We start from the raw sequence: 55,027 nt of genomic DNA on the forward strand, positions 1-55,027 counted from the left end.
ATGCGCGGTGCGCTTTTGGTCCAGGAACCCGGCGGCAACAGGGCCGGTACCGTGCCGACCGAGGTGTCCACCGAAGTCCAGCGCTTGCGCGCCTGCAGTTGCGGGTGTGCCCAGACCTCGGCCATGGAGTTGACCTGGGCGTTGGCAATCTGCGCCGCCTCCAGGCGTTGCACCACCTGGGCTGCCGTGATTGTGGAAAACCCCTGCACGATCAGTGCATACAACGCGGTACGCTGCGCCACCCGTTTGGGGTTGCTGGCAAAACGCTCATCCGTGACCAATTCCGGCTGCTGCAACACCTGCTCACAAAAGGCTTTCCACTCGCGTTCGTTTTGCAGACCCAGCATCACCGTTTTGCCGTCACCGGCGGGAAACGGGCCATAGGGGTAAATGGTGGCGTGGCTGGCGCCGGTGCGCTGCGGCGGTGCGGCACCGTCCAGGCTGTAATACAGGGGGTAACCCATCCACTCGCTAAGGGCTTCGAGCATCGAGATATCGATGTGCTGACCCTCGCCGGTTTGCTGGCGATGCATCAGCGCAGCCAGGATATTGGTGTAGGCGTACATGCCCGCTGCGATGTCGGCAATCGACGGCCCGGCCTTGGACGGTGTGTCTTCGGTGCCGGTCACCGACACAAAACCGGCCTCGCTCTGGATCAGCAGGTCGTAGGCTTTTTTATCGCGGTAAGGGCCGTTGTCGCCATAACCCGAAATGTCACAAACGATGATGCCGGGCATGGCGGCGCTCAATGCCGCATACGAGAGCCCTAAGCGGGCGGCGGCACCGGGCGCCAGGTTTTGCACCACCACGTCGGCGTCTTCCTCGATCAGACGTTTAAGGATTTTTTGCGCCTCAGGGTGTTTCACATCGAGTGTCAGGCTTTCCTTGCTGCGGTTGGTCCAGACAAAGTGCGAGGCCAGGCCACGCACGCGCTTGTCGTAACCCCGGGCAAAGTCGCCCACGCCTGGGCGCTCGATCTTGATGACGCGCGCGCCCAGGTCAGCCAGCTGGCGGGTGGCAAACGGCGCGGCAATGGCGTGTTCCAGCGTGACGACGGTGATGCCTTTGAGGGGTTGCATGGTGAGTCCTCAGGCGATGACCGCGGTGGCATCCATCGTTAGCCAACCTTCATGGTCTTTGGCCCACAGATGGATGGTCTTGCCGTCAGCGCATGGCTCGCCACAGACAAAGAACGGGTGGATGTCAAATACCGGGCGCACGGCACGGAATTCATAACGCAGCACCTGGGCCTCGGGCATCTGGTGGCGCAGCAGGTCGAGCAGCAGCGTGGCCACCATCGGACCGTGCACGATCAGACCGGGGTAGCCCTCGACCTCGGTGACGTATTTCCGGTCGTAGTGGATGCGGTGGCCGTTAAAGGTCAGTGCCGAATAACGAAACAGCAGCACGTCATCGGGCACCCATTTCTTTTCCCAGGTTGACGCTGCTGGCGCCGCCTTGGGTGCGGGTGCCACGTCGTCAGATCGGGCAGCCTCGCGGTAAACGATGTCGTGGAACTCGGTCAGCGCAGTCTCGGCCTCGCCTTCGCGGCGAATCTCGTGGCGCACCTTGACAAACACCAGTTTGCCGGTGCGACCCGACTTCTCCGTCACATCCGCGATGATCGAGGTGCGCTCCAGCACGTCGCCAATGCGCACGGGTTGGTGAAAAGTGAACTGACTGCCGGCCCACATGCGCCGCGGCAGCGGCACCGGCGGCAGAAAACCACCACGTTTGGCATGACCATCGGCGCCGATCTCCGATTGACGGTAGAGCGGCAAGAAGTACAGCCAGTGCCACAGCGGTGGCAGCGGCGTGCCGGGCACCGGGCGATCGGCCTCGCGGTCAAAGGTGGCAGATAACGCAGCGTAGGGCGTGGGGGTGGCCGTATCGCACACCCGCTCGCTGCGACCAATCCAGTCAGTCAGGTTCATGTTTCTGTTTCCAATATAAGCAGAGAAGCCATCAGCACTTGTTCCATAAGGGCTGGAGCACGATTTTTTACATCATTCCCAGCGTTTTTGGCAGCCACAGGGTTAGTGGCGACCAGTAGGTGACCAGTACCAGAAAAGCCAGCATGGTCAGCAGCCAGGGCCAGACGGCCACGGTGAGTTCGGTAATCCCCATTTTGGTAATGCCCGAAGCCACATACAAGTTCAGCCCCACCGGCGGGTGGCACATGCCAATTTCCATGTTCACTGTCATGATGATGCCGAAGTGGATCGGGTCGATGCCCAGCTTGATGGCAATCGGGAACAAAATAGGTGCCAGGATCAGGATGATGGATGAGGGCTCCATGAAGTTGCCGGCGGCCAGCAGCAGGATGTTGGCGATCAGCAGGAATCCAAGTGGCCCGAGTCCTTGTGACAGCATCCAGCCGGCCATTTCTTCAGGCACATGCTGGTATGACATCAAGAACGAGAACAACGCTGCATTGGTGATGATGTAGAGCAACATCGCACTCATGTTGGCTGACGATACCAAAACCTTGGTTACGTCCTTGAGCTGCATGTCTTTGTACACATAGATAGCCACGACGAAGGAGTAGACCGCCGCCACGGCAGCGGCTTCGGTGGGCGTGAAGACCCCGGAGTAAATGCCGCCCATCACAATGAACACCAGCAGCACGCCCCAGAATGCCTCGCGCAATGCTTTCCAACGCTCGGCCCAGCTGGCCTTGCGCTGGCGCGGGTAATTATTCTTGCGCGCGATATACCAGGTGGTGACGCCGAGCAAAAAAGCCAGCACCAGACCCGGAATGACACCGGCCATGAACAGCGCACCAATGGATGAGTTGGTGGCCACGGCGTAAATGATCATGGCAATCGATGGCGGAATCAAAATGCCCAGTCCCCCAGCAGTTGTCACCACGCCAGCGCCAAATTTCATCGGATAACCGGCCTTGACCATGGCGGGCAGCAGAATCGAGCCGATCGCAACCACAGTGGCCGGTGACGAGCCTGAAATGGCGGCAAACAGAGCGCAGGCCACCACGCCCGACAGGCCCAGTCCACCATAAAAGTGGCCCACCATGGAGGTGGCAAAGTGAATCATGCGCCGGGCCACGCCACCGTGGGTCAGAAAATTGCCCGCCAGGATAAAGAACGGAATCGCCATGATCTCGAACTTCTCGATCCCGGTAAACAGCTTGAGCGCGACCGATTCAATGGGTACCTGCGTGAACAAGTAAAGGAATGAAAGAACGGTGAGGCCGAGAGAAATCGAGATCGGCATGCCTGTCAGCATGAGCGCGATCAACAGAAACAGGATGACGGCGGTGCTCATGGCTTTTTGCTCCCTTTCGAGTGACCAGGATGCACTGCGTGCAATTCGTGCGGGTGAAATTCGTCGGTGACGTCCGCTTCATCGAGCCCATCGACATGGCTGTGGTCATGGTGCGGCAACTCACCAGTACGAGTAAAGGTGTACGCCACCTGCAAAAACCGGAAACACATCAGGGCCGTACCCAGTGGAATGGCTGAATAAACAATCCAGGTTTGCCACTCCAGATCAGGTGTGGTTGGGCCAGGGAACATGCTCTCAGAGGCTTGACCCAATACGTGCATGAAAGCATAGTGGGCGCCGTTTTCCCAGACAAAACGCACCCCGAGCACCGCGACGATAAAAGTAAATAGCGCACCCGAAAGCAGACCAAACAGCACAAACCAGCGTCGCTTTTGTTCACTCAGTCGGTTGATCAGCACATCCACTCCGACGTGAATGCCGGTACGCACACCGTAGGCCGCGCCAAACTTGGCCATCCAGACAAACATGATGATGCAAAGCTCTTGCGCCCAGGACATGTTGATGGCAATGGCCAAGTCCTGAATCACCGGGATTTGCCAGGATGCGAGAAAACGGTGCACCACGGCCGTGAAGATCACCAGCGTTGCGCCAGCGATGAGGAACGCAATCAGCAGTTCTTCGAGTCGGTCAAGAATTTTCATGGGGGCTCCAGACGGTTGGCGCGCACGAAGCATCGTGGGCATGCCGAATTCGGCGTGCCCAAAGCTGCGTCAGAACGCGAGAGCTGCTTACTTGGCCGATGTGGCCCGGACCGAGTCGATGAAGGCTTTGCCGCCGACCCGGTCGGCCATCTCGTCATGCACCGGCATCATGGTCTTGGCCCACAATTCCATCTCCGCCGGTGTGGGGGCATAAACGGTTGATTTGCCGGATGCCTTGATGGCGGCCAGTGATGCAGCCTCGTCTTTTTCAGCCACGCTGTCGTTGAATTCAGTTGCGTCCTTGATGGCCCCTTCAAGCGTGGTGCGGATACTGGCCGGCAAGCCGTCCCAGAACTTCTTGTTGGCCACCACCACGTAGTTGCTGATGGTGTGGTAGCTCAGGGTCACGTGTTTTTGCACCTCGTATTGCTTTTGCGTGTACAAATTGGACAAGGGGCCCTCGGTCCCGTCAACCACGCCGGTTTGCAGTGCTTGATAGACCTCGGAGAACGCCAGGCTTTGCGGCTGTGCGCCAGCCGACTTCATGATGGCGGCGTTGACCTTGCTGGAGTTGATGCGCATCTTCAGGCCCTTCATGTCAGCGGGCGTGCGGATCGGCTTGTTGGCACTCATCACGCGAAAGCCGTTGTCCCAATACGCCAAACCAGTGACACCACGGGTTTCGAGCTTTTTGAGCAGCCCAGCACCACCCGAGCCGCGGGCAAAGCGGTGCACCGCGTCAATGTCCTTGAAGATGTAAGGCAGATCAAACACCTCAAATTCCTTGACCCCTAGGGGGCCGAACTTGCCAGGCACCGGGGCCAGCATCTGTACCGTACCCATTTGCAGGGCCTCCAGTTCCTCCTTGTCCTTGAACAGAGAACTGTTGGCAAACACCTCAACCTTGACCTGTCCTTTGGTCCGTTCTTCAACGATCTTTTTGAAGTATTCAGCCGCCTGTCCCTTGGGCGTGTCAACGGCAGCGACATGCGAAAACTTGATGATGATCGGCGATTGAGCTTGCGCTAGCGCTGTGACTGGCAGCAGCAAACTTGCGGATGCGGTCAATGCGACCAGGGTGCTGAGCGCAGGGAGCAGAGTTGCGGTAAAGCGTCGGCGGGTCTGGATGTACATGTCTTGTCTCCTGATGTTGTCAAAAATGGGTGTTCTGGGTGAGCTGCCGTTTGTTCGTTATGGAAAGAACTGCATGGCACGGGGTCGGATAATTACGCAATCCTGGATGTCTGTGAATTGCATAGTTCTGATCGATTGATCCACAATAAGCATCAATAGAACGAGGAAGACACGATGGCCATGAACTTTGACTTGAACGATTTGCTGGCTTTTCGGGCGGTGGCCGAACTCGGCAATTTCCGCAAGGCGGCCGAGTCGGTGCACATCTCACAACCAGCTTTCAGCCGACGCATTGACAAGCTGGAAGAGGCGCTGGGCGCGCGCTTGCTGGAGCGCACCACACGCCGAGTCAACCTGACCACGGTGGGGCGCGACTTTGATCGCCAGCTGCGTCAGATTCTGGACGCACTCGACACCACCCTGCTGGGCATTCGCGGTGTGGCCGCCACCCGCATGGGCGAGGTCACCGTGGCCTGTGTGCCTTCAGCGGTGAACTACTTCTTGTCGGGGGTGATTGCGGCCTACCACCAGCGCTATCCCAAGATTCGCGTCAGGATCATGGATGACAGCGCCAACGAGGTGTTGACGGCGGTCGCGCGCGGAGAGGCTGATTTTGGGCTGAACTTTGTTGGTTCACAGGAGAGCGATGTCGAGTTTGAACCGCTGCTGGAGGAGCACTTTGTCGCGGCCTGCCGGCGTGATCATCCCCTGGCGGGCAAGCCGCAGGTGAGCTGGCTTGAATTGGCGCAGTACGACTACATTTCGGCCGGCAAGACCTCGGGTAACCGCCTGTTGCTGGACCAGGCACTGGCAGGTGCAGTTGGTAAACCGCACAGCATGTACGAAACCCAGCATGGCACCACCATGATTGGTCTGGTTGAAGCCGGACTCGGTGTGGCCGTGGTGCCGTCCATGGCGATGCCGGCCGCTGACCACCCGCTGCTGGTCAGCGTGCCGCTGGTGGATCCGGTGGTCAAACGCAAGATGGGTCTGATCAAACGGCGCTCGTCGGTGCTGACACCGGCAGCGCAACAGCTCTATGACTTGTGCGCCGAAATGCAGGTCAAGTCCAGGCAAACAACGGCCCTCGAGACACCTTGATCTGCATCCAGCCGCGTGTCACGCCATTGAGTCAGAACAACAGTTCACGCTGACTCTCAAAATGCCGGGCCAGACCACTCACCGGATCCACAAATTTCAGGGATTTGGCCAGCAGCTGTAACGGGCGGGCATGGTCGAGTTGCCCCTGCGGCGTTAGCACCGGGTACAGCCCGTCGTTCAGAATGGGCAAGCCTAGCGCCAGCATGTGCACCCGCAGCTGATGGCGCTGGCCGGTCACGGGTCGGAGCCGGTAGCGTGCCAGCTCACCCCGTACTTCCAGCACCTCGATATGCGTGGTGGCGTTGGGAGTGCCCTCGACCTCGCGCTGCAACATGAATTGCCCGGCCTCCTGGATACGGCTCTGGCGCTTTTGCGGCATGGGCACATCGGCACGCCAGGGCGCGATGGCCTCGTAGCACTTGCTGACCTGATGCTGGCGAAACAGGGCGCTATAGGCTGCGCGGCTGGCCCGTTGCTTTGAAAACAGCACCAACCCGGCGGTGTCGCGGTCGATCCGGTGGATCGGCACCAGATCATCGAGCCCGAGCTTGCGTTTCAAGCGCACCAGCACGGTCTGGTTCAGATAGCCGCCGCTGGGCACCACCGGCAAGAAATGCGGTTTGTCGACCACGAGCAGATGCGCGTCTTCAAACAGCAGCACCTCGTCAAACGGAATCACTGGCTCGTCGGGTACCTCGCGGTAATAGAACAGGCGCGTATGGGCCGGGTAGGGCGGCTGGCTGGCCTCCATCGGCGTCACAGGTTTGCCGTCCTCGCCCAGCACCTCACCGCGCGCCAGACGGTCGAGCCAGGTTGGGCGCGCCACGTTGGGAAAGCGCTCGCTCAAAAAGTCCAGCAGCGTCGGCCAGGGCCCGGCGGGCAGGCCGACGCAACTCGGTCCCACACCGTTGCGGGTGGGCGGCTTAAATCCGCTCAAACACCAGGTCCCAGACGCCGTGACCGAGCTTGAGACCCCGGTTTTCAAACTTGGTGAGCGGGCGGTAATGTGGCCTGGGGGCGTAGCCGTGCAGTTCCGGGTGTGCCGCGGTCGCGGTGTTTTTCAACTGTGGCTCGGCCCCCAGCACGTCGAGCATCTGCTCGGCATAGGGCTGCCAGTCGGTGGCGCAATGGATGTAGCCGCCCGGCTTGAGGCGTGCGGCCAGCTTGGCCACCAGCGGTGCCTGGATCAGGCGGCGCTTGTTGTGCCGCGCCTTGTGCCACGGATCAGGGAAAAAAATGTGTACGCCGTCCAGGCATTGCGCCGGCAGCATGTGGTCAATGACTTCGACCGCGTCGTGGGCGCAGATGCGGATGTTGTGCAAGCCTTGCTCGCCCATGCGTTTGAGCAGTGCGCCCACACCGGGTTGATGCACTTCGCAGCATAAAAAATGGGTCTGCGGCAATGCGGCTGCAATGTGTGCAGTGGCCTCACCCATGCCAAAGCCGATCTCCAGGACAATGGGCCGATTTTCAGGGTCATTTTGCCCTTTAGCGCTTTCTGAATCTGCATAAGCAGCTACAAAATCAATAGCTTTTGGCTGATACGGCAGCAAGAACCTGGCCCCCAGCTCTGCCAAGGCCTTGGTCTGCCCACTGGTGATGCGCCCGGCGCGTCGCACAAAACTCTTGATGTCCTTGGGGTGGGCTACGTCTTGTGGGGCGGATTTGCGCAGCCGTGGCTGGCGCGGCGCATCGGGCAATGCAGCTTGCGGGCGGGTTGGGGTGGTATCGTTCACGGGGCGCGATTGTAGATTTGCCAGACCGCGGCACTTGACAGGAGCATTTCATGGCCTCAGACCAGCGATTTATGGACTATGTGATCGACCAGATCGGTGCGGCTGGCCCGGTGTCGTGTCGCAAGATGTTTGGTGAATACGCGGTGTATTGCGACGGCAAAGTGGTGGCGCTGGTGTGTGACAACCAGTTTTTTCTTAAAGCCACCGCCGCCGGTCGCGCGCTGCTCGAGGTGGTGCACGAAGCAGCACCCTACCCGGGTGCCAAAGCCTGTCTGCGGCTGGATGACCAGTTGGACGATCAGGCGTTGATGGCCCGGCTGGTGCGCGCCACGGCAGATGCATTGCCGGCCGCCAAACCTGCCAAGCCGCGTACGCCAGGCCGAAAAGGCGGCAGCTCTTAAGCGAACTTTTGGCGCCATTGCGCCACCCAATGCTGTAGCAAGTCTGGTGTGCTGCCGCTGGGCCGGCTGAGGTCCAGCGCGGCGGCGGCATCGTGCAGCGCCTGTTGAACGTCCCGGTCGCTGCATGTCCGGACCGCCTGGGCACCGTTCTGTTTGCTCAGTTTTTCGCCATTGACACCCAGTACCAGCGGCGTGTGCAGGTAACTTGGGGTGGCCAGGCGCAGGGCGTGCTGCAGCAGGATCTGGCGCGCCGTGTTGTCCGCCAGGTCTTCACCTCGCACGACATGGGTCACGCCCTGCGCAGCGTCGTCCAGTACCACCGCCAGCTGATAGGCAAAACAGCCGTCGGCACGCTTGAGTACGAAGTCGCCCACCTCGGTGCTGACGTTTTGTTGCTGTTGCCCAAGCCGACGGTCGTTCCAGTTGACAGTGGGGTCAGGCACCCACCGGTGCGACACTTCTGTGACTAAATTAGTAGCTTGAAACCGTTGTGAGGTATGCGCTTGAGGCCAAATATTGTCCAGACTATTGGTCCTGAACCGCCAGGCGCGCGGCGCCTTGCCTTGCAAGCCGGGGCGGCACGTGCCGGGGTAGATCAGCTCGGCATGACGGGATTTGACGGTTTCGCCAGCGGGCTGTGCGGCAGCGATGTCCTTGCGGCTGCAGCCACAGGGATAGGCCCAGCCGCGTTGCGCCAGGTCGTCCAGAGCGCCCTGGTAAACGCTGTCACGCCCGGACTGGTAAAGCAGTGGGCGGTCGCTGTGCAGACCACACTGGGCCAGCTGTTGCAGGATAGTGGCATCCAGCCCCGGCTGGCAGCGCGTGCGGTCGACGTCTTCCATGCGCACCAGCCATTGCCCGTCGTGCGCCCGGGCGTCGAGCCAACTGGCCAGCGCCGCCACCAATGAGCCGGCGTGCAGCGGCCCGGTGGGCGAGGGCGCAAAGCGACCGACGTAGCCGCTGCTCACCGTCGTACTGTGTTGCTAGTTCAAAGGGCGGCCAGAGCCAGTTCCAGTCCCGACACAAAAGCATCCTCGACCCGATGCCCAAGGCACCAGTCACCGCACACGCCAAGGCCTTTCCTGGCGTCCCACAAATGGCTTTGGCCCAGGGGCTTGAGGGTCTTGGCGTACAACCAGCGCTGGCTATCGACATGGGCAGGCTCGGCCCGGATACCGGTGATTTCGGTGAATGCCTTGAGCAGCTTGGCCTCGGCCCGCGCCGGGTCGTCGTGCAGATGTTCCTGTGACCAGGCGGGGCTGGCTTGCACCGTCCAGCGCTCGATCGGGCTGCGTGCAGGTTTGCTCGACTCGCGCGACGCCCAGGCAATGCGGTGGTGGCTGCTGCGTGCAGCATTCCATTGCGGGCCGAGTGTGGTCAGCCCTGGCTGCATCGCCTGTGGAAAAGCCAGCATCAGCGTCCAGCAGGGTGCCACCTGCACCCCGGCCATTTGTTTGACCCAGGCTGGGGCCTGTTTGGATGTCTGTAGCAGACTTTCCGCCTGGGCTGCAGGAATGGCCAGCATCACGGCATCAAAACCGGGGAACACGTGCACGGCACCGTCAAGTGCCTCGGTGCGCAGCTGCCAGTGGCGCGGGTTCATGGCGTCGCGTTCAATCTGCGTCACGCGGGTTTGCAGCACGATCTGTCCCGCCGCCTTGAGCGGCTCGGACCAGCCCGCCACCAGCGATTTCATGCCTGGCACGGCGACCCAATGGGCGTCCGGGTCGGGTTTGGCCGGGCCGCTGGCGCGACCCAGCTCGTCGAGCACTTGCACACTGTTGGCGCTCCAGCGTTTGCACAGTTCGGGGGTGGTCTGCAAGGCCAGCAAAAATCGCGGATCGCGGGCCGTGAAGTACTGCGCGCCATGATCAAACGAGCCAAAGGCGCTGTCGCGTGTGGCCATGCGACCGGCAACGCCACGGCTTTTCTCGAAGACGGTGACCCGGTGCCCGGCCTGCACCAACGTGCGCGCACAGGTGATGGCGGCCATGCCTGCGCCCACAATGGCGAAGTGTCGGGTTGCGCGGGGGGCTGTGCTCATGTTGTTTGACTCCGTGGTTGGTATGGCACCGACTTTAACCGCCCCGGTGACGCTCCAGCAAAGCGGCGCGGGTGGTGGCGTTGTCCAGCGCGTCCAGCCACCATTGCATGGCGCGGCCGCGACTGGCCTTGGCACTGTGGCGCCAGGCGTAATTGACTTTCACCAGCCGTGGCGCGTGGACGGTGGTTTTGACCACCAGCAGGCCGGCGTCGATCAGTTCACGTGCCATGCATTGCGGCACCGAACCGCAGCCCAGTCCGCGCACCTGCGCGTCGAGCTTGGCCTGCATGGTGGCCACGGTCAGCACGTCCTGTCCGCCCAGCAGACCCATGGTGACGCCGCGCCCGCGGCTGACGGTGTCGGCCACCGCCACCGCCCGGTGTGCTCGCAGGACCTCGTCTGACAAAGGCTCCGGTACTTTGGCCAAGGGATGGTGGGGTGCCACAGCGTAGACAAAGCGCACTTCGCCCAAGGGCTTGGCGGTGATGCCCGTGTTGTGCATCATGTCGGCTACGCCCAGTGCCAGATCCGCCTGACCGCTGGTCAGCGCTTCGAGAGTGCCAGACAGGGTTTCGTCACGCAAGCGGATGTGGGTGGGCGGGTTCTGCGCCAGAAAATGCTCACACAACTCCATCACCGTGGCTTTGGCAATGATGCTGTCCACTGCAATGGTGAACTGGGGTTCCCAGCCGGTGGCGACACGTTTGACCCGGTTCGCCACTGCATCGATGTCCTCCAGCAGGCGCACACCCTCCAGCAGCAGTTCCTGCCCGGCGACCGTCAGTTTGGCCTGGCGGGCGCTGCGGTCAAACAACAGCACATCGAGCGCGTCCTCAATCTGGCGAACGCGGTAGGTCAGGGCACTCGGCACCATACCGGCGGCCCGTGCGGCAGCCGCGAAACTGCCGGTCTGGGCGATGGTTTGCAACATGGACAAGGCATCCGGTGTCAGTACATTGCGTGCGGTTTGCATGGTTCGGCCTTTTGTATTCAAGCGTTTTGAATGATGCCATCAAATCCGGTGTACTGCAGCACGGGCCGGTCGCGTTACAGTTCATCGGTCCGCCCCTCATTCACCCAATGGAGAACTGCCATGATCACGCTGAGACCGTCCCAAGCCCGTGGGTATGCCGACCATGGCTGGCTCAAGTCGTTTCATAGTTTTTCGTTTGCCGATTATTTCGATCCGCAACACATGGGCTGGGGCAATCTGCGCGTCATCAACGAGGACTGGATCGAGGCCGGCAAGGGCTTTGGCACCCATGGCCATCGCGACATGGAAATCATCACCTATGTTCTGTCAGGCGCGCTGGCGCACCAGGACAGCATGGGTAACATCGAATCGATCCAGCCGGGTGAAGTGCAGCGCATGAGTGCAGGAACCGGTGTGCGCCACAGCGAGTTCAACCATGCGAAGGCGCAGACCACCCATTTGCTGCAGATCTGGATTCAGCCCAGTGTCCAGGCCGTGACCCCCAGTTACCAACAGAAGTCGTTTGCCGTTGCGGACAAGCAGGGCCGTCTGTGCCAGATTGCCTCAGCGGATGGTGCACAGGGGTCGCTGTCGATGAACGCTGATGCGCGCCTGTACGCCGGACTGTTCGACGAAGGGCAAAGCGCCACGCTGGCACTGCAACCGGGGCGTAGGGCCTACGTTTTTCTGGTGCGAGGCCAGCTCGCCGTCAACAGCCTTGCGCTGGGCCAGGGTGACGCTGCTCTGCTGGCCGACGAGGCGGCGGTGTTGCTGACGAATGCCGTCAGTGCCGAAGTTCTGGTGTTCGATCTGAGCGCCTGATTCGTTTGTTTCTTTTTTTCAAACCAAGGAGTTTTCATCATGGCAAATGTTGTCGTTGTTTTTCATTCCGGCTATGGCCATACCCTGCGCATGGCGCAGTCCGTGGCTGAAGGTGCGGGTGCTGAGCTGGTCGCCATCGACGCCGACGGCCATGTGTCTGACGTCGGCTGGGCCACACTGAATGAGGCCGATGCCATCGTGATGGGCAGTCCGACCTACATGGGCAGTGTGAGCTGGCAGTTCAAAAAGTTTGCCGATGCCTCCAGCAAGCCCTGGTTCAGCCAAGCCTGGAAAGACAAGCTGTTTGCCGGGTTTACCAACAGCGCCACCATGAACGGCGACAAGCTGTCGACCCTGCACTACCTGTTTACCCTGGCCATGCAGCACGGTGGCATCTGGGTTGGCACCGGCCTGATGCCAAGCAACGCCAAGGCCGCCCAGCGCGACGATGTGAATTTTGTGGGGTCTTTCAGTGGGGCCATGGCGCAGTCACCGTCGGACGCCTCTCCGGCTGAGATGTCCAGCGGCGACCTGGAGACGGCGCGCCTGTTTGGCCAGCGGGTGGCAGCACTGGCTGGACGTTTCAAGGCCTGAGCAGCGTGACGGGTCGGGCCAAGGGCGGCCCGGTGCTTTGCTGCGTCTTCCCGCTGCCGGTATTGCACGGCAAGAGTCCGATGTGGTGAAGCTGGCCAGTGCCGGGCGGGAAGTCACAGTTTTTTGCGCGGTAGCGAGGGCAAGGTGGCTGCCTGGTAGCAAAATCCGGTCTGTTCCAACTCTTGCTTCGACTGCCATGTTTTGCGCCATTAAACCCCCTGCACGTTTCGTTACTGTTGCCGTTTCGGCGCTGACTCTGGCCGGTGCGTGGTTGCTGACCGCTGCGGCGCAGGCGCAGGAACTCGCTTTGCTGTCCGAGAAAGACTTTCTGGCGGATATGCCGGTGGTGCTGTCGGTGTCGCGCTTGCCCCAGCGTCTCGATGAAACGCCGGGTACGGTGACCGTACTCGACCGCGAGATGATTCGCCAGAGTGGCGCGCGCGACATCGCTGACCTGCTGCGCCTGGTACCCGGGTTTCAGGTCAGCACGGCGTTTGAAAGTGGCGCGCCGGTCACCACTTACCACGGTGCCTACAACATTTTTGCCGGACGCATTGAGCTGTTGATTGACGGGCGCTCCGCCTACACCCCCTATTTTGTCGGCAATATCGCGCCCGGACTGATGGGCATCGCCCCTGCCGAGGTCGAGCGCATCGAGGTGCTGCGTGGCTCCAATTCAGCGGCTTACGGTGCCCGGGCCATTTTGGGTGTGATCAATATCGTCACCCGTCACAGCGCTGACACCCTGGGTGCCTCAGCGAATGTCAAAGCGGGCCAGAATGGCATCAGGGATGTCGGTGCCGGGTTGGGCTGGGGCGGCGATGCGGCCACTTACCGTTTGAGTGCCGACCGGCGCAGCGACGACGGGTTGCACGGCGCCTACAACCAGAATGCCGTGACGCGGCTGAATTTCCGGTCAGACATCAACCTGTCCGGGCAAGACACCTTGCAGCTTCACATGGGCGCTTATGTGATTGATGCGGGCAAGGGCAATCCGGGCGACAAGAATGATCCGGGAGGCGACGTCGACGATCCGCCGCGCGATGGTCTGTTTCGCTCCGAGTTCGCCCAAATCGACTGGCGACGTAACCTCGGTCCCGACCAGGACCTGTTGGTGCGCTTGTCGCACACCCAGGAACGCTACAGCGATGATTTCTCCTACTCGCTGCTCCCGCTCGGCATCAAGGACTCGATCAATATCGGGACTGGCGGCCGCAGTCGCAGTGACAGCCTGACCGTGCAGCACAGTGTGCGCCAGAGCGATGACCTGCGCTGGGTCTGGGGCACTGAGTTTCGAACTGAAAGGCTTGTTTCCCGGGCGTTGTTCAACCGCGACGATGCGCTGTTGACCAGGTTTAACCGGCTGTTTGGCAACGTGGAGTGGCGCTTCACGCCGGCCGTGCTGCTCAACGCCGGAGCCATGTATGAGCACAACAGCATTGCGGGCGATACCGTGGCACCCCGGTTGATGGTCAATTGGTTGGTGGCACCAGGCCATACCTTGCGTGCCGGGGCCTCGCGCGCCTACCGACCGCCCAGCAGTTTCGAGCAGTTCGGCAACGTGCGCTACAGCTGGAACGGGCATTTGCTCAGTATCAATACGCTATCGAGCGGACGGGTCAATGAGGAGCGGGTGACCACCCGCGAAGTCAGCTACCTTGGCGAGTTTCCAAAGTGGGCGTTGTCGCTGGACGTGCGTGCCTTCAAAGAACGGATGGAAGACTTCATCATCCCGGTGGCAGGCTCGCGCCCGAGGTCTTATGCCAATGACGCGGGTTTTGATATTCAGGGTGTGGAATACCAGCTCAAGTGGCAGGCCTGGCAGGGGGCTCAACTGCTGCTCAATCAGACCTATACCAAGATCGGACCCGCCCCGGAGTATTCAACAGCCGACCTGGCGGCACCGCGACTGGCCACCACACTGGCGCTGTTTCAAAAGTTGCCCGGCGACATCGAGCTGAGCCTGATGCATTACCACACCGGGATCACCCGTTTGATCGGTTCTGGATGGGACCGCCAGCCGGTGGTCAACCGCACCGATCTGCGACTGGCCAAGCGCATGCGCTGGGGTGCGCACCGGGGTGAACTGGCGTTGGTGGTGCAGAACCTCGGGCCGGACTATCGCGACTACGATCCTGCATTTTTGTTCAAGCGTCAAGCTTGGCTGGGTTTGACGCTCGAGCGCTGAGCGCATCGATGCAGCGCCGACTGTGCCTCAAGGCCGGTGCCCAGATTCTCTGGGTGCCCGGGTTTGATGCCTTGGCGCAATCGCGGTCCGAGCAGACGGGTGAAGTCGCTGTCTTGCTGGTCAGCAGCGACACCTCGTCGGCCTACGTTGAGGCTGCGACGTCGTTGATCCTGTCTCTGGCGCAGTCCGGCGTACCGACGTCGCGTATCCGGCAATTGCAGGCGGCCGAGTTCAAGGCCATTTCGGCGTTGCCGGGTGGCCCTCCCATCGGGCAGGTGGCGGTGGCGCTTGGGGTTGAGGCAGCCGAACTGCTGGCGACCCACAACGGCCCGGCACCCGTGATTTGTGCGCTGATTCCGCGCGGCAGTTTCCAGCGGGTGCTGCGTGTCAGTGGCCGGCGCACTTCGAGTAGATTTTCTGCCCTGTATCTGGATCAGCCGCTGGAGAGGCAGTTGGAGCTGGTGCATCTGGCTCTGCCAAAAGTGCAGCGGCTGGGCGTGCTGCTGGGTCCGGAGTCGGTCAGTAGACTGCCCGCACTGAAGGTGTTGGTGGGCGAGCATGGTTTCAGGCTTGCCAGCGCGCAGGTAGACCCGGCCAACGGGGTGTTTTCCGCGCTGGCGCAAGTGCTGGCGGACAGCGATGTTTTGCTGGCACTGGCTGACCCGGCGGTTTTCAACAACAACAGTATCCAGAACATTCTGCTGGCGGCGTTTCGGGCGCGGGTGCCGCTGGTGGGTTTCTCCCCGGCTTACACGCGCGCTGGTGCCTTGTTGTCCCTGCACACGACGCCGGTGCAGGTGGGTATACAGACGGCTGGATTGGTCCGCGATGTGCTCGCCGGTAACCCGCTGCCCACCAGTGCGCTGGAACCTGACGATTTTGAAGTCATCGTCAACCCGCATGTGGCCCGTGTGCTCGGCTTCGATCTGCAATCACAGGACCTGCGGCAGGTTCTCAAATTGGGACGGCATCGGCCATGAGGGTACTTGACATCCGGTCCCGCATGTTGCTGGTGGCCCTGTTGCCGGTGGCACTGGTCAGTACGGTGCTGGCACTGGTGTTCATGATGGCGCGGTTTGATGATTTGCAGGAGTCTTATGCATTGCGCACACGCGCGCTGGCACGGCAAGTGGCACTGGCCAGTGAATATGGCCTTTTTTCTGCCAACACGCAGCAGTTGCAGGTTCTGTTGACCGGGGTGATGCAAGAACCAGACGTGCGTTGGGTCGCGGTCTATGACCGGCAGGGGGTCAAACTGGTCAGCGCCGGTGAGGACCATGGTCACAATACCCTGGTGTTTGGTGCCACGGAGACCTTGGCGTTTGACGCGGTTAACCGCCTTGACTGGCTCGCCCAACCCATCTGGAGTGGCGGTGTGCAACTCGACGACCTTTACGAGAGTCGATCCCATTATTTTTCTCAGATGTCGGCGCAACTGGGCCAGGTGCAACTGGCGTTTTCACGCCACGCCCTGGATCGGAAAATCCGGAACATGTGGCTCCTTGGTGCCTTGATCGGCGCCCTTGGTCTGGTTTTTGGGCTGTTGCTGGCCTTGCTGCTCAGCCGTGGTGTGATTCGGCCCATTCAACGCGTGTCACATCTCATCGGACAAATCGGCAGCGGTAATTTCAGGGAGGCACAGGCCGTGCTGACCGCGCTGCCCGCTAACGACCCATTGCAAGGGCTTCAGCAGCAGTTGCGGCAGATGGCCGGCCAGCTGGCGCTGGCCCGTGAAGACCTGCAGCAGCAGGTGCAGGTTGCAACCCAGGCGTTGCGTGAGAAAAAAGACGAGGCCGAGCATGCCAATCTGGCCAAGTCGCGGTTTCTCGCCGCGGCCAGTCATGACCTGCGGCAACCCGTCCATGCACTGGGCCTGTTTGTCACCCGTCTGGCGCAGTTGCAACACGACACGGCGGGGGTTCAACTGGTTGGTCAGTTGGAGGCCTCGGTGCTGGCGATGCAAAACCTGCTGGACGGCCTGCTGGATATGTCGCGCCTTGAGGCGGGTGCCGTACCGGTGAACATGCAGCCTTTTGCGCTGACTCCCTTGCTGTCGCAACTGGCGCACGATCTGGGCGGACAGGCGGCAGAAAAAGGCTTGCGTCTTCGCATCCGTCCAACGCCTCTTTGGGTGCGCAGCGACCCCACACTGGTCTACCGGATGCTGCTGAACCTGACCGCCAACGCGGTGCGCTACACCTCACACGGCGGTGTGCTGATTTCGGCAAGGCCCTGTGACACCGGGAAGACGGTGCTTTTGCAGGTCTGGGACACCGGCATTGGCATTGCCCCTGAGCACCAGGCTCAGGTGTTTGCCGAGTTTTACCAGGTGGGCAATGCGGCGCGTGACCGCACCAAGGGTTTGGGCTTGGGCTTGAACATCGTGCGACGCACGGCAGAGCTGCTCGGTCTTGCGGCCGTGCAACTGCACTCGGTGCCGGGACGCGGCAGCCGTTTTGGTCTGTCATTGCCAAGGATTGATGCACCGGCGCGGGCGACGACCCCGATTTTGCCTGGTTTACCTGCGACTGACGGGTTGGTCGGCGCCTGCATTCTGGTGATCGAAGATGACGCCATGGTGCGCGCCGCATTGACCGCACTACTGGACGGCTGGCAGGTGACGGTGCTGGCAGCCCGCGATGAGTACCAGGCGATACAACTGCTGTCAAGCGGGCCACAACCCGGGGTCATCATCAGTGACTATCGGCTTGAAGGCGGGCAAAATGGTATTGCCGTTGTGCGAGCTTTGCGCGTGCACCTGGGTCGGTCGATTCCGGCTTGCCTGGTGAGTGGCGATACCAGCCTCGATTTGATCCAGGCGGCGCAACAGGCCGGCATGACCTTGCTGCACAAACCGGTGCGACCAGCCAAACTTCGTACGCTGCTGCGCCGACTGCTGACGCTACCCGATGTCCATCAATGAACGCCGCCCGGCACTTTGACATAGCCCCAGCGCGCGGCCTCGAGTGCAGCCTGCATCCGGGTCTTGACACCGAATCCGCGCAGGATACTTGAGACGTGATTTTTCACTGTTTCATCGGACAGGCTCAGTTGTTCGCTGATTTCCCGGTTGCTGTATCCGGCGAGTAGCAGCGCCAAGACCTCTTCCTGTCGGGGCGTAAAAACAGGAGGCAGGCTGATCGGCTGAACCTCACGGGCCGGCACCGTGCCGCCAAACTCCTGAGACTCATAAATGCCACCCGCAAGGACATGGTGCAGGGCACCCAATAGTTCGTCGCTCCGACCAGACTTGGTGATAAAGCCGGCAGCGCCATTGGCCATGACCCGACGCGCAATGCTGGGATTGGCCGAACCTGACAGGATCACCACCGGCAGTTCAGGGTGTTTCTTGCCAAACACTGCCAAAGCAGCCAGACCGTCCATGTCGGGCAGATGGTAGTCCAACAGCACCAGATCGATGTCAGGATGTTGGGATGCAAGCGCAAAGGCCTCGGTGCAGTGGGATGCCTGCAACACAAGTGTCGGGTCGTCCGGGTCAAGTCCCTGTAATACCTGACACAGGCCTTCGCGAACCAGGGCGTGATCGTCAACGACCAGAATCTTCAAGATGCGCTCCAACTGCTTTTCTACAATGCAGGTTATGTTTGTTCACTTGCGCCTACACACCGAATTTTCTGTCATTGATGGAACCACACGCATCGATGACAGCGTCAGGCTGGCTGCCGGCGATCAGCAACCCGCGTTGGCCATCACGGATTTGGGCAATCTGTTTGGTGCTATCAAGTTTTACAAAGAAGGGCGCAAGCGTGGCGTCAAGCCGATTATCGGCGCTGAAGTGTGGTTTGAAGGGTCCGTCCAGGACAGTGCACCACTTTCGCGCCTGGTGCTGTTGGTGCAAAACCACGCCGGCTACCTCAATTTGTCGGAACTATTGGCACGTGCCTGGACCCGCAGCGCCAGCAAGACGCAGGCAGTGGTCAGTCTGGCCTGGCTGCAGGAGCTCAGTGACGGGCTGATCTGCCTGTCAGGGGCACAGGCCGGCCCGGTGGGACAGGCACTGCTGCAAGGCGATGAAGAACGGGCGCTACAGACGGCCATGCAGCTCGCAGGTGTGTTTGTGCACCGCTTTTACCTTGAACTGCAACGTGCCGGGCGAGCTGACGATGACGCCTTGGTGACCCAGACGGTGCAATTGGCGCAGCGACTGGGTTTGCCGGCCGTGGCCACGCACCCGATACAGTTTGCCGCCGCCGAGGATTTTGAAGCTCATGAAGCCCGAGTCTGTATTGCCGAAGGTGAAATACTGGCCAATCCGCGGCGGGTGCGCCGTTTCACCCGCGAGCAATACTTCAAGACCACGGCCCAGATGTGCGAGTTGTTCGCCGACCTGCCCAGCGCCATCAGCAACACGATGGAGATTGCCAGACGTTGCAACCTGAGTCTGGTTCTGGGAAAACCGCAGTTGCCGGAGTTTCCGATACCCGCCGTCAATGGTGTGGTGATGGCACCCGACGCGTACTTCCGATACGCCTCGCATGAAGGCCTGAAAGAGCGCATGGCACACCTTTACCCGGATGCGGCACGACGCGCAGCCGAGATGCCACGTTATGTGGAGCGACTGGAGTTCGAGCTGGGTACCATCCTGAAAATGGGGTTTCCGGGCTACTTTCTGATAGTGGGCGACTTCATCAACTGGGCCAAAAACAACGGCTGCCCGGTCGGTCCGGGGCGCGGTTCGGGGGCGGGCAGTCTGGTCGCCTATGCGCTCAAAATCACCGACCTTGACCCGCTGCAGTACAAGCTGCTGTTTGAGCGTTTCTTGAACCCTGAGCGGGTGTCGATGCCCGACTTTGACATCGACTTCTGCCAGAGCAATCGCGACCGTGTGATTGACTATGTGAAAGACAAATACGGCAAGAATGCGGTGAGCCAGATCGCCACTTTTGGCACCATGGCGGCTCGCGCCGCCATCCGCGACGTGGGCCGGGTGCTGGACATGAGTTACACCTTTTGCGACGGCATCAGCAAGCTCATCCCCAACAAGCCGGGCGTGGCCGTGACCCTGCAACTGCCGCCGCCGGGCCACAAAAAGGATGACAAACTGGTTTATGCCAGCGAGGCCGAGCCGATTCTGGCCGAGCGTGAGGCCAAAGAAGAAGACGTGCGCACCTTGCTGGAGCTGGCACGCAAGCTCGAGGGCATGACGCGCAACATCGGCATGCACGCCGGCGGCGTGCTGATCGCGCCGGGCAAGCTCACCGACTTTTGTCCGCTCTACCAGCAGCCCGGCAGCGATTCGGCGGTGAGCCAGTACGACAAAAACGACGTGGAGGCGGTGGGCCTGGTCAAGTTTGACTTCTTGGGGCTGGCTACCCTCACGATTCTGGAGATTGCGCGCGAGTTCATTGTCAAACGCCACCCGGGACAAGAGAAATTTGCCTTTGAGAACCTGCCTCTGGACGACAAGGCCACCTACAAGTTGTTTCAGGAGGGCAAGACCGAGGCGGTGTTCCAGTTCGAATCCCGTGGCATGCAGGGCATGTTGCGTGACGCCAAACCGACACGCCTGGAAGACCTGATCGCCCTGAACGCGTTGTACCGGCCGGGTCCGATGGACCTGATCCCGAGTTTTGTGGCTCGCAAGCATGGGCGTGAGGAGGTGATTTACCCGCACCCGCTGGTCGCGGAGATGCTCTCCGAGACCTACGGCATCATGGTCTACCAGGAGCAGGTGATGCAGACTGCCCAGATTCTGGGTGGCTACAGCCTGGGTGGTGCCGACATGCTGCGCCGTGCCATGGGTAAGAAAGACGCTGACGAAATGGCGCGACATCGCCAGATATTTCGTGACGGTGCAGCCAAGAACGCCATCGATCAGGCCAAGGCTGACGAAATCTTTGATTTGATGGAGAAGTTTGCCGGTTATGGTTTCAACAAGAGCCACGCCGCCGCCTATTCTTTGCTGGCCTACCACACGGCCTGGCTCAAGGTGCACTACACCGCTGAGTTCTTCTGCGCCAATATGACGGTGGAAATGGATGACACCGACAAACTCAAGGTTTTGCTGGAAGACGCCATCAGGATGGGCATCCGCTTTGAGCCGCCTGACGTCAATCGTGGCGTGAGCCGTTTTGAGCCGGTGTCAGACCAGGTGATCCGTTATGGACTGAGCGCTGTCAAGGGCAGTGGCGAGCAGGCGATCGAGGCCATTGTGGCTGCGCGCGATGGCAAGGGCGTTGGCCCGTTGGGTGACATGAAAGGGCCATTCAAGAGTGTGTTTGATTTTTGTGCCCGGGTGGATCGCAGTCGTATCAACAAACGCACGGTTGAAGCCCTGATCAAGGCTGGCGCGTTTGACTGCCTGAGCCGCCATCGCGCCAGTATGTTGGCCAGTGTGGATCTGGCGTTTGACTTTGGTGCAGCCGCTTTGGCCAATGCCAACCAGTGCAGTCTGTTCGATTTGGGCGATGACAGTCACGGCTCAAGTACCCGTGAGCCCGATCTGGTGTCCGCCACCCCCTGGGGTGTGAAAGAGACGCTGACCTACGAAAAGACAGCGCTGGGTTTTTACCTGTCGGGCCATCTGTTTGATGAGGTGGCACCCGAAGTGCGCCGCTTTGCCAAGCGCGAAATCGGCGATCTGCTCGACACCCGCGAGCCGCAACTGCTGGCGGGGATCGTGACGGACTTTCGGGTGATCAATGGCCAGCGTGGCAAGCTTGCCCTGTTCAAACTGGACGACAAGTCCGGGCTGATCGATGCCCGCGCCGAAGAGTCGCTGATTAACGCCCACAAGGGTTTGTTCAAAGACGATGAACTGATCATCGTGATGGGCAAGGTGCAACCCGACCGGTTCTCGGGCGGTCTGCAATTGACGGTGCAGCAGGTGTGGAGCCTGGAGGCGGCCCGCTGCCGCTTTGGCAAACATTTGCAGGTGCGTCTGGCGCCATCGCAGCGCTTGCCGGATGTGGCGCGCTTGCTCAAGGACTTTCCGGCACAGCGCGAGACCACCGAGCAAGGTGAACTATGGCATGGTCTGGGCGTGCGACTGAAGTTGCACTGTGTGGGTGTGGATGGTGCCGCCAGTGCCGAGATGCAACTCGATGAACGCGCCCGCTTTTACCCCAGCGATGCAGCGCTCGCCAGCTGGTGGGCTCAGGCGGCACCTGGCTCCACCGAAATCATTTATGAATGAAATTTGCCTCTAGCGCTTATGCAGTATGCTTTTCTAGCTACAAAAAATAGCTAGTCTTTGGGTCTGAAACTGATTTCCAGCAGTGGCGGCACGCGGCCATCGATGTCGCGCGGCAATACTTCGGTTTTGTCGATGGCTTGCAGAACGGCCTCGTCCCAGGCGGCAACCCCGCTGGATTGAAGCAGCTTGCGCCCCACGATGGTGCCGTCGGGCGAGGTGCGCACTTCCACTTCGGCAGTCGGATTGCCAGCAATGTCTCGGGTAAACACGATGTTGGGTTTGATGCGGGCACGGATCCGGCCCGCGTAACTGGCCGACGGACCCGAGGACCGTTGTGCCGTGCCGTTGGCCTCGGCAGCACCCGTGGCACCGGCCATGCCGGCCATGCGCGCCAGATTCCTGCTGCGTTGTTCCTCCAGCTGTCTGGCTGCCTTGTCGGCTTCCTTTTTGTCCTGGGCTTCCTTGAGTTTCAGCTGCGCCTGACGGCGCTTGGTCTCCTGTAGTTTCTCTTCCCGCTGCTGCTCCAGCCGCTGCTTTTCGAGCTGGGCTTGCTCCAGTTTTTTCTGCCGTTCTTTCTCGCGCGCCAGGGCAATGTCGACCTTGGCGGAGGGGGGCAGTGGCTCCGGTTCGACGTCAGGAGGTGCCGGTTTGGGTACGATGGGCTCGGGTTCGACTGGCTGTAATGTTTCGATCGGTGGTGGGGGCGCAGCCTCAATGGGCAGAGACGACCACAACTCGGCTTCAAAACTGGCCACTTGCGCCTGGTGTTTCCATTGAACCCCCCACGTCAGGGCGGCCAGCAAAAAGGCATGCGCCAGCACCGCCAGTGCCAGAGCGCGCAACAGCCCCGGGGTGGCCGGAGGCGCAAATTCGTGGCGGTGGGCGACTGCTTGCATGACGGGCCGTCAAGGTGCCAGCTGAACCGACAAACCCACCCGATGGATGCCGCCACGTTGCAGTGTGTCCATCACCCGCACCACCGCCTCGTACTTGACAGTCTTGTCAGCACTGATCACCACGGCCGTGTTGGGGACAGCCGACTGCTCGCGCCGGATCGCCGCTGCCAGTTGCTTCAGGGTGGCCGGGCTTGTGCTGTCTTTGAGCTTGATCTGCAATATCTCGTCCTTGCCGATGATGATTTGCACCACCTGGTCAGGCTGCTTGGCCGCTTTGCCAACACTGGGCAGATCGATCACACTGGGCGCTATCAGCGGGGCGGTCACCATGAAAATGATGAGTAACACCAACATGACATCAATGAATGGCACCATGTTGATCTCGTTGATGGTGCGGCGACCCCGTCCACGGTGAGCGACTGATGGCATGCTGGTGTGTCCGTTAAGCGAAGGGGTATTAACGCGTAGTCGCTGCAGCGGCAGGTGCGGCCGCAACCTGTTGAGCACCCACATTGCGCTGCAGGATGTTGGAGAACTCCTCCATAAAAGTCTCCAGCCGGATGGCAATGCGGTCGATATCGCGCGCGAAGCGGTTATAGGCCACCACGGCAGGAATGGCGGCAAACAGGCCGATGGCCGTCGCCACCAGGGCCTCGGCAATACCGGGTGCCACGGTGGCCAGAGTGACCTGTGTCAGCGCGGCCAGCCCGGTGAAGGCGTGCATGATGCCCCAGACGGTACCAAACAGGCCCACATAGGGGGAGACCGAACCCACCGACGCGAGGAAGCTGAGGTGGGTCTCCACCACGTCCATCTCGCGCTGAAAACTGGCGCGCATGGCGCGGCGTGCACCGTCCATCAGGGTGCCGGGATCGGCGATGCGGCGTTCACGCAGTTTCTGGAATTCGCGCATACCGCTGGCAAAAATGCGCTCCATGGGTCCGGCTGCGCGGGCGTTTTTGGTGGCGGCCAGGAACAGGTCGTTCAGGCTGGCACCCGACCAGAACTCGCGCTCAAAGGCATCGTTGAGTGACTTCACTTTGCCCAGCGAGAACAGTTTGCGGAAAATGGCAGCCCAACTGGCGATCGAGATACTGATCAGCAACAGCATCACCAGTTGCACCACAATGCTGGCGTTGAGCACCAAGTGCAGGATGGAGAGTTCTTGATTCATGACAGGGTTTGGAGGATTTCTGGGGGGATTCTGGCAGGTTTGCCATCGGCGTTGACCCAACCGGCGCGAATGCTGGCTTCGCACAGGAGGACAAGGGCATCACCCTGCTTGCGCAACGCCTGTTGCCGGATTGTCATTGACGCACGCCCGGCTTCGAGCAGCGAAGTTGTAACCAATAGTTCATCGTCGAGATGCGCACTTTTCAGGTATTTGACCGCCGCCTGGCTGACGACAAACATCCCACCGGTTTTTTCACGCAGGCTTTGTTGCGCAATACCCAGGGCGCGCAGCCATTCGGTACGGGAGCGCTCGAAAAACTTCAGATAGTTGGCGTAATAGACGATGCCACCGGCATCGGTATCTTCCCAGTACACCCGCACCGGCCAATTGAACGTGCCGCCAAGCATCATGCCAGCAGGTGGCGCAGACGACGGACGGCTTCCACCAGCTGCGGCATCGCGCTGGCGGTGGAAAAGCGGATGAACCGGCCGCTGTCGGCCTGACCAAAATCTCGCCCGGGCGTTACCGCGACATGGGCGCGTTGCATGATTTCGAAAGCCAGTTCCCAGCTGCCCTGAACGCCCAGCCTGTCACAGGCAGCGCTGCAATCGGCCCAGGCGTAGAAAGCGCCATCCGGCATCATTGGTACGTTCAGGCCCAGACTGTTGAGGGCTGGCACAAAGTAATCACGACGCGCTTTGAACTCAGCGCGTCGACGTTCGTACTCGGTCAGGCTGGCACTCTCAAAACAGGCCAGTGCCGCGTACTGGGCGATGGTGCTCGGGCAAATGAACAGATTCTGTGCCAGGCGCTCAACCACCGGCACCAGTGCTTCGGGCAGCACCAGCCAGCCCAGGCGCCAACCGGTCATGTTGAAGTACTTGCTGAAGCTGTTGATGCTAATGATTTGCGGGTCCAGTGACAAGGCGCTGTGTTCGTACGCCGCGTCATGGCTAAGACCCAGATAAATCTCGTCGATCAGCGTGATGCCGCCGCGTTGACTCACCACGGCATGGATGTCGCGCAGCTCCGCGGGGGCAATCGACGTCCCGGTCGGATTGGACGGCGAGGCCAGCAACACCCCGCGGGTCTGCGCTGACCAGTGCTGCCGGACTTTATCGGCACTGAGCTGAAACCGCTCGGCAGGCGTGGTGGGAATGAGCACCGCCGTGGCATCGGCTGCCGACACAAAATGCCGGTTGCAGGGGTAGCTGGGGTCGGGCATCAGCACCTCATCTCCCACCTCCAGCAAGGCCAGACAGGCCAATTGCAACGCGGCCGACGCACCTGCGGTCACCACAATACGCCCAGGTGCAACATCAAGTCCAAAGCGCGATTGGTACCAGTGGCTGATGCGCTCGCGCAGTTCGGGCAGGCCGGTCGCCGCTGTGTACTGGGTGCGACCATCCCGGATGGCGCGCTCGGCGGCCTCCCGTACCAGCGGCGGCGCGGTGAAATCGGGTTCTCCGATATTGAGCAGGATCATCGGTGCGTCGGTATCCGCCAGTTGGCCTGACAGGGCATGGGCAGCCTTGGCGATTTCCATCACATAAAACGGCTCGATGCGCTGCGCGCGCTGCGAAACTCTCATGACCGGTGTGACCAAGGGTCAGTTGCGGGTGCCGGGGGGGCGGTCGGCATTGACTTCTGCCGGGCGCAACTGTAGTGCCAACGCGTTGAGCACGGCATTCACGTACTTGTGCCCGTCGGTGCCGCCAAATTCTTTGGCAAGTTCAATGCATTCATTGAGTACAACGCGCCAGGGCACATCCAGGCAATGTTGCAGCTCATATACACCGATCCACATGACGGCATGTTCAACCGGCGAAATTTCTGTCAGCGGGCGGTCGAGCACAGGCGTGATGCTGGCGTCCAGGGCGCTGGCTTGAGCCGCACAACCATGCAACAAGGCATCGAAGTGAATCGTATCTGCCTTGGCAAAGCCGGCGAGATCACGCGTGAAAAGATCCACCTCAGTGGCCGGATTCTTGCCAACCATCAGTTGGTAGAGTGCCTGCAAAGCAAATTCGCGGCTGCGCGAACGCGGTGACTTGCTGGCCGCCTTGCGTGCGCCGGTGCTGGTCAGGCCTTTGCGCGACTGGCGGGGTGGCCGTTTGGTGGCGCTCGGGGAGGCCGGGTGGCTGGGCTCGTTCATGCAAGGTCTTTCAGCAAATTGGCCATTTCGACCGCCACACGTGCCGCGTCGCGACCTTTGTCGGTCTGTCTGGCAAGGGCCTGTTCCAGATTTTCAGTGGTCAGAATGGCATTGGCAACCGGTATCTGATAGTCCAGCGCCACGCGACTGACACCCGCACCTGATTCGTTGGCCACCAACTCAAAGTGGTAGGTTTCGCCACGGATGATGCAGCCCAAAGCGATTAGGGCGTCAAACTCCAGCTTCTCGGCCAACGCCATCAGGGCCACCGGGACCTCGAGTGCGCCGGGCACCTGCACCAGCCGGATCTGTTTGGCGGGCACGCCCAGTGCCAGCAGCTCATCCTGGCAAGCCTGTGCCAGCGTATTGGTAATGTCCGCATTGAAGCGGGCCTGCACAATGCCGATGGAGAGTTTCTTGCCATTCAGGCGGGGGTCGGTGGCATCGGGGGTGCCTTGGTCTGCGATCAGCATGGCGATGGGTAGTGGGTTAAAGACAGGTTGTAGGGCAGCTTGACAAACAGGCGTTCAGGGCGCGAGATAACCGACGATCTCCAGGCCGTAACCGGTCATGCTGGGCATGCGTCGTGGTGTGCCCAGCAACAACATTTTGTGCACGCCGACACTGCGAAGGATTTGTGCGCCGATGCCATAGTTGCGCAGGTCGAGTCGCTCGCGCTGGGGGCCGTGGCTGGCCATGGCGGTCCCGCCAAACTGCGCCAACAGTTGTGCACCGGTTTCGCCACAATTGAGGAACACGACCACACCTTTGCCTTCAGCCGCCACCCGCGCCAGACTGGCGTCCAGACTCCACGAGTGCATGGTGCGGCCCACTTCGAGGGCATCCAACACCGACAAGGGCTCATGCACCCGCGCCAGAACGGCTTCATCCTCACCCCAACTGCCTTTGACCAGTGCCAGATGGACACCTTGTGCGGTTTTGTCCTTGAATGCATGGGCGGTGAATTCGCCGGCTGCTGTGCGCAGGGGGCGGCTGCCCACGTGTTCCACCAGCGACTCAACCCGGCTACGGTGATGGATCAGATCTGCAATGGTGCCGATTTTGAGACCATGCTCGCCAGCAAAAACCTGCAAGTCGGGCAGCCGCGCCATGGTGCCGTCGTCTTTCATGATCTCGCAAATCATGGCGGCTGGCAGACAGCCGGCCATCGCCGCCAGGTCACAGCCCGCCTCGGTGTGTCCGGCGCGCATCAGAACGCCGCCTTCGACTGCCTGTAACGGGAACACATGGCCGGGCTGAACCAGGTCCTCGGCTCTGGCATTCTTGGCGACGGCAGCCTGAATGGTACGAGCCCGATCCGCAGCCGAAATACCGGTGGTGACCCCTTCGGCTGCCTCAATCGAGACCGTGAATGCGGTGCCTTTCTTGTCGCCATTACGCGCCGTCATGGGGGGCAATTGCAAACGTTCACAACGCTCTTGCGTCAGTGTCAGGCAAATCAGTCCACGGCCAAATCTGGCCATGAAGTTGACCGCCTCGGCGCTGACGTGTTCGGCGGCCATGACCAGGTCACCTTCGTTTTCACGGTCCTCTTCGTCGACCAGAATCACCATGCGCCCGGCGCGCATGTCAGCCACAATGTCTTCAACAGGTGAAATCGCCACGGGATGGAAGTTTGTCATACGGATCGGAAATGAAAAGGGAGTGAAATGTGATTCAGAACTGGCGGGACTGGGGGCCAAGGGTGCCGAGCATCCGTTCGACATAACGCGCGATCAGGTCAATCTCAAGGTTGACACGACGGCCGACCTGCAGTTGACCCAAAGCGGTGTTTTGCACGGTGTGGGGAATCAGGTTGATGCAGACCAAACACCCGTCGGTCTCATCCGTAACCTGGTTGACCGTCAAACTGACACCGTTGATGGTGATCGACCCTTTGTAGGCCAGGTACTTGCCCAGCATCGCGGGCGTGCGTACGGCGAGCGTCCAGCTCTCGCCAGACTGCTCAAATCGTCTGACCTCGCCGATGCCGTCCACGTGACCTGAAACCAGGTGGCCACCAAGCCGGTCGTGGGCACGCAGCGCTTTTTCCAGGTTGACGGTGCCAGGCGTATCGAGCCCGGTGGTTTTGTCGAGCGATTCGGCCGATATGTCAACGGTGAACGACGCTTGTTGCGGGTCCAGGGTGGTGGCGGTCATGCAGGCGCCATTGAGGGCAATGCTGTCGCCCGGGGCCACGTCATCCAGATAGTTCGGTGGGCAGGCAATGGTCAGGCGCTTGCCGTGAGTGGCGCTGTCGCCCAGCGACTGGACGCTTGTGATCTGGCCAAGGCCAGTGATGATTCCTGTAAACATCCGGCTATTTTCGCAGGGAAACTGCTGCCAGGACGCGAAGGCGCAGTCAGGTCGTCAAAAAGCGGTCTCGCCCTGTCACCCGCGCCACCACGCGCAGGTCCGGCCCGACCCGTTCAGCGGACAAGAAGTCAAGGTTCAAGGCCTGGGAGAGTTGGGTCAGCGGACCCAAGCTGGCCATGTCCGCCCCCTGACCGATCAGTTTGGGCGCCAGGTAAAGCAGAAGCTCATCGACCAGTCCAGCCTGGATCAGGGCACCATTCAGGGTCTGGCCGGCCTCGACGTGTAACTCATTGATCTCGTGCCGGCCCAAGTCCACCAGCAAGGCGGCCAGGTCCACCCGGCCTTCACCGTTGGGCCAGTGCAGCAAACTGGCCCCATGCGCCCCAAGTGGCTGTGACTTTTGATCATTGATGCCGGATGCGCATATCCATAAAGGTCTTTTAGCTATAAAACATTTAGCATTGACCGGCGTTCTCAGATCACTGTCGACAATGACCAGACCAGGCTGGCGCTGCGTGGGAACCAGTCGGACGTCCAGCAGGGGGTCGTCCGCTAGTAACGTGCCGATGCCGGTGAGCAGCGCGCAGGCACGGGCACGCCAGGCATGCCCGTCGGCACGCGCTTCGGCGGAAGTGATCCATTGGCTGAGGCCATTGGGCAGGGCGGTTTTACCGTCCAGAGAGGCCGCGACCTTCATGCGGACCCAGGGGGTCTTGCGGATCATGCGACTGAAGAAACCAATGTTGAGCTCGCGTGTCTGCACCGCCAGCGGGTCGTCGGGCTCCAGCACCTGGACATCGATGCCAGCGGCGCGCAGCCGAGCAAAGCCCTGACCCGCGACCTGAGGATTGGGGTCGGCATGGGTTGCCACCACACGGGCAATGCCGGCCTGAACCAGCGCATCACAGCAGGGACCGGTTCGTCCGTGGTGGCAACAGGGCTCCAGCGTCACGTAGGCGGTGGCATCGGTGACCGACCGGCCCTGTGATTGCGCGTCGCGCAATGCCATGATTTCGGCATGGGGGCCACCCGCGCGCTGCGTGTGACCCTGGCCCAAGCGATGACCCTGCGCGTCGGTGATCACGCAACCCACGCGCGGGTTTGGGGAAGTGAGGTTGAGACTTTGCTGCGCCAGGCGCAAGGCTTGTGACAGTGGGCTCATGCTGACGGCTGGTACACGACAAATGGTTGACTTGGCATGACGAATGGTAGCCACAAATCGACCCGGTTATGCTGAAATGAGCGCACTCCCAATCCGATTTCCCATGTACCCTGCTGATCGTCCCTCTCGCTTTGCCGCTCGCCGACGCGCACGGGGCGCCGGATTTACCCTGATCGAACTGATGGTGACGGTTGCGGTCCTGGGTGTTCTGCTGTCGGTAGCGGTGCCGTCCTTCATGGACTTTATGGCGTCGAGCCGGGGTGCATCCATCAGTTCGGCCTTCGTGGTGGACATGACCCGAGCCCGCTCGGAAGCGATCAGTGCCAACACCTGCGTCAAGATCTGCCAAAGCGACAATGCCGCGAGCGGCATGACGGCCACCTGCGCCGGCAGTGGCGACGACTGGCAACGCGGCTGGATCGTGTTCCGCGTGCCCAACTGCAACACCGCCATCACCGATCCGGTGGACACCGATGTGGTGTCTGCCCATCTCGGGGATTACGCCGATTTCGAGTTTCTCACCCCCTCAGGTACGGTGCGGCGGTTTTTTGTCTTTGATCCGCGCGGCGTGCTGATCGCCAATGGCAACGCTAACCTCACTTTGAGCCATCTGCCCGATGGCATCAGCAGTAAACATACCCGCACCATTTGTGTCAGTTTTGCCGGGCGGGTGACTGTGCGCGAATACGGAGGGAGCACCGGATGTACCAGCTAAGTGCCAGTTCGCGAATCAGGGGCAGCGTGATCCGCAGCGGTGTGCCGCCGCGGCGGATGGATCAACGTGGCGTCACGCTGATCGAGGTCCTGGTGTCCATTCTGGTGCTGTCGGTTGGATTGCTGGGCATGATGGGCCTGCAGGCTGCCGCACTGCGATACGAACAGGGCGCTTGGGCAAGGACGGCGGTTTCTTCATCGGTCGCAGATTTTTCTGACGGCATCCGGATGTTGCCAACGGTGACACCTGCGACGATCGAGTCCGTTCGCACCTATAGCGCTGAACTGGCGGCGACCGAGGACGCCTCTTATTTTGTACCCGATGTGGACTGTGATTTGCAGGTGTGTACAGCCGACCAGCTGGCCGCCTTTGCCCGGACGTTCTGGCGGCGCAACATCCACAACAGTTTTCCGGCAGGGGTTGGCTTTGTTCAGCAGACAGGTGTGCCAGGGCGCAGCTTGGCGTACGCGCTGACGGTCGCCTGGGCCGACAAGTCGCTGGTGGATACAGCCGGCGCGCCGACCACCGCACCCGTATGTGCCGGCAATGAACAGCTTGCGGCCGCCAGAAATTGCTGTCCAGCAGAGATTGAGGCGCCCGCCGGGGTGCGTTGTACCCGTGTGGTGGTGCTGCCATGAAGTTGCGTCGCCAATTCGGTGTGACCTTGGTCGAGTTGCTGGTGTCGATGGCAATCGGCCTGGTGATTGCATTGGCGTCCACCATGGCGTACCTTGCAGTACGAAGTACCGCCAATGCGACCGACGCCATGTCCCGCATGAACGAAGATGGCAAGCTGGCGCTGGACATGTTGTCGCGCGAAATCCAGATGGCGGGTTTCTATCCGGCGGCTATCACCAGCGCCGTGACGCCGAATTTGCGCGGTGTTTATACCAACATCAAGAACGCTGCGGCTCCGGCCTACAACCAGGGTATTTTTGGTTGCAGCGGTGGCAAGTTTCTGCCCGCCACGGCGGTGTGCGAGGCCACGGTGCCCGATGCACCCGACAGCATTGTGCTGAATTACTTTTCCGCGTCGGCGGTGACGGATCTCGGCACCGGCAACATCTCAGTCAGTCGCGACTGCATCAACGGCAACCTCAACCAGGACCCGGTCAATGCAGGTTTGCCGGCGGGCCAGCCGATGTTCGTTTCGAGCCGTTTTGCCATCAACAGCACCAGTTACTCCCAGGCCAGCGCAGGTGGCGGGGGGAATGCAGCGTCCAAAACCATTACCACCGGCAGTCTTTCCTGCAACGGCAATGGCATCAATCCGGATGGCAATACCTACCAGCCGATCTTTGAGGGTGTATCGCAAATGCTCATTCGTTATGCCGTTCACGATGGTGTTCTGGGTGAAACGCCACGCCGTTTTTACACCGCCACCGAGGTGAATGCGCTGCCGGTCGTCAACGACCTCAACCCGTGGCAACGGGTGTCGGCAGTGCGCGTATGTTTGTTGATGGAGTCTTTGACCGGTGGTCGCAACGACTCGGCAGCCGGAGTCAGCAAGACCTATGTGGACTGTGAGGGTGATTTGATCACCCAGCCGGCGTCAGACCGCAGACTGCTCAAGGCCTTGACCCGTGTCGTGGCAGTGCGCAACCAGCTGACCGGAGTGCAATGATGGGCAAGTGTCTACGGCAGATGAAAACGTCTCACGAGGGTATTTCACTACCGATCGTGTTGATCTTTCTGGCGGTCATTTCTCTGCTGGCCACGGTGGGCATTCGTCGCGCCACGATCAGTGAGTCACTGAGCCGCAACCAGATGGATTCGCAGGTTGCCCGGCAGGCCGCAGAAGCGGCATTGCGTGACGGTGAGCGCGATTTGTTCATTGCCAACGGCGCGGCGCAACCGGGTGCCTTGTGCGCGCGGGGTGAAGACCGTGAGGGGGGCTTGCTTTTGGCACCGCCGTACTTTGATGCCACCTGCCCCCGTGGCCAATGCTATTTCACCAAAGCCTACTACGACGCCAGCAACTTTGACACCACCACGGCAGCCACACCGGTCAACCCCCAGCCCTGGTGGCCCAACGGCGAGAAGGGCGGCCTCTGGAACAACCTGATTGCCAACAAGCCCAGCGACACCGCCGGTGTCGGCGTGAATTGCAACTTCACCGGGGCTGTTCCCTTGGGAACGTTCACGGGTACGGCACGTTTGGTGGGGGTGGTGCGACAACCCGAGTACCTGATCGAGTTCATCAACTTGAGCCCGGATGCGAGGTTGTTTCGCGTGACCGCCCGAGGTTTTGGCGCCACGGCACAGGCAGAAATTGCGCTGCAAAGTTATGTTTCGTTTGATTAAGGACAAGGAGATTTGCCATGTCGATGATGAATTCGAAATATCTGAGGGGGATGGCGGCGGCAGCCTCAGTGTTGGCCTATCTTTATTCCAGCATTCTGGTGGCCCACGCCGCCGCGCCGCAGGCGATACCGCCCAATATTGTCACGGTGGCAGCCAAGCCGATGATTGTGCTGAACCTGTCGCGGGACCAGGAGATCTTCACCCGGGCCTACAACGAGTATTCGGACATTGACTCCGATGGCGTGCCGGACATCACCTACAAACATTCGTTTGATTATTACGGCTATTTTGATAGCTACAAGTGTTACACCTATGGCAGCGGTGTCTTTTCACCGGCCAGCAGCAGCGCTGACAAATATTGTTCAGGCCAGTGGAGTGGCAATTTCCTCAACTGGGCCACCATGACCAAGGTGGATGTCCTGCGCAAAATCCTATACGGGGGTCACCGCAGTACCGACACAGCCGGCTCGACCGTGCTGGAACGTGCCAATCTGCCGACCGATACCCACGCCTTCGCCAAATATTACGTCGGGGCGGACCTGACCCAGCTGGCACCATTTTCGGCCGACCAGATCGCGCCCTCTCGGCTGTGGTCGAACACCGATGTGCAGCGCCGCATCAAGTACGAGGAAAGCTACAACAAACAGTGGTTTTACCCATCCACGGTGCCTGCCAACGCGCCTGCCAACGGAGCGAGTTGTGCTTCATTGGTGGATGCGGTGTATGGCGGCAGTTCTCCGCCAGAAAATTACAACTGTGTTTGGTTCAACACCGGGGCGGCGTTCAGTTCGGGTGTGTTTTCTGGCACCTGGTTTCAGGCCGACGTTGGCGACCAGATGATTGTTGAGTTTCAGGACGACCCGACCAAGGAGTTGCGAGGCACCGTGATCACCTTGGGTGATCAGACCCTCAATCCTGGCCGTTTCGGCATGGTGGTCACGCCTGACGGCTTTTCCAGCCCGGAAGATACCGTGTCATACAGAAGCAAATGGCGCTTTCGCAATGTGTCCAAACAGTCGGTCACCATGTGTAACGCCACCGTCGGCGACAGCACCGCCTGGTCTTACAACAACACCAAGCCACCCTTGATGCGGGTGGCGCGTGGCAATTACCAGTTGTGGAACGCCAATGAACGCTGGCAGTGTTACTGGAGCGAAGAGCAGTCGGCCAGCAATGCCAACAATATTGCCAAAACCGGCTTGGGTGCCGCAAGTGGCAACCCGAGCAAAGCCACCTTTGGGGTTGTGATCGGTTCTGATGGCCCGGACTTCAATGTGCGGGTCAGCAGTTGTGTGACGGGCAAAGTCGGCAAGGAACGCTGCAAGCTGTATCCCAGCGGCAATCTCAAGCCGATCGGACTTCTGCATGAGTACGGCGAGTCTGAGCAGGCCGAGTTTGCCTTGTTTACCGGATCATGGGCCAAGAATGTGTCAGGTGGCGTGTTGCGCAGCAACATGAAAAGTTTCAAGGATGAGGTTAACCACGAAACCAACGGTAGCTTCACTACCACCGCCGATATTGTCACGACACTGAACAAACTGCGCATTTATGGCTATCGCTACTCAGACGGTACTTATATTGGCGACGGAAATTGCACCTTCCAGCTGACCACTGACGTGACCAACAACATGTGTACCGACTGGGGCAACCCGCTGGGCGAAATATTTACCGAGTCGCTACGCTACCTGGCCGGCAAGACGCCAACCAGTGATTTCTCCTTCACTTTGTCTGGTTCCAAGGACGAAAGTTTGGGCTTGCCCAAACCGGCCTGGGTGGACCCGTTTCTGCGCAGCAGCGCGGCAGAAAAACTTGCGGTCGAGGCCAAGTTCGGCCCGGGTCAGTGCCGACGCATCAGCGCGATCAACTTCAACTCCAGCAATCTCTCCTTCGACGAAGACATGCAGGCGCCGTTTTCTACCCTGAGTGGTGGCACCACCGTGGTGAATCTGGTTAACTTAATTGGTGCAGGTGAAGGTGTGCATGGGCACGATTGGTTTGTCGGTAGCAACGGTGTTAGCGACAACCGCATCTGTGACGCCAAGACCATCACCGCGCTCGGTTCGGTGCGTGGCCTGTGCCCGGATGCCCCTGCCTACAAGGGCACCTTCGGTATTGCGGGCGTGGCCCATTGGGCGTGGCTCAACCCGATCCGCTCTGACATCAGCAGCAGTGCGCCTGATGCGTTTCGCGTCAAAACCTATAGTGTTGCCCTGAGCACCAGCAAGCCTCGCATGACCATCAAACATCCGACCAGCGGCAAGGTGATCGAGCTGCAACCCTCGTTCCTGAACTATAAGTCGGTTACAGCACCGGGTGCGGGGACGTTGATCGACTTCAAGGTGGTGGAGCAAACCGCCACGTCGGGCCGCTATCTGGTGGTGTGGGAGGACTCACAGCAAGGCGGGGACCGTGACCAGGACCATGCCGGCATCTTGCGTTGGCAAATTGTGGGCGATGAACTGCATGTGTTCACGTCCAATTATGTGGAGTCCACCACCACACCGCAGGGTTTCGGCTACACGATTTCGGGTTCTGATAAAGATGGTCCCCATTTTCATACGGGCATTGAGGGTTTCTCGTATACCGACCCGAGGTTTGTGAATGTCATCCGTACCACTGGTACCAGCAATTACCGGCTGAACGCTTCGGGTGGCTGTGAGGGCTGCCAGGTCAATGATCCAGAAAGCCGGGCCATTTACCGCTTTGCTGGTGTCGCTGCGGGTGTGCTGCAGGACCCGTTGTGGTATGCCGCCAAGTGGGGTGGGTTTGCCAAGGAAGGTACCACCACACCCAGTACGGTCAGTTCCTGGGACAGCAAGAAGGCCGACGGATCGGCCGGTGCTGACGGCATACCGGACAACTACTTTCTGGCCATTCGGCCGGACGAACTGGAGCGTTCGCTGCGCACGGTGTTCCAGGACATCGTTGCCTCCTCCAACACCGCCCCAGCAGTGGCATCGGCGCAGTTAACCGAAGGTAGCCTGAAGTACGTCGTGCGTTTTGACGGCAACGACGGTCACGGCGAGATATCAGCTTACAAAATTCAGCCGGACGGCAGTTTCTCGGCCAGTCCTGAGTGGAAAGCCCATGAAAAAATGGTATCCACACCGCCGAGCAGTCGCCAGATCATCACCAACGAGGGGCCGACGGGTGTCAAGCTGAGCTGGGGCAGTCTGGCACCGGCAACCCAAAGCGCTGCTTTTGGGACCGACGTGTTGGCGCAGGCGCGGCTGGATTGGTATCGGGGTGATCGTAGCAACGAGGCACCGGCCGGTGCCGGATTTCGGCCAAGAAACAGTTTGTCGGTGATGGGGTCCGTGATCAACTCGAATCCGCATGTGCAGCGCAAACCTGGTGCTCCCCTGTTTGCTAGCGCTTTCCCAGGGTATGGTGCCTTTGTAACGGCCAAGAAGAATCGGCGTCCGGTGATCTGGGCGGGTTCCAACGACGGCATGTTGCATGGATTTGACGCCAGCGGTACGGCCACCGGCGGCAGCCCAATCCTGTCTTATCTGCCGCAACCTTTGCACAGCCGTATCACCCATTGGATCAATCCCGGTGAAATCAAGGCCTTGGCCGATGGAACCCCTTTCACTGCTGACGTGATGCACACGGTCAGCGGCACGACCCAGGCATGGGCCACTTATCTGTTCTCCAGCCTCGGCCGTGGTGGCAAAGGGATTTTTGCGCTCGATGTGACCGATTCGGGCACCTTGTCCAGCAGTTTGCCCAGTGCCACTTTGACCAGCGCCGGAACCCTGAACGAAAGCAACGCGTCCAATGTGTTCCGCTGGCAGTTCACGGAAAGTGACGACAGTTCAGGCGACCTGGGTTACATCGTTGAACCTGGCAATACTCCCAGCCGATTCACCGGACAGGCGGCATCGGTAGCCAAAATGAACAACAACAAATTTGCCGTGATCTATGGCAACGGGGCCAACAGCAACAACGGTTCGGCAGCACTCTACATTCTGTTTGTCGACGGCCCGTCAGCCGGGACGTGGACGGCCGGTGGTGCGAGTCCGAGCTATGTCAAGATAGTTGCCGATACCGGTCCGGGCAACGGCTTGTCGCAGCCAACGTGGGTTGACACCAATGCCGATGGTCTGGCTGATGCCATCTACGCCGGTGACCTGAAAGGCAATGTTTGGAAATTTGATGTTTCCGCGGCAACAACCGCCAGTTGGGGCGTGGCCTATCACGGAAGGCCGCTGTTCAAAGCCAGAGCCGTTGACGGCAGCGCCAGCAGTTATCAACCCATCAGTGCCGCACCGGAATTCAGTTTTCATCCCAAGGGTGGCGTTCTGGTCAGCTTTGCCACTGGCAAGGCCCTGTCGTCCAGTGACTTTCCGGACACGACGGGTCGTCCGCACAGCATTTATGGAGTTTGGGATAAGACCGTATTTGCCACGATGGATGTCACGGCACTGGACGATGCCACCACAGGTCTGCCCAGGCTGCGGACCCAGTTGGTGGGGCGCAGTTTGACTCGCCAAAGCAGTGGTGACGGTTTCGTGGAAGGTACCGCCATCAACTGGGCCAGCAAGATGGGCTGGTATGTCAACTTGCCCGCGACATCTGAGATGGTGGTCAGCAATCTGCAAGTGACCAGCCTCAAGCTGTTGTCGGTGGTGTCCATCGCGCCGCCCTCGGGTGCGACCAGTTGCAGCAGTGCACCGGACGCCTACATCACGTTTGTTGATCCAATCACGGGTTTGCTGAACCAGAACTTGATGGGCGAGCTCGATGTGGTGGTCGATGGTGCCAGTGTCAAAAAGCGTGTTGCCTCGAAAAAGCTGGCCTCTGGTGACCAGATGGTAACGCTTGCCAAAGACCGGACGCCCAAGGGTACAACCGGTACCGGTACCGGCACCGGTACCGGTGGTGGCGGTGGTTTCGACTGTATTCGTGTGGTGGGGGACAAAACCGACCTGAAACTGTGCAGCATGGGACAAAACAGGCGTGTACAGTGGCGTGAACTTTTCAACTTCAAAACGGGGATCAATTGATGACCAAATTGCACCATGGCCCGGAGGATTTTTCAGAGGGGCGCTCGCTCCGTTGGGTGGGATGGTCGCGCGCAGTGTTTGGTTGCGCCAATCAAAAGGTGCTCCGAAAGCGTCGGTCTGGCGGCTTCACGCTGATTGAGTTGATGATTGTGGTGGTGGTGGTGGCTATTCTGGCGTCCATTGCGCTGCCGTCCTACCAGGAGAGTGTGGCCCGAGGGGCCAGGGCGGAGGCGCGTACCGTGTTATCGGAAGGGGCGCAATGGATGGAGCGTCATCTGTCTGAAAACAATCGTTACGATCAATTTGTTGGTGGTACTGCGGTGAGCACGGCCAGCATGCCGCCCGCTTTGATTCAATCACCTGCCGATGGCGTGGCACGCTACAACCTGAATGTCACCGTGGCCGCGCAGAGCTTTACCTTGAAGATGGTCCGAGCTGGTGCTCAGGCCAATGACCGCTGTGGCGATTTCACACTCAACCACTTGGGAGTTCGCGCGGTTGAAAACTACACAGGATTCGCCAGCGCCACGGCCGCCCGCCAAGAGTGCTGGCGTTAAATACCCAGGGGACTAGCGCCGCACTTCATCCACCAGGGTTTTGAACTCGTCAATGTCTTCAAAATTGCGATAGACGCTGGCAAACCGCACGTAAGCGACCTTGTCGAGTTTTCGCAGTTCGCTCATGACCAGTTCGCCAATACGCGTCGAGAGCACCTCGCGCAAACCCAGGTTCAACAGCTTTTCTTCCATGCGCTCAACGGCTGCGTCCACCAACTCGGTGCTGACCGAGCGTTTGCGCAGAGCCAGTCGCATGGAGCCCAGCAGCTTGCTGCGTTCGTACTCGATGCGGCGACCGTCTTTCTTGACAATGGTCGGAAAGGTGACTTCAGGCCGTTCATAGGTGGTGAATCGCTTGTCACACAACCCACAGCGCCGCCTGCGCCGAATGAACCCCCCGTCTTCAGACACCCGGGTCTCCACCACCTGGGTTTCAGGGTGACTGCAAAAGGGGCATTTCACGCAGCATTACCCATACACTGGAAAACGTGCGGTCAGGGCATTCACTTTGGCCCGCACGGCTTCAATATTGGCCGGATCGCGCGGATTGTCCAGCACGTCAGCGATCAGATGGGCGGTCAGCCGCGCTTCTTCTTCCTTGAAGCCGCGGGTGGTCATGGCGGGTGTACCGATACGCACACCGCTGGTGATCATGGGTTTTTCCGGGTCATTGGGAATGGCGTTTTTGTTGATCGTCATATGGGCTGCCCCCAACACGGCCTCAGCTTCCTTACCGGTGATGCCTTTGGCGCGCAAATCAACCAGCATCACATGGGACTCGGTTCGCCCGCTGACAATGCGAAGACCGCGCGCCGTCAACGTTTCGGCAAGCGTACGAGCGTTGGCGATCACCTGTTGCTGGTAGGCTTTGAAGGACGGATCAAGTGCTTCTTTGAAGGCCACCGCCTTGGCGGCAATCACATGCATCAGCGGGCCACCTTGCAGGCCGGGGAAAATGGCACTGTTGATGGCTTTTTCGTGTTGTGCCTTCATCAGGATAATGCCGCCACGGGGTCCCCGCAGGCTCTTGTGCGTAGTGCTGGTCACCACATCCGCATGTGGCACCGGGTTGGGATAGACCCCGGCTGCAATCAGCCCGGCGTAATGGGCCATGTCGACCATAAAAATGGCCCCCACGTCCTTGGCTACTTTGGCAAAACGCTCAAAATCGATGGCCAGGGAATAAGCACTGGCACCCGCGATGATCAATTTGGGCTGGGTTTCGTGCGCTTTGCGCTCCATCGCATCGTAATCAATGGCTTCATTGGCATCCAGGCCATAACTCACCACATTGAACCACTTGCCGCTCATGTTGAGGGCCATGCCGTGGGTCAGGTGGCCACCCTCAGCCAGGCTCATGCCCATGATAGTGTCGCCAGGTTTCAAAAAAGCCAGAAAAACTGCCTCATTGGCGGATGCACCGCAGTGTGGCTGCACATTGGCCGCCTCGGCGCCAAAAATCTGCTTCACCCGGTCGATTGCCAGTTGCTCAGCCACATCCACAAACTCGCAACCACCGTAATAACGCTTACCGGGGTAACCTTCGGCATATTTGTTGGTGAGTTGCGTTCCCTGGGCCGCCATGACCGCTGGAGACGCATAGTTTTCGCTGGCGATCAGTTCAATGTGGTCTTGCTGGCGCTGGTTTTCCGCCAGGATGATGGCATATAGCTCGGGGTCGGTTTGTTCAATCAATATGTTGCGGTCAAACATGGCAGTCCTTGAAGACGATGAGCCTGTGATTCACTGTTGGCATGAGATAACAGGGCTGCCCAGGCGAAAGGCTAAACGCATGGCCCAAAACAGGCGCTGCGGCACACTCCCTTGTGGTGGGTCCACATCAGCCCGTTGATTCGACGCAGAATCAGCAGCCTATCGCCAGTTGCGTGCACCCGGGATTTTAGCTGAGTGGTTATTTCAGAGCCACCGTGGCGGCTCGGGCGGGTTCTGATCCAGCATCAGGTACCGGGTCGGCATCATTGGCGTTTGGCGCCGTCGCGGGCGTTGCAGGACTGTTGAAAGGGACCTGGCGTCCCGCTGCCACCAATTGCAACTTGGCGTACTCGGCCATGACCTTTCCCGCATACCCCCCCTCGGTGTCAGAAGACGAAGCGCCCACGTAATAACGCAGTCCGCCTTCCAAAGAGCCAGTGATGGCGATGCAGTCCTTAAGCACTTTGACTCCCACACGCAGATTTGCCAGCGGGTCAAAGGCGGCAAAGGTGCCGCCAAAACTCTCGTACTTGGCACTGTGAATTTTGGTCATGACCTGCATCAGGCCCTGCGCGCCTACCGGACTTTGCGCAAATGGGTTGAAACGCGACTCAATGGCCATCACCGCAAGAATCAGTGTGGGGTCGAGTTTGGACATTTCGCCGACTTCGTACGCCTCGGAAACCAGCGCACTAAGCGGCTCCGGCGCGACCCTGTATTTCTTGCTCAGCCACAACGCTACTGCCGCCTGTGGTTTGGGCAACTCATTGGGGTTGGCCGCGGTGGCACGTTCACTGGCAATCAGGTCGGTAACCAGACCGGTCTCAGCAAACTGGCGCTCGTGGAGCCAGTTATACAGCTTGGCTTCGCCCATCTGACGCAACTCAGGCTGGGCCACCAGGGTCATGGCGGCGAACAAAACAAGCAGCCCGATCAGGGCAAAGCTGTTGTGGGTGACTTCAAAAAAGCCTTTGGTGACAGCCGCAGTCACGCGGCGCAGGCTCGATATCAAGGTATAAGTGGCTGACATAGCTTCTCCTTCTTGCGCGAGAACTTTGGCGGCGGCGCACTTGTGCGCGGTACTTCAAAGTTCTTGCTTGGGTTGTTACGCTATCAATATCCTGCGATTTCCTTTCAATGGTGGTGCAGAGATTTGATGTTGCCGACAATCGGCAGCGGGTTCGGGTTTTCCCTGATATTACTCAGGAATGGGCGGATTCTAGGTGCACATGGAATACCCAGTCAACCCGTGGCGGCTTTGGCATTCTGCTGAAAAACCAAATCAAATCGCGCACTTGCATGATTTTCCCAACAACTTCTCTATGGTCAGGTGTGTCCGGCGGCGGCTGTTGCGAGCCTCTCATGTCCCTTTAGGTTCGCGCAAAACGTCGTGTGCGCGCCACGCTGAGTGCTGGCAGGGTGGCACTCACGGAAAGACAACGCCACCTCAAACTTGGCGTGCGTGGCCTGCAGGCTGGGTTCAACACGCTGAACGCGTTGGCAAATGTTTTTTTGAAAGCACACTGAAAACACGGCGAAAATACGCGTTTGTTCCCGCTGCCTTCTGGCGGGTGTTTTTGATTGAGTTAGTGCGATGTCGATTTTTTCCCTATCCAACAGTTCCAAAGCCGCCTCAACCCCGGAAGCACCTGCCGTGCCCGCCAAAGTCCAGGAGGTACATCCGCTGGATGCCCTGACCCACGGTGCCTTTTCAGCGCAGACCTCGGGTGAGCGCATGGCGTGCATTCGGGACTGGCTGCAAAGCAACCCAAGTGCCGAACAGATGCAGCAGGTGTTCAAGGAACTCAGTGGCAAGGACAAAGGCGCGGCCAAACTGCTGCGCGAAAAGCTTGACGACATCAAGCGCAGCAAGGTTCAGGCCGGTATCGCCCAGGAGTGGGCCGACAAGGCGCAGGCGCTGCTGGCCTGTCCCAAGCTCAATCTGGCAGATGCGTTGGCCTGGCAGCGTGACGCCGCCAAGGCGGGTGCCCCGCTGAGCAAGGAACCTTTGAGTGTGCTCAAAGCTCAGTTGGTCGAGCGGGTCCGGGCCATCGAGGACTTGCAGCACCGGGTGCAGGTGCAGCGTGAGGCGGCGGTGCTGGTGGCGCAGCGCATTGAAGTGTTGTCCACGAAACCCTGGCGCGACGCACAGGCCGTTCAGGAAGCGCTGAGCCAGGATGTGGCCAGCTGGCAAACCGAAGCCGCTGCGCTCATGGGGGACGCCAATTGGCCCAGCGTGGACAACAAGTTTCCACCGCAGTTGCAGGCCTCGCAGGCGCAACTCGGACTGGTGTGGGACGCGTTTCAGGACGCGCTGACACTGGCCATGCTGGCGGCCGAAGACACCAGCGCCGCTTTGCCGAACGTGCCGGTCTGGGCGGATGAGTTGCGTGCCGGGCGCGGCCTGCCCCCGGAAAGCGTGGCGAAGGTGGCCAAACCAAAGATTGACCCGGAGATCAAGGCCAAGGCGACCTTGATGGTGCGCGAGGTGCTGAGCAAACTGGAGCAGGAAGTGGCCCTGGGCCATGGCAAGGCGAGTGCCGGTGCAGCCAACGCGCTGCGCAATGCGCTCAAGGAGTTTGGCCGCCTGATCGATGACAAGCTCGAAAGTCAGGCCAACAGCGCACTGGCGGCTGCAGGCGAACTTGAAGGTTGGCAACGCTGGCGGGCCGATCAGTTGCGTGACGAATTGGTCACCAAAGCCGAGGCGCTGCTCAAACGGCCTGACGGACAGGCCATCGGTGGACGCAAGATGCAGGAAACCCTGCGTGCCCTGCGCGAGCAATGGAAACTCACCGATCAGGGTGGTGTGCCCAACCATGCTCTATGGAAGCGCTTTGACGATGCCTGCAACGAGGCACACAAAGTGGTGGAAAGCTGGCTTGAGAAACTGAAGGCGGAAACGGCTGAACACCGGGCCCAGCGATTGGCTCTGATCGATGAGGTGAAGGTCTGGGCCGCGGACAATCGAACCGCGCTGGACGACGACTGGAAAGGCTTCAACCGTTTGTTGCACCAGTTTGGCGATCGCTGGCGCGAATCCGGTCATGTGGGGGAAAAGCTTTACGCCGAGTTGCAGCCACTCTGGAAGGCCGCGATCGACGAGGCTGCCGCGCCGCTGGAAGCGTTGCAGAAGCACAGTCTGTCGCTGCGCCACGCCATGATCGAAGAAGCCAGACTGCTCGGGGCCGAGCCGATGCTGCGTATTGATGCCGTCAAGTCCTTGCAGCAGCGCTGGCAGGCCGAGGCGCACCGGGTGCCGATTGATCGTCGACAAGAGCAAAAACTCTGGGATACTTTTCGCAAACCGATCGACGACGCATTCAACCGCAAGACACTGGAACGTGAAAAGGCCCAGAGTGCGTTGAGCGAACGTGACCGGGTGGTGCTCGATGCGTCCAAAGCGCTGCAGGTGGCCAATGCCTCGGGTGATGCGCAGGTTATTCGGGCAGCGATGGCCGCGCTGGATGCTGCGCTGCATGGCCAGGCGCAAGCCCAGGCAGCAGTTGTGGCTGCCGAAAAACTGGAGGCAAATCAGGCTTTAGCGCAAGACCAGAAAGGATTGAGTGCTCCTGATCCTGAATCAACGACAACGTTGGCAGATGATCTGGCTGCGACGGATCAGTTGGTTGAGGAACCTGCCAAGGCTGTTCCACCGCGCAAACCGGTGGTTGCCATGCGCGGTGATGATCGGCCCGGGATGCGGCAACAGGAGGCACCACTTGCCACGCGCCCAGGGAAGATGGGTGACCGCAAGGACGCAGCGCGCGCTGCTGGTCGCGACCACACGGGCCGCGACGGTGCAGCCCGTGCGGGTGGTTTTGCGGACGAGCGAGCCGGTCGTCGTGATGGCCGGGCGCCGATGGTTGATCGCCATGAGGCCCCGCGTCTGGGTGACGCCGCGTTTCGGGCGCAACGGGACGCGCTCGAACAGGCTCAACTGGCTTTGCGCAAGCTGTCTGCCCAGGCGCATGGCGAAGCCCTGACACATTTGTTGCAGGCGTGGGAAGCGCGTGATGCCAGTCAGTTGCCAAGCGTGCAAGACCTGGCCAACCGGGTCACCCCGGCGATTCGCAGTGCCTGGGCCAAAGCATTGGCGGCTGAGGCAGGTGCGGCCGCCAGTACCGCATTGTTGCGATTGGAAATGGCCGCTGAGGTGCCCACCCCGGCTGAATACTTGAGTGAGCGGCGTTTGTTGCAACTGCAATTGCTGACGCGACGCCACGACCCTGCACCGACGCAGACCTGGGGACAGGATGCCGCCACGGTGCTTGCCAGTGGTTTTGATGCAGGCCAGTCACGCCGCCTGCAAAACGTCCTGAAGGTGTTGTTAAGACCCTGACAGATGCACGCGTTTGGGGGCCGTGCCAATGCTTAGGCGAAGAACCTGAAGGCGCGGCGGGGTGGCGCGGGCGTCCCAGTCGCTGAGAACCAGTCGTTGCAGGGGGGCGCCACTGTGGGGGCGCAGCAGTTCCTGGCCTGGCTGGTGGGTATGGCCATGAATCAGGGTGCTGGCCCCACTGGCATCAAGCCAGGCGCAGGCGGCCGCTATGTCAATGTCGACCAGCGGTGCAGCACCGGCCTTGATGGCTTCGCTTTGTTGTCGTAAACCACGGGCGATTTCCCTGCGCTGCGCCAGAGGGCGTGACAAAAAATCATCTTGCCAGGCGCGAGAACGCACCCGTCTACGAAATTGCTGGTAGGCCGTATCGGCCAGACACAGGGTGTCACCGTGGGTCAGCAGCCAGGTCTTGTCATCAAATCGCAGTGTGCTTGGATCGAGCAGCAAGGTGGCGCCGGCGGCACGTGCAAAGGCATCGCCTAGCAGAAAATCACGGTTGCCATGCATGAAAAACAGGCTCAACCGCTTCGCCGCGTTGCTCATGACTTGCTGGCATTGCCACTCGAAGCCAGGCGATCCGTTCAAAGCTTCGTCGAGCCCATCATCCCCCACCCAGACCTCAAACAAATCGCCCAAAATGAACACGGCGTCGGCCTGAGTACTTTCCATGTAGCCCTTCCAGGCCGCGAATGTGGCTGGCTCCGCAGCCTGCAGGTGCAGGTCCGAGATCAGGTCCACCACACGCCAGCGTGCTGGCGCGGTGAGATTGGGCCACAGCCCCGGCAGGCCGCTCGCGTTGTCGTGTGGCTCGGTTTCGCGCACGGCCGGGTTGTGGCTTACAAGGCGACCGCTTTGTCGATGACCACGTCTTCCAGTGGCACGTCATCGTGGTAGCCTTTGCGTCCGGTCTTCACCTGTTTGATCTTGTCGACCACATCGGTGCCCGACACCACTTTGCCAAACACCGCATAGCCCCAGCTTTGTTGGCTGGGTGCGGTGTGGTTCAGGAAACCGTTGTCTGCCACGTTGATGAAAAACTGGGCGGTCGCAGAGTGCGGGTCACCGGTGCGTGCCATCGCAACCGTGTACATCTGATTCTTCAGGCCATTGTTGGCCTCATTGTTGATGGGGGAGTCACCGCGCTTTTCTTTCATGCCGGGCTCCATGCCACCCCCTTGCACCATAAAGCCTGGAATGACCCGGTGAAAGATGGTGTTGTTGTAATGCCCTTTGGCGACATAGCTCAGGAAGTTGGCCACCGTGGCGGGGGCTTTGTCCTGATCGAGTTCCAGGGTGATGACGCCATAACTGGCGATGTGTAGTTCGACTTGTGGGTTGCTCATGATTTATTTCACCAGGGTTGCAGAGTTGATAAGAATTTGTGATTTTGGAACATCGGTTGGGAATGGGCCACCTGCTCCGGTGGCAGTGGACTTGATTTTTTCCACCACATCCATCCCCGATACCACCTTGCCAAAAACCGTGTAGCCAAAAAGCTGGCTGGCACCCAGAAGATTGGCGCGTGGTGTGTTTTCATAGACTTTGCCCTGGTATTCGAAGCGGGGTACCGGATCGCCGGGTGGAATCTCGACAGGGTCCAGAAATGCATTGTCCTTGACGTTGATGAAAAACTGTGCGGTCGCCGACTGGGGGTCGCTGGTTCGCGCCATCGCCAGCGTGCCCACCACATTGCGTGGACCACCTTTGGCCAGTGCTTCCCGCCCTTCATGCTGGACCGGTGCGCGAGTTGGTTTTTGTGCGAATTTGCTGTCAAAACCACCGCCTTGCACCATGAAGTTGGCGATCACGCGGTGAAAAATAGTGCCGTCGTAATGTTTGTCTTTGACATATTGCAGAAAGTTCTCCACCGTTTTGGGTGCTTTGTCGGGGTAAACCTCCACCACAAAATCTCCCGCCGTGGTGGCAAATCGGACTTGCGGTGCCACTTCGGCCAAGGCCGGAAATGCTGCAACATAAATAGCAGAAGATACAATGGCGGTTTGCGCAAAACTGATAAATTGCTTAAAAATCATCCGTTAACTCCTTCGTAAAATATTTTCCATTCGCCCCCTTGGCGCACCCAGTATTGGCGTCTGGTGACACCGGTTCGCTCGCCGGCGGCCACCTCACCAAAGCTGACCACCATGGTTTCATCGGTGTCCACCCAGTGCAACAGGCTCAAGTCCTTGATCTCTGGCATCCGCCCACGTTTGGACGGCATTTCGCGTTCCAGCCGCAACAGCCAGTCTGATAGCGGTTTGCCATTTTGGCTGAAATCGGCCGTATAAAAGGCCGCCAGCGCACCGGTATCGCCGGAAACCTTGGCAGAAACCCAGCGCGCCAACAAGGCCTCGAACTGCAGTGCCAGGATGCGGGTACTTTGTTGCGGGATCCATTTCAGCTGCCGTGCAATCACCACCGGCGTGCTGCGAATTTCCACTGTGTTCAGAATGCGCTCCAGATCCGGATTGGCCAACACGATACAACCGTCACTGTCCTGCGGCGGGCGTGAAAACTGGCCGGGCGGCGTACCATGGAGCCAGATTCCACTGCCGGTTTTTCCGCGTTTGATATCCAGCACATTGGGATAATTGATGGGGAGTGCACCAATGCCATAGAAATCTTTCAGGGTTCTCTTGTCGAGCTGACTGGTGATGAAGTACACCCCGAGCGGGGTGCGCAGATCCCCTTCGGCTTCCTTTTCAATGCCCAGCTTGCCCACCGAAATGTAGTAGTCCGCCAGCAGTTTGGGTCCGTCAGGCAGATTCTGGAACAGGTAAAGCCTGGAGCGCGAAGCGTCAACGACGATGGCGTGCTTGTTCAGCGGCGAGAGTTTGAGCAGTTCTGCTGGCAGTGCATTGGCAGGTGGGCGCTCGCGCAGCGCCCTGAGTCGCATCTGGGACTCCAATCGCAGGCCGTTGAGTGCTGGCGTCGCCTTTCTTAAGTCGGCGGCAGGCACATTGCCAAACTGCTGGATGGCCTGGGTCCGCGCGGTCAACAAGTCGCCGTACACCAGTTGCGCCAGTGCGAAGTCGGGGAAATCCCGGACCAGTTCTCCGGCCAAATTCAGGGCTTCACGGGTTTCGGATTGACCAATCAGGCGATAAATCTCGATCAGCCGCATTTCGGCGACCCCGTCCCGCAGCACTGGCGCAGGCAGCTTGGCCGGACTTGGTGAAGCAGCGTGTCGCGGATGGGGTGCCTTGGGTTTGGGCACCGGCTTCTTTCGCTCGGATGCGCCAAAGCCCTGGCTGCCCATCAGGACGAGACACAGACCCAAAAGCACGGCGCGTATCCAGACAACCATCTCAGGTACAGCTCTGTCAAACAAAAAAATTGGCGGCCGCAGCCGCCACGAACAGGTCAATCACCAGCGTTCAGTTACCAGAAACCTCTTTGGTGATGAGCCAGCGCCCGCCGGTGTGCTGCAACTCCAGGGTTTTACGGCTGGTTACATTGAGCGCGTCTGCTTTGTAGGCTTGGCGGAACTTGGCGACGGCCTTGTCGCCCTCAACGGAGACATCCATATCACTGAGCGCCACGCTGATACTGGACTTGCCAACAATCCGTGCGGTGCGGTCTTTGGTCCAACTGCTGTGGGACTGACCCGCCGGAGCAAACTGCGGGCTGTAGGCGGCCAGATAGGCCTGCATATTCTTGTCTGACCAGGCTTGCGCCCAGGCCTGCACAGCAGCCTCAGCGCTCGCCGTGGCGGCAGCATCCGTGGCTGGGCGTGCTTCGACTTTGGCGGGTGCCGGTGTTGGTGCCGGTGTGACGACCGGTGCAGGCACCGGTGCCGCTGCCACCGCGACTGGTTTGGCTGGTTCTGGCACTACGGTGACGGGTTTGCTGACGGGTTGGGCCGCCGCGGCGACCACCGGTTTTGCCACAGCTTGTGCAGACGCTGCCGCTGCCGCTGCGATCGACGCGGGTGAGGCGGGCGTTGTACCTGGCAAATTGGGTTTGAAAATCTCGCGGATCAAAGCCAGTTTGGGGGGCACCGCCGGGTTGCTGCCGTCCAGTTGCAAGGCCTTGTTGTAGGCCTGACTGGCCAGCCGGGAATAGACATCACCGATATTCTCATGGGCTGTGGCGTAGCTGGGATTGGTGCGGATGGCCATCTCAAGGGCGACCCGCGCCTTGTCATACTGGCCTTGACCGGCGTAAAGCACCGCCAGATTGTTGTACGGCTCGGGCAGTTCCGGATAATCTTCGGTGAGCTTGGTGAAGGTGGCGATGGCCTCCGCCTGTTTGCCCAGCGTGCGCTGAATGACACCCTTCAGGAAGCGCATTTGTGCATCCTGGGGTTTAGCCGCCAGAAAGCGGTCTGCCATCGCCAACGCATCGTTGGGCTTGTTGAGACGCAGCAATTGGGTCACGTCCGCATACTCGTCGGCATGGCCGGGTAAAGCCGAACAAGCCAGAACCAGGGCCAGCGCACGAAGGGCGGAAGGTAGGGCAGAGCGGATAGGCTTCATGGGCAGATGTCAAGGTGAGGGGTGTCAAACGATGCTGCAACCTTGGGTTACAGGGCTTTATACTGCCTTTCATTGTAGCCGAGGGTGCTGCTTTTTCAGGCGCAGCCTCCCATTGTTGGTTTCACCACGATTCACCTTTCTTATCCATGAGTTTGCGCATCTTCAACACGCTCTCCCGTGAGCTGGAGCCTTTTTCGCCCATCGAACCTGGCCATGTGCGCATGTATGTGTGCGGCATGACCATTTATGACCTGTGCCATATTGGTCATGCCCGCATGATGATGGCGTTTGACGTGGTGCAGCGTTGGCTCAAATGCAGTGGCTACCAGGTGTCTTACGTGCGCAACATCACCGACATTGACGACAAGATCATCAAGCGTGCCGTGGAGCGCGGCATCAGTATCCGCGCGCTGACCGACGAGATGATCGGCGCCATGCACGCCGATATCGCCGAACTCGGCATCGAGTCGCCCACGCTCGAGCCACGTGCCACCGACTATGTGCCGCAGATGCTCAGCCTGATCAAGCGACTGGAAGCCAAAGGACTGGCCTATCAGGCTGCGAGTGGTGATGTCAACTATGCCGTGCGCAAGTTTGCTGGTTATGGCAAGTTGTCAGGCAAGTCGCTCGACGAATTGCGCGCGGGTGAACGGGTGGCGGTGCAGGACGGCAAGGACGACCCACTGGACTTCGTGTTGTGGAAAGCGGCCAAGGAGAGTGAGCCAGACGACGCCAAGTGGGACGGCAACGCCCAAGGCTATGGCTATGGCAGGGGTCGACCGGGCTGGCATATTGAGTGCTCCGCCATGAGTTGTGCCACCCTGGGCGAGACCTTTGACATTCACGGGGGCGGTGCTGACCTGCAGTTTCCACACCATGAAAACGAAATTGCCCAAAGTGAAGGTGCCAACGACAAACCGCTGGCGAAGTTCTGGATGCACAACGGTTTTGTGCGGGTGGACAACGAGAAAATGTCCAAAAGTCTGGGCAACTTCTTCACCATCCGCGAGGTACTGGCCAAATACGACGCCGAGACGGTGCGATTTTTCCTGGTCCGCACCCATTACCGTACCGCGCTGAATTACAGCGACGTTCATCTGGATGACGCGCGCACGGCCCTGAAACGACTCTACACGGCGCTTGACCTGGCGGGTCCGGTAGCGGTGTCGGCGATTGACTGGCAAGAGCCCTTTGCCGCACGGTTCCAGGCCGCCATGAACGAGGACTTTGGCACGCCGGAGGCCATGGCGGTGCTGTTTGACCTAGCCTCGGAGGTCAACCGCTCGCGTTCACCCGCGCTGGCGCGGTTGCTCAAGGCGCTCGGTGGCTGTCTCGGACTGTTGCAGGCGGACCCCAAGGCGTTTTTGCAAGCCGGTGCCGGGTTGGACGAGACCGCGATTGCGCTGCGCATCGGCGAGCGTGCTGCGGCCAAGGCGGCCCGGAATTTTGCCGAGGCGGACCGTATTCGCCAGGAGCTGTTGGCGCAAGGTATTGTTCTCAAGGACGCGGCCAGTGGCACCACCTGGCAGGTGATCAAGTGATATCTTGGGCATGATCTAAGCCTCTAGCGCTTTTCTGATCAATGATGAGTGCTATGGAAAATGTGGTTTGTGAGCTGCCGCCGTACTGGCAGGACGCTTGTCGTCACCTGGCCAAAAAAGACCGGGTCATGAAGCGCCTGATTCCGCAGTTTGGCAAAGCCTGCCTGCAAAGCCGGGGCGATCCGTTTGCCACCCTGGCACGCAGTGTGGTGGGGCAGCAAATCTCGGTCAAGGCCGCACAAACCGTGTGGGACCGCTTTGCCAAGCTGCCCGAGCAGATGACGCCGCAACAGGTGCTGCGTCTGAAAATTGACGATATGCGAGCCGCCGGATTGAGCTCCCGCAAGGTGGAATACATGGTTGACCTGGCGCTGCATTTTGACCAGGGTGCGCTGCACGTGAGCGACTGGGCCAGCATGGACGACGAAGCGATCATCACTGAACTGGTGGCGATACGTGGCATTGGTCGCTGGACCGCCGAGATGTTTCTGATCTTTCACCTGATGCGCCCGGATGTGTTGCCACTGGACGATGTGGGCCTGATCAACGGCATCAGCCGGTGTTATTTTTCGGGCGACACGGTCAGCCGCAGCGATGCGCGCGAGGTGGCGCTGGCCTGGGCCCCGTACCGCACGGTGGCAACTTGGTATATTTGGCGCTCTTTGGATCCGGTGCCGGTTTCTTACTGACATCACCGTGACCGCCTGAAGCAGGAGAAATTCGTTGGCTAAAAAGACTTTCCTCGATTTCGAGACCCCGATTGCCGAACTGGAAAACAAGATTGAAGAGCTGCGCTATGTGCAGACGGAATCGGCCGTTGACATCTCCGCTGAGATCAATCAGCTGGCCAAGAAGAGCCAGCAACTCACCAAAGACATTTACAGCGACCTCACGCCTTGGCAGATTACCAAGATTGCCCGCCATGCCGAGCGCCCGTACACACTTGACTATGTGTCAGAGATATTCACCCATTTTGTCGAGTTGCACGGCGACCGGCATTTTGCGGACGACCTGAGCATCATCGGTGGTTTGGCGCGTTTCAACGGGACACCGTGCATGCTGATCGGCCAGCAGAAAGGGCGCGACACCAAGGAGCGTGGCCTGCGCAATTTCGGGATGAGCAAGCCCGAAGGTTACCGCAAGGCGCTGCGGCTGATGAAGACTGCCGAGAAATTCAAGCTGCCCGTGTTCACCTTTGTCGACACGCCGGGCGCCTACCCTGGCATTGACGCCGAGGAGCGAGGACAGAGCGAGGCCATTGGACGCAACATCTTCGAAATGGCGCAGTTGGAGGTGCCCATCGTCACCACCATCATCGGAGAGGGGGGATCCGGTGGCGCACTGGCCATTTCGGTGGGTGATCAGGTGTTGATGTTGCAATACTCGATCTATTCGGTGATCAGCCCTGAAGGCTGTGCTTCCATCCTCTGGAAAACCTCGGACAAGGCGCAGGAAGCAGCCGATGCGCTGGGCATTACGGCGCACCGCCTGAAGGCGCTCGGTGTGGTCGACAAGATCGTCAACGAGCCGGTGGGCGGCGCGCACCGCGACCCCAAGCAGATGGCTGCTTTCCTCAAGCGGGCGCTGACGGATGCGTTCCGTCAGGTCAGTGATCTGCGGGTGCCAGAGCTGCTGGCGCGGCGTTATGAGCGGTTGCAAAGTTACGGTCGCTTTAACGACACCAAGCCCGGCAAATAGATCCGCCCGGCGATTGGCGCATACCCTGGTTCAGGTGCGGGCGTGACGCTTTCGGTGCCGCAGGCCATGGCTGCCTTCAGCCCACAGCTGCCATTGGCGGTCGGGTACAGTGGGGGCGCTGATTCAACGGCTTTGTTGCTGGCCTGTGCGCAAAAATGGCCGGGGCAGATCATCGCCTTGCATGTGCACCACGGGCTCCAGTTGGCGGCGGACGACTTTGCTGACCATTGTCAGAGCGTTTGTGCAGCGCTTGGCATCCCCATGCGGCTGCACAGAGTCAACGCCAAACACCGACGGGGCGAGAGCCCCGAAGACGCTGCCCGGCGCGCGAGATATCAAGGTTTTTATGCTCTAGTGCAGGCTGGTCAAGACGAGCAAGCTATACACTCAATAGCGATTGCACAACACGCCGACGACCAGATCGAGACCATGTTGCTGGCGCTGAGCCGCGGTGCCGGTTTGCCCGGCCTGAGTGCCATGCCGCAACACTGGATTCGGGACGGTCTGAACTACCACCGGCCAATGCTCCAGGTCAGTGGTGCGGCGCTGCGGCACTGGCTGGCTGAGCAAGGTGTGGGTTTTGTGGAAGATCCCAGCAACTGCGATGAGCGTTACACCCGCAACCGCATCCGGGCGCAACTGATGCCGGCCTTGCAACAATGTTTTGGCCACTTTCGTGACACCTTTGCCCGCTCGGCTCACCATATTGCCCAGGCCCAGGCGCTGTTGTACGAGGTGGCACAGCAGGACCTGCTGCAGGTCGGCACACCGCCCAAAATCAGAAAGCTGCAGATTCTGAGCGCACCTCGTCTGGCCAATGTCCTGCGCCATTGGTTAAAAATGCAGCATCAGGTGGCACCCAGTGCGGCGCAGCTGGAGGCGCTGATGCAGCAGATTCGTGCCTGTACCACCCGTGGGCATCAGCTGAACCTGAAGGTGGGCAACGGTTTCTGTGCCAGACATGGCGACGAGGTGCATTGGTACAATCCCGCAGTTTTAACGCCTAGCCAATCACCATAATGTCTTTGATTGTTCATAAATACGGCGGCACCTCGATGGGCTCTACCGAGCGCATCAGCAATGTCGCCAAACGGGTCGCCAAATGGGCGCGCGCCGGCCACCAGATGGTGGTGGTGCCCAGTGCCATGAGTGGCGAAACCAACCGTTTGCTGGCGCTGGCCAAAGAGCTGGCACCGGCCAACCTGACTGAAGCCTATTTCCGTGAGCTTGACATGCTGGCCGCCACTGGCGAGCAGGCATCCAGCGCCTTGCTGGCCATTGCATTGCAGGCGCAGGGTCTTGAGTCTGTCAGCTATGCCGGCTGGCAAGTGCCCATTCGCACCAACAGTGCTTACACCAAAGCGCGTATCGAGTCGATTGATGACGCGCGTGTGCGGGCCGATCTGGACGCCGGGCGTGTGGTGATCGTGACCGGCTTCCAGGGCCTGGACGAGCAGGGCAACATCACCACCCTGGGTCGTGGCGGCTCAGACACATCCGCTGTAGCCGTTGCCGCTGCCATGAAGGCAGACGAATGCCTGATTTACACCGATGTGGATGGTGTCTACACCACCGACCCGCGTGTCGTACCCGAGGCGCGCCGTCTTCACACAGTGAGTTTTGAAGAAATGCTCGAGATGGCCTCCATGGGCTCCAAGGTGCTGCAGATTCGCTCGGTGGAATTTGCCGGCAAGTACAAGGTCAAGCTGCGCGTCCTGTCGAGCTTTACCCCGTGGGACATCGACATTGTTGAAGAAGCCAAATCCGGCACGCTGATTACTTTTGAGGAAGACGAGAACATGGAACAGGCGATTGTTTCTGGCATTGCATTCACCCGTGACGAGACCAAAATCGCCGTGCTGGGTGTGCCCGACAAACCCGGTATTGCCTACCAGATTCTGGGCGCGGTGGCGGATGCCAATATTGAAGTCGACGTGATCATCCAGAACATCAGCAAGGACGGCAAGACCGACTTCAGCTTCACGGTCAACCACAGCGACTACGCCAAAACCATGGACCTGCTCAAGACCGTGGTGGTACCCAAACTGGGGGCGCAAGAGGTGGTCGGTGATACCCGGATCTGCAAGGTATCCATCGTCGGCATCGGTATGCGCAGTCACGTGGGCGTGGCGGCGACCATGTTCCGGGTACTGAGCGAAGAGGGCATCAACATCCAGATGATCTCCACCAGCGAGATCAAAACCTCGGTGGTGATTGACGAGAAATACATGGAGCTTGCCGTGCGTGCGTTGCACCGCGCGTTTGGCCTGGATCAGCCTGCGGGATAAGAAAAGCACCAAAGTCGTGACATAATCGCGGCTCTGATTTTCAGGAAACGTGACCGAGTGGCCGAAGGTGCTCCCCTGCTAAGGGAGTATGGGGTGTAGAGCCTCATCGAGGGTTCGAATCCCTCCGTTTCCGCCAAACCTAAAAAACCCTTGCAAAACAACAACTTGCAAGGGTTTTTTTTCGACCATTCCAAGTTGAGGTTAAGATTTTAGGACATCAAAGCACCCAAAAACATCGTCCAAATGTCCCCTAGTGTCCCCGTTTTGTCCCCGAACTGTCCCCGTTTTGTCCCCGTGCTTGCCTTTTCAGTGTCCCCGTTTTGTCCCCGTTTGTAAGTTTTGCCAGAAATGCAGGTTTTTTGACGATTGGTTGGAAATTTAGGGCGATGCCTCCAGCCCGCGCTCTATTCGTTGAACCAAGCCAATCCTGCAGAACGCCCGTATTGTCTCGTCCCGTTCGGGTAACGATCGCTATCGCAACATCCGAAGTCCGGGTTCAACTCATTGGGGATGTCGTTCGACAACCCCAGCCGTAAGGCTAGCCCCTGGACGACGCTCAAACGGACTGTCAAAACAAAGTCGC

General features: G+C 59.9%; 49 protein-coding genes, 1 tRNA gene and 1 riboswitch. Of the genes, 21 read left to right on the forward strand and 29 right to left on the reverse strand.

All coding sequences use genetic code 11. From position 1 onward, the window contains the following. The 5 genes from KBF66_RS05200 to KBF66_RS05220 form a co-directional block, all read right to left on the reverse strand. The coding region (locus KBF66_RS05200; protein ID WP_296653385.1) for a CaiB/BaiF CoA-transferase family protein at window positions 1–1,079 on the reverse strand (1,079 nt) is incomplete at its 3' end. 9 nt (window positions 1,080–1,088) lie between these two features. Continuing rightward, window positions 1,089–1,934: a MaoC family dehydratase N-terminal domain-containing protein gene (locus KBF66_RS05205; RefSeq protein WP_296653387.1), complete on the reverse strand. Its 846-nt coding sequence runs from the start codon at window positions 1,932–1,934 to the stop codon at window positions 1,089–1,091. A gap of 67 nt (window positions 1,935–2,001) precedes the next feature. After that, on the reverse strand, window positions 2,002–3,285 hold the full coding sequence (locus KBF66_RS05210) for a TRAP transporter large permease subunit (RefSeq protein WP_296653389.1): 1,284 nt from the start codon (window positions 3,283–3,285) through the stop codon (window positions 2,002–2,004). Beyond that, window positions 3,282–3,947 (reverse strand): TRAP transporter small permease, encoded by a 666-nt coding sequence (locus KBF66_RS05215; protein WP_296653392.1) that lies wholly within the window; start codon window positions 3,945–3,947, stop codon window positions 3,282–3,284. Before KBF66_RS05215 ends, KBF66_RS05210 begins: the two co-directional genes overlap by 4 nt. Window positions 3,948–4,034: 87 nt before the next feature. Then, window positions 4,035–5,081: a DctP family TRAP transporter solute-binding subunit gene (locus KBF66_RS05220; protein WP_296653394.1), complete on the reverse strand. Its 1,047-nt coding sequence runs from the start codon at window positions 5,079–5,081 to the stop codon at window positions 4,035–4,037. A 174-nt stretch (window positions 5,082–5,255) separates the two neighbouring features. Here KBF66_RS05220 and KBF66_RS05225 point away from each other — a divergent pair, with 174 nt between their 5' ends. Then, window positions 5,256–6,182 (forward strand): LysR family transcriptional regulator, encoded by a 927-nt coding sequence (locus tag KBF66_RS05225; protein WP_296653395.1) that lies wholly within the window; start codon window positions 5,256–5,258, stop codon window positions 6,180–6,182. A 31-nt stretch (window positions 6,183–6,213) separates the two neighbouring features. Here the strand turns inward: KBF66_RS05225 and KBF66_RS05230 are convergent, their stop codons facing one another. Next, window positions 6,214–7,119, reverse strand: coding sequence for a pseudouridine synthase (locus KBF66_RS05230; protein ID WP_296653398.1), 906 nt, complete (start codon window positions 7,117–7,119; stop codon window positions 6,214–6,216). Further along, complete coding sequence (gene trmB, locus KBF66_RS05235) at window positions 7,106–7,882, reverse strand: tRNA (guanosine(46)-N7)-methyltransferase TrmB (protein WP_296653545.1); 777 nt, start codon at window positions 7,880–7,882, stop codon at window positions 7,106–7,108. Before trmB ends, KBF66_RS05230 begins: the two co-directional genes overlap by 14 nt. An 86-nt stretch (window positions 7,883–7,968) precedes the next feature. On the opposite strand from trmB, the gene KBF66_RS05240 reads away from it, so the two are divergent. Further along, complete coding sequence (locus KBF66_RS05240) at window positions 7,969–8,319, forward strand: TfoX/Sxy family protein (RefSeq protein ID WP_296653400.1); 351 nt, start codon at window positions 7,969–7,971, stop codon at window positions 8,317–8,319. Here KBF66_RS05240 and gluQRS read toward each other — a convergent pair. From gluQRS to KBF66_RS05255, 3 genes are read right to left on the reverse strand one after another with little or no spacing between them, the layout of a single operon-like run. Further along, window positions 8,316–9,287 carry a tRNA glutamyl-Q(34) synthetase GluQRS gene (gene gluQRS, locus KBF66_RS05245; RefSeq protein ID WP_296653403.1) on the reverse strand — a complete coding sequence of 324 codons (972 nt, stop codon included), beginning with the start codon at window positions 9,285–9,287 and terminating at the stop codon, window positions 8,316–8,318. The two genes, KBF66_RS05240 and gluQRS, sit on opposite strands and share 4 nt — an antisense overlap. A gap of 20 nt (window positions 9,288–9,307) precedes the next feature. Continuing rightward, window positions 9,308–10,363, reverse strand: a complete 1,056-nt coding sequence (locus KBF66_RS05250) for an NAD(P)-binding protein (RefSeq protein ID WP_296653407.1) — start codon at window positions 10,361–10,363, stop codon at window positions 9,308–9,310. Window positions 10,364–10,397: 34 nt separating this feature from the next. Next, entirely contained in the window at window positions 10,398–11,336 is a 939-nt protein-coding gene (locus KBF66_RS05255) for a LysR family transcriptional regulator (RefSeq protein WP_296653410.1), read from the reverse strand. A gap of 120 nt (window positions 11,337–11,456) precedes the next feature. Between KBF66_RS05255 and KBF66_RS05260 the strand changes: the two genes are divergently transcribed. The 5 genes from KBF66_RS05260 (at window position 11,457) to KBF66_RS05280 (ending at window position 17,863) form a co-directional block, all read left to right on the forward strand. Then, window positions 11,457–12,158, forward strand: a complete 702-nt coding sequence (locus KBF66_RS05260) for a pirin family protein (RefSeq protein ID WP_296653412.1) — start codon at window positions 11,457–11,459, stop codon at window positions 12,156–12,158. A 39-nt stretch (window positions 12,159–12,197) separates the two neighbouring features. Then, a complete protein-coding gene (locus KBF66_RS05265; protein WP_296653415.1) occupies window positions 12,198–12,752 on the forward strand; it encodes a flavodoxin family protein in 555 nt (184 codons plus the stop codon). A 196-nt stretch (window positions 12,753–12,948) separates the two neighbouring features. Next, window positions 12,949–14,940, forward strand: a complete 1,992-nt coding sequence (locus KBF66_RS05270; RefSeq protein WP_296653418.1) for a TonB-dependent receptor — start codon at window positions 12,949–12,951, stop codon at window positions 14,938–14,940. A gap of 8 nt (window positions 14,941–14,948) precedes the next feature. Next, the gene (locus KBF66_RS05275; protein WP_296653421.1) at window positions 14,949–15,920 is read left to right on the forward strand and encodes an ABC transporter substrate binding protein; all 972 of its coding nucleotides are present in this window, start codon (window positions 14,949–14,951) and stop codon (window positions 15,918–15,920) included. After that, complete coding sequence (locus KBF66_RS05280) at window positions 15,917–17,863, forward strand: ATP-binding protein (RefSeq protein ID WP_296653426.1); 1,947 nt, start codon at window positions 15,917–15,919, stop codon at window positions 17,861–17,863. Before KBF66_RS05275 ends, KBF66_RS05280 begins: the two co-directional genes overlap by 4 nt. On the opposite strand, the gene KBF66_RS05285 is transcribed toward KBF66_RS05280, so the two are convergent. Continuing rightward, window positions 17,857–18,507 (reverse strand): response regulator transcription factor, encoded by a 651-nt coding sequence (locus KBF66_RS05285; RefSeq protein WP_296653428.1) that lies wholly within the window; start codon window positions 18,505–18,507, stop codon window positions 17,857–17,859. The genes KBF66_RS05280 and KBF66_RS05285 overlap by 7 nt on opposite strands. Before the next feature lie 34 nt (window positions 18,508–18,541). Between KBF66_RS05285 and dnaE the strand changes: the two genes are divergently transcribed. Beyond that, window positions 18,542–22,096, forward strand: coding sequence for a DNA polymerase III subunit alpha (gene dnaE / locus KBF66_RS05290; protein ID WP_296653434.1), 3,555 nt, complete (start codon window positions 18,542–18,544; stop codon window positions 22,094–22,096). 50 nt (window positions 22,097–22,146) lie between these two features. On the opposite strand, the gene KBF66_RS05295 is transcribed toward dnaE, so the two are convergent. The 10 genes from KBF66_RS05295 to ribD are packed head-to-tail and all read right to left on the reverse strand — an operon-like array spanning window position 22,147 to window position 29,799. Then, complete coding sequence (locus KBF66_RS05295; RefSeq protein ID WP_296653438.1) at window positions 22,147–22,992, reverse strand: cell envelope integrity protein TolA; 846 nt, start codon at window positions 22,990–22,992, stop codon at window positions 22,147–22,149. Window positions 22,993–23,001: 9 nt separating this feature from the next. Next, complete coding sequence (locus KBF66_RS05300) at window positions 23,002–23,421, reverse strand: ExbD/TolR family protein (RefSeq protein ID WP_296653440.1); 420 nt, start codon at window positions 23,419–23,421, stop codon at window positions 23,002–23,004. 28 nt (window positions 23,422–23,449) lie between these two features. Further along, window positions 23,450–24,166: a protein TolQ gene (gene tolQ / locus KBF66_RS05305; protein ID WP_296653442.1), complete on the reverse strand. Its 717-nt coding sequence runs from the start codon at window positions 24,164–24,166 to the stop codon at window positions 23,450–23,452. Further along, entirely contained in the window at window positions 24,163–24,576 is a 414-nt protein-coding gene (ybgC, locus tag KBF66_RS05310; protein ID WP_296653444.1) for a tol-pal system-associated acyl-CoA thioesterase, read from the reverse strand. Before ybgC ends, tolQ begins: the two co-directional genes overlap by 4 nt. Continuing rightward, window positions 24,573–25,757 carry a pyridoxal phosphate-dependent aminotransferase gene (locus KBF66_RS05315; RefSeq protein WP_296653447.1) on the reverse strand — a complete coding sequence of 395 codons (1,185 nt, stop codon included), beginning with the start codon at window positions 25,755–25,757 and terminating at the stop codon, window positions 24,573–24,575. The genes ybgC and KBF66_RS05315 overlap by 4 nt, the downstream gene beginning before the upstream one ends. An 18-nt stretch (window positions 25,758–25,775) precedes the next feature. Then, on the reverse strand, window positions 25,776–26,321 hold the full coding sequence (gene nusB, locus KBF66_RS05320) for a transcription antitermination factor NusB (RefSeq protein WP_296653450.1): 546 nt from the start codon (window positions 26,319–26,321) through the stop codon (window positions 25,776–25,778). Continuing rightward, window positions 26,318–26,794 (reverse strand): 6,7-dimethyl-8-ribityllumazine synthase, encoded by a 477-nt coding sequence (gene ribH / locus KBF66_RS05325; RefSeq protein ID WP_296653453.1) that lies wholly within the window; start codon window positions 26,792–26,794, stop codon window positions 26,318–26,320. The genes nusB and ribH overlap by 4 nt, the downstream gene beginning before the upstream one ends. A 54-nt stretch (window positions 26,795–26,848) precedes the next feature. Continuing rightward, entirely contained in the window at window positions 26,849–27,964 is a 1,116-nt protein-coding gene (gene ribBA / locus KBF66_RS05330; RefSeq protein WP_296653456.1) for a bifunctional 3,4-dihydroxy-2-butanone-4-phosphate synthase/GTP cyclohydrolase II, read from the reverse strand. A 34-nt stretch (window positions 27,965–27,998) separates the two neighbouring features. After that, the gene (locus KBF66_RS05335) at window positions 27,999–28,637 is read right to left on the reverse strand and encodes a riboflavin synthase (protein ID WP_296653459.1); all 639 of its coding nucleotides are present in this window, start codon (window positions 28,635–28,637) and stop codon (window positions 27,999–28,001) included. Between the two features lie 46 nt (window positions 28,638–28,683). After that, a complete protein-coding gene (gene ribD, locus KBF66_RS05340; protein ID WP_296653462.1) occupies window positions 28,684–29,799 on the reverse strand; it encodes a bifunctional diaminohydroxyphosphoribosylaminopyrimidine deaminase/5-amino-6-(5-phosphoribosylamino)uracil reductase RibD in 1,116 nt (371 codons plus the stop codon). 76 nt (window positions 29,800–29,875) lie between these two features. On the opposite strand from ribD, the gene KBF66_RS05345 reads away from it, so the two are divergent. Genes KBF66_RS05345 through KBF66_RS05370 form a run of 6 tightly spaced genes read left to right on the forward strand, consistent with a single transcriptional unit; the run spans window position 29,876 to window position 38,384 of the window. Beyond that, window positions 29,876–30,514, forward strand: a complete 639-nt coding sequence (locus tag KBF66_RS05345) for a GspH/FimT family pseudopilin (RefSeq protein ID WP_296653464.1) — start codon at window positions 29,876–29,878, stop codon at window positions 30,512–30,514. Beyond that, window positions 30,502–31,152, forward strand: a complete 651-nt coding sequence (gene pilV / locus KBF66_RS05350; RefSeq protein ID WP_296653467.1) for a type IV pilus modification protein PilV — start codon at window positions 30,502–30,504, stop codon at window positions 31,150–31,152. Before KBF66_RS05345 ends, pilV begins: the two co-directional genes overlap by 13 nt. After that, window positions 31,149–32,138, forward strand: a complete 990-nt coding sequence (locus KBF66_RS05355; RefSeq protein WP_296653470.1) for a PilW family protein — start codon at window positions 31,149–31,151, stop codon at window positions 32,136–32,138. Before pilV ends, KBF66_RS05355 begins: the two co-directional genes overlap by 4 nt. Window positions 32,139–32,158: 20 nt before the next feature. After that, a complete protein-coding gene (locus KBF66_RS05360) occupies window positions 32,159–32,818 on the forward strand; it encodes a PilX N-terminal domain-containing pilus assembly protein (RefSeq protein WP_296653473.1) in 660 nt (219 codons plus the stop codon). Between the two features lie 17 nt (window positions 32,819–32,835). Further along, complete coding sequence (locus KBF66_RS05365) at window positions 32,836–37,827, forward strand: PilC/PilY family type IV pilus protein (protein WP_296653476.1); 4,992 nt, start codon at window positions 32,836–32,838, stop codon at window positions 37,825–37,827. After that, complete coding sequence (locus KBF66_RS05370) at window positions 37,827–38,384, forward strand: type IV pilin protein (RefSeq protein WP_296653479.1); 558 nt, start codon at window positions 37,827–37,829, stop codon at window positions 38,382–38,384. Before KBF66_RS05365 ends, KBF66_RS05370 begins: the two co-directional genes overlap by 1 nt. Before the next feature lie 12 nt (window positions 38,385–38,396). On the opposite strand, the gene nrdR is transcribed toward KBF66_RS05370, so the two are convergent. The 3 genes from nrdR to KBF66_RS05385 form a co-directional block, all read right to left on the reverse strand. Beyond that, window positions 38,397–38,846 (reverse strand): transcriptional regulator NrdR, encoded by a 450-nt coding sequence (gene nrdR, locus KBF66_RS05375; RefSeq protein ID WP_296653482.1) that lies wholly within the window; start codon window positions 38,844–38,846, stop codon window positions 38,397–38,399. A 6-nt stretch (window positions 38,847–38,852) separates the two neighbouring features. After that, window positions 38,853–40,097, reverse strand: a complete 1,245-nt coding sequence (gene glyA / locus KBF66_RS05380; protein ID WP_296653486.1) for a serine hydroxymethyltransferase — start codon at window positions 40,095–40,097, stop codon at window positions 38,853–38,855. Between the two features lie 50 nt (window positions 40,098–40,147). Beyond that, a riboswitch (ZMP/ZTP riboswitch) is annotated at window positions 40,148–40,280 on the reverse strand. Between the two features lie 16 nt (window positions 40,281–40,296). Beyond that, window positions 40,297–41,127 carry a lytic transglycosylase domain-containing protein gene (locus KBF66_RS05385; RefSeq protein ID WP_296653491.1) on the reverse strand — a complete coding sequence of 277 codons (831 nt, stop codon included), beginning with the start codon at window positions 41,125–41,127 and terminating at the stop codon, window positions 40,297–40,299. A 564-nt stretch (window positions 41,128–41,691) separates the two neighbouring features. On the opposite strand from KBF66_RS05385, the gene KBF66_RS05390 reads away from it, so the two are divergent. After that, window positions 41,692–44,439 carry a DUF349 domain-containing protein gene (locus KBF66_RS05390; protein WP_296653495.1) on the forward strand — a complete coding sequence of 916 codons (2,748 nt, stop codon included), beginning with the start codon at window positions 41,692–41,694 and terminating at the stop codon, window positions 44,437–44,439. Here KBF66_RS05390 and KBF66_RS05395 read toward each other — a convergent pair. The 5 genes from KBF66_RS05395 to KBF66_RS05415 form a co-directional block, all read right to left on the reverse strand. After that, window positions 44,428–45,261, reverse strand: a complete 834-nt coding sequence (locus KBF66_RS05395) for a UDP-2,3-diacylglucosamine diphosphatase (protein WP_296653499.1) — start codon at window positions 45,259–45,261, stop codon at window positions 44,428–44,430. The two genes, KBF66_RS05390 and KBF66_RS05395, sit on opposite strands and share 12 nt — an antisense overlap. Before the next feature lie 14 nt (window positions 45,262–45,275). Continuing rightward, entirely contained in the window at window positions 45,276–45,782 is a 507-nt protein-coding gene (locus tag KBF66_RS05400; protein WP_296653504.1) for a peptidylprolyl isomerase, read from the reverse strand. 3 nt (window positions 45,783–45,785) lie between these two features. After that, window positions 45,786–46,472 (reverse strand): peptidylprolyl isomerase, encoded by a 687-nt coding sequence (locus tag KBF66_RS05405; RefSeq protein WP_296653508.1) that lies wholly within the window; start codon window positions 46,470–46,472, stop codon window positions 45,786–45,788. Then, the gene (locus tag KBF66_RS05410) at window positions 46,469–47,746 is read right to left on the reverse strand and encodes a L,D-transpeptidase family protein (RefSeq protein ID WP_296653518.1); all 1,278 of its coding nucleotides are present in this window, start codon (window positions 47,744–47,746) and stop codon (window positions 46,469–46,471) included. The genes KBF66_RS05405 and KBF66_RS05410 overlap by 4 nt, the downstream gene beginning before the upstream one ends. 70 nt (window positions 47,747–47,816) lie before the next feature. Then, window positions 47,817–48,917: a tetratricopeptide repeat protein gene (locus KBF66_RS05415; RefSeq protein WP_296653523.1), complete on the reverse strand. Its 1,101-nt coding sequence runs from the start codon at window positions 48,915–48,917 to the stop codon at window positions 47,817–47,819. A gap of 146 nt (window positions 48,918–49,063) precedes the next feature. Between KBF66_RS05415 and cysS the strand changes: the two genes are divergently transcribed. From cysS to KBF66_RS05445, 6 genes are all read left to right on the forward strand, one after another. Beyond that, complete coding sequence (gene cysS / locus KBF66_RS05420) at window positions 49,064–50,458, forward strand: cysteine--tRNA ligase (RefSeq protein WP_296653527.1); 1,395 nt, start codon at window positions 49,064–49,066, stop codon at window positions 50,456–50,458. Between the two features lie 53 nt (window positions 50,459–50,511). Further along, window positions 50,512–51,147 carry a DNA-3-methyladenine glycosylase 2 family protein gene (locus tag KBF66_RS05425; protein WP_296653530.1) on the forward strand — a complete coding sequence of 212 codons (636 nt, stop codon included), beginning with the start codon at window positions 50,512–50,514 and terminating at the stop codon, window positions 51,145–51,147. A gap of 34 nt (window positions 51,148–51,181) precedes the next feature. Further along, entirely contained in the window at window positions 51,182–52,156 is a 975-nt protein-coding gene (locus tag KBF66_RS05430) for an acetyl-CoA carboxylase carboxyltransferase subunit alpha (protein ID WP_296653533.1), read from the forward strand. 42 nt (window positions 52,157–52,198) lie between these two features. Next, window positions 52,199–53,176 (forward strand): tRNA lysidine(34) synthetase TilS, encoded by a 978-nt coding sequence (gene tilS, locus KBF66_RS05435; protein ID WP_296653538.1) that lies wholly within the window; start codon window positions 52,199–52,201, stop codon window positions 53,174–53,176. After that, window positions 53,176–54,444: an aspartate kinase gene (locus tag KBF66_RS05440; RefSeq protein ID WP_296653541.1), complete on the forward strand. Its 1,269-nt coding sequence runs from the start codon at window positions 53,176–53,178 to the stop codon at window positions 54,442–54,444. Before tilS ends, KBF66_RS05440 begins: the two co-directional genes overlap by 1 nt. Before the next feature lie 43 nt (window positions 54,445–54,487). Beyond that, window positions 54,488–54,580: transfer RNA gene (locus KBF66_RS05445), tRNA-Ser, on the forward strand. Window positions 54,581–55,027 lie beyond the last annotated feature (447 nt).

The sequence above is a fragment of the Rhodoferax sp. genome (genome assembly GCF_018063565.1).
GTDB lineage: Bacteria > Pseudomonadota > Gammaproteobacteria > Burkholderiales > Burkholderiaceae_C > Rhodoferax.

Excerpts from the sequence above, each read along its gene's own strand:
- KBF66_RS05205 (WP_296653387.1), bottom strand. The coding sequence starts at position 1,934 with ATGAACCTGACTGACTGGATTGGTCGCAGCGAGCGGGTGTGCGATACG.
- KBF66_RS05210 (WP_296653389.1), bottom strand. The coding sequence starts at position 3,285 with ATGAGCACCGCCGTCATCCTGTTTCTGTTGATCGCGCTCATGCTGACA.
- KBF66_RS05215 (WP_296653392.1), bottom strand. The coding sequence starts at position 3,947 with ATGAAAATTCTTGACCGACTCGAAGAACTGCTGATTGCGTTCCTCATC.
- KBF66_RS05220 (WP_296653394.1), bottom strand. The coding sequence starts at position 5,081 with ATGTACATCCAGACCCGCCGACGCTTTACCGCAACTCTGCTCCCTGCG.
- KBF66_RS05225 (WP_296653395.1), top strand. The coding sequence starts at position 5,256 with ATGGCCATGAACTTTGACTTGAACGATTTGCTGGCTTTTCGGGCGGTG.
- KBF66_RS05240 (WP_296653400.1), top strand. The coding sequence starts at position 7,969 with ATGGCCTCAGACCAGCGATTTATGGACTATGTGATCGACCAGATCGGT.
- KBF66_RS05250 (WP_296653407.1), bottom strand. The coding sequence starts at position 10,363 with ATGAGCACAGCCCCCCGCGCAACCCGACACTTCGCCATTGTGGGCGCA.
- KBF66_RS05255 (WP_296653410.1), bottom strand. The coding sequence starts at position 11,336 with ATGCAAACCGCACGCAATGTACTGACACCGGATGCCTTGTCCATGTTG.
- KBF66_RS05260 (WP_296653412.1), top strand. The coding sequence starts at position 11,457 with ATGATCACGCTGAGACCGTCCCAAGCCCGTGGGTATGCCGACCATGGC.
- KBF66_RS05265 (WP_296653415.1), top strand. The coding sequence starts at position 12,198 with ATGGCAAATGTTGTCGTTGTTTTTCATTCCGGCTATGGCCATACCCTG.
- KBF66_RS05270 (WP_296653418.1), top strand. The coding sequence starts at position 12,949 with ATGTTTTGCGCCATTAAACCCCCTGCACGTTTCGTTACTGTTGCCGTT.
- KBF66_RS05275 (WP_296653421.1), top strand. The coding sequence starts at position 14,949 with ATGCAGCGCCGACTGTGCCTCAAGGCCGGTGCCCAGATTCTCTGGGTG.
- KBF66_RS05280 (WP_296653426.1), top strand. The coding sequence starts at position 15,917 with ATGAGGGTACTTGACATCCGGTCCCGCATGTTGCTGGTGGCCCTGTTG.
- dnaE (WP_296653434.1), top strand. The coding sequence starts at position 18,542 with ATGTTTGTTCACTTGCGCCTACACACCGAATTTTCTGTCATTGATGGA.
- KBF66_RS05295 (WP_296653438.1), bottom strand. The coding sequence starts at position 22,992 with ATGCAAGCAGTCGCCCACCGCCACGAATTTGCGCCTCCGGCCACCCCG.
- KBF66_RS05300 (WP_296653440.1), bottom strand. The coding sequence starts at position 23,421 with ATGCCATCAGTCGCTCACCGTGGACGGGGTCGCCGCACCATCAACGAG.
- tolQ (WP_296653442.1), bottom strand. The coding sequence starts at position 24,166 with ATGAATCAAGAACTCTCCATCCTGCACTTGGTGCTCAACGCCAGCATT.
- ybgC (WP_296653444.1), bottom strand. The coding sequence starts at position 24,576 with ATGATGCTTGGCGGCACGTTCAATTGGCCGGTGCGGGTGTACTGGGAA.
- KBF66_RS05315 (WP_296653447.1), bottom strand. The coding sequence starts at position 25,757 with ATGAGAGTTTCGCAGCGCGCGCAGCGCATCGAGCCGTTTTATGTGATG.
- nusB (WP_296653450.1), bottom strand. The coding sequence starts at position 26,321 with ATGAACGAGCCCAGCCACCCGGCCTCCCCGAGCGCCACCAAACGGCCA.
- ribH (WP_296653453.1), bottom strand. The coding sequence starts at position 26,794 with ATGCTGATCGCAGACCAAGGCACCCCCGATGCCACCGACCCCCGCCTG.
- ribBA (WP_296653456.1), bottom strand. The coding sequence starts at position 27,964 with ATGACAAACTTCCATCCCGTGGCGATTTCACCTGTTGAAGACATTGTG.
- KBF66_RS05335 (WP_296653459.1), bottom strand. The coding sequence starts at position 28,637 with ATGTTTACAGGAATCATCACTGGCCTTGGCCAGATCACAAGCGTCCAG.
- ribD (WP_296653462.1), bottom strand. The coding sequence starts at position 29,799 with ATGAGCCCACTGTCACAAGCCTTGCGCCTGGCGCAGCAAAGTCTCAAC.
- KBF66_RS05345 (WP_296653464.1), top strand. The coding sequence starts at position 29,876 with ATGAGCGCACTCCCAATCCGATTTCCCATGTACCCTGCTGATCGTCCC.
- pilV (WP_296653467.1), top strand. The coding sequence starts at position 30,502 with ATGTACCAGCTAAGTGCCAGTTCGCGAATCAGGGGCAGCGTGATCCGC.
- KBF66_RS05355 (WP_296653470.1), top strand. The coding sequence starts at position 31,149 with ATGAAGTTGCGTCGCCAATTCGGTGTGACCTTGGTCGAGTTGCTGGTG.
- KBF66_RS05360 (WP_296653473.1), top strand. The coding sequence starts at position 32,159 with ATGAAAACGTCTCACGAGGGTATTTCACTACCGATCGTGTTGATCTTT.
- KBF66_RS05365 (WP_296653476.1), top strand. The coding sequence starts at position 32,836 with ATGTCGATGATGAATTCGAAATATCTGAGGGGGATGGCGGCGGCAGCC.
- KBF66_RS05370 (WP_296653479.1), top strand. The coding sequence starts at position 37,827 with ATGACCAAATTGCACCATGGCCCGGAGGATTTTTCAGAGGGGCGCTCG.
- glyA (WP_296653486.1), bottom strand. The coding sequence starts at position 40,097 with ATGTTTGACCGCAACATATTGATTGAACAAACCGACCCCGAGCTATAT.
- KBF66_RS05385 (WP_296653491.1), bottom strand. The coding sequence starts at position 41,127 with ATGTCAGCCACTTATACCTTGATATCGAGCCTGCGCCGCGTGACTGCG.
- KBF66_RS05390 (WP_296653495.1), top strand. The coding sequence starts at position 41,692 with ATGTCGATTTTTTCCCTATCCAACAGTTCCAAAGCCGCCTCAACCCCG.
- KBF66_RS05400 (WP_296653504.1), bottom strand. The coding sequence starts at position 45,782 with ATGAGCAACCCACAAGTCGAACTACACATCGCCAGTTATGGCGTCATC.
- KBF66_RS05405 (WP_296653508.1), bottom strand. The coding sequence starts at position 46,472 with ATGATTTTTAAGCAATTTATCAGTTTTGCGCAAACCGCCATTGTATCT.
- KBF66_RS05410 (WP_296653518.1), bottom strand. The coding sequence starts at position 47,746 with ATGGTTGTCTGGATACGCGCCGTGCTTTTGGGTCTGTGTCTCGTCCTG.
- KBF66_RS05415 (WP_296653523.1), bottom strand. The coding sequence starts at position 48,917 with ATGAAGCCTATCCGCTCTGCCCTACCTTCCGCCCTTCGTGCGCTGGCC.
- cysS (WP_296653527.1), top strand. The coding sequence starts at position 49,064 with ATGAGTTTGCGCATCTTCAACACGCTCTCCCGTGAGCTGGAGCCTTTT.
- KBF66_RS05425 (WP_296653530.1), top strand. The coding sequence starts at position 50,512 with ATGGAAAATGTGGTTTGTGAGCTGCCGCCGTACTGGCAGGACGCTTGT.
- KBF66_RS05440 (WP_296653541.1), top strand. The coding sequence starts at position 53,176 with ATGTCTTTGATTGTTCATAAATACGGCGGCACCTCGATGGGCTCTACC.